This is a genomic window from Bradyrhizobium centrosematis (assembly GCF_045571495.1).
GTDB lineage: Bacteria > Pseudomonadota > Alphaproteobacteria > Rhizobiales > Xanthobacteraceae > Bradyrhizobium > Bradyrhizobium centrosematis.
In genome coordinates this window covers 790,281-847,951 of the sequence record NZ_CP120703.1, presented here as the reverse complement: position 1 = coordinate 847,951, position 57,671 = coordinate 790,281, and the positions used below count along the sequence as shown (strand labels likewise).

At 58.9% G+C, this 57,671-nt stretch carries 50 protein-coding genes and 3 pseudogenes (2 of these 53 cut by a window edge); 20 read left to right on the top strand and 33 right to left on the bottom strand.

The window, feature by feature from the left end:
- The 4 genes from P6U31_RS04000 to P6U31_RS03985 all read left to right on the top strand — a co-directional run.
- Window positions 1-303, top strand: the 3' portion of a protein-coding gene (locus P6U31_RS04000; RefSeq protein ID WP_407186968.1) for a RadC family protein. It extends 300 nt beyond the left edge of the window; only the last 303 of its 603 coding nucleotides appear in the window; its start codon lies beyond the left edge, outside the window; its stop codon occupies window positions 301-303.
- A gap of 164 nt (window positions 304-467) precedes the next feature.
- Complete coding sequence (locus P6U31_RS03995) at window positions 468-1,709, top strand: tyrosine-type recombinase/integrase (protein WP_407186967.1); 1,242 nt, start codon at window positions 468-470, stop codon at window positions 1,707-1,709.
- Window positions 1,652-3,070 carry a PDDEXK nuclease domain-containing protein gene (locus P6U31_RS03990; RefSeq protein ID WP_407186966.1) on the top strand — a complete coding sequence of 473 codons (1,419 nt, stop codon included), beginning with the start codon at window positions 1,652-1,654 and terminating at the stop codon, window positions 3,068-3,070. The genes P6U31_RS03995 and P6U31_RS03990 overlap by 58 nt, the downstream gene beginning before the upstream one ends.
- Window positions 3,067-3,969 (top strand): hypothetical protein, encoded by a 903-nt coding sequence (locus P6U31_RS03985; RefSeq protein ID WP_407186965.1) that lies wholly within the window; start codon window positions 3,067-3,069, stop codon window positions 3,967-3,969. The genes P6U31_RS03990 and P6U31_RS03985 overlap by 4 nt, the downstream gene beginning before the upstream one ends.
- 228 nt (window positions 3,970-4,197) lie before the next feature.
- On the opposite strand, the gene P6U31_RS03980 is transcribed toward P6U31_RS03985, so the two are convergent.
- Window positions 4,198-4,659 carry a hypothetical protein gene (locus P6U31_RS03980; protein WP_407186964.1) on the bottom strand — a complete coding sequence of 154 codons (462 nt, stop codon included), beginning with the start codon at window positions 4,657-4,659 and terminating at the stop codon, window positions 4,198-4,200.
- Window positions 4,660-5,314: 655 nt separating this feature from the next.
- Between P6U31_RS03980 and P6U31_RS03975 the strand changes: the two genes are divergently transcribed.
- From P6U31_RS03975 to P6U31_RS03965, 3 genes are read left to right on the top strand one after another with little or no spacing between them, the layout of a single operon-like run.
- Window positions 5,315-5,455 carry a hypothetical protein gene (locus P6U31_RS03975; RefSeq protein ID WP_407186963.1) on the top strand — a complete coding sequence of 47 codons (141 nt, stop codon included), beginning with the start codon at window positions 5,315-5,317 and terminating at the stop codon, window positions 5,453-5,455.
- Between the two features lie 55 nt (window positions 5,456-5,510).
- Window positions 5,511-6,017: a DUF6650 family protein gene (locus P6U31_RS03970; protein ID WP_407186962.1), complete on the top strand. Its 507-nt coding sequence runs from the start codon at window positions 5,511-5,513 to the stop codon at window positions 6,015-6,017.
- A gap of 46 nt (window positions 6,018-6,063) precedes the next feature.
- Window positions 6,064-6,558 (top strand): hypothetical protein, encoded by a 495-nt coding sequence (locus tag P6U31_RS03965; protein ID WP_407186961.1) that lies wholly within the window; start codon window positions 6,064-6,066, stop codon window positions 6,556-6,558.
- 202 nt (window positions 6,559-6,760) lie between these two features.
- On the opposite strand, the gene P6U31_RS03960 is transcribed toward P6U31_RS03965, so the two are convergent.
- From P6U31_RS03960 to P6U31_RS03935, 6 genes are all read right to left on the bottom strand, one after another.
- Entirely contained in the window at window positions 6,761-8,083 is a 1,323-nt protein-coding gene (locus P6U31_RS03960) for an amidohydrolase family protein (protein WP_407186960.1), read from the bottom strand.
- 169 nt (window positions 8,084-8,252) lie between these two features.
- On the bottom strand, window positions 8,253-9,146 hold the full coding sequence (locus P6U31_RS03955) for an amino acid ABC transporter substrate-binding protein (RefSeq protein WP_407186959.1): 894 nt from the start codon (window positions 9,144-9,146) through the stop codon (window positions 8,253-8,255).
- Window positions 9,147-9,205: 59 nt separating this feature from the next.
- A complete protein-coding gene (locus P6U31_RS03950; RefSeq protein ID WP_407186958.1) occupies window positions 9,206-9,973 on the bottom strand; it encodes an amino acid ABC transporter ATP-binding protein in 768 nt (255 codons plus the stop codon).
- A gap of 56 nt (window positions 9,974-10,029) precedes the next feature.
- Window positions 10,030-10,725 carry an amino acid ABC transporter permease gene (locus P6U31_RS03945; protein ID WP_407186957.1) on the bottom strand — a complete coding sequence of 232 codons (696 nt, stop codon included), beginning with the start codon at window positions 10,723-10,725 and terminating at the stop codon, window positions 10,030-10,032.
- Window positions 10,722-11,513, bottom strand: a complete 792-nt coding sequence (locus tag P6U31_RS03940) for an amino acid ABC transporter permease (protein WP_407186956.1) — start codon at window positions 11,511-11,513, stop codon at window positions 10,722-10,724. The genes P6U31_RS03945 and P6U31_RS03940 overlap by 4 nt, the downstream gene beginning before the upstream one ends.
- A gap of 36 nt (window positions 11,514-11,549) precedes the next feature.
- Window positions 11,550-12,710 (bottom strand): aminotransferase class V-fold PLP-dependent enzyme, encoded by a 1,161-nt coding sequence (locus P6U31_RS03935; RefSeq protein WP_407186955.1) that lies wholly within the window; start codon window positions 12,708-12,710, stop codon window positions 11,550-11,552.
- A gap of 183 nt (window positions 12,711-12,893) precedes the next feature.
- Between P6U31_RS03935 and P6U31_RS03930 the strand changes: the two genes are divergently transcribed.
- The 3 genes from P6U31_RS03930 (at window position 12,894) to P6U31_RS03920 (ending at window position 16,695) form a co-directional block, all read left to right on the top strand.
- The gene (locus P6U31_RS03930; protein WP_407186954.1) at window positions 12,894-13,691 is read left to right on the top strand and encodes an IclR family transcriptional regulator; all 798 of its coding nucleotides are present in this window, start codon (window positions 12,894-12,896) and stop codon (window positions 13,689-13,691) included.
- Window positions 13,692-14,064: 373 nt separating this feature from the next.
- Complete coding sequence (locus P6U31_RS03925) at window positions 14,065-15,393, top strand: hypothetical protein (protein WP_407186953.1); 1,329 nt, start codon at window positions 14,065-14,067, stop codon at window positions 15,391-15,393.
- A 75-nt stretch (window positions 15,394-15,468) separates the two neighbouring features.
- Window positions 15,469-16,695 (top strand): hypothetical protein, encoded by a 1,227-nt coding sequence (locus P6U31_RS03920; RefSeq protein ID WP_407186952.1) that lies wholly within the window; start codon window positions 15,469-15,471, stop codon window positions 16,693-16,695.
- Between the two features lie 38 nt (window positions 16,696-16,733).
- On the opposite strand, the gene P6U31_RS03915 is transcribed toward P6U31_RS03920, so the two are convergent.
- The 4 genes from P6U31_RS03915 to P6U31_RS03900 form a co-directional block, all read right to left on the bottom strand.
- A complete protein-coding gene (locus P6U31_RS03915; RefSeq protein WP_407186951.1) occupies window positions 16,734-17,342 on the bottom strand; it encodes a hypothetical protein in 609 nt (202 codons plus the stop codon).
- A gap of 31 nt (window positions 17,343-17,373) precedes the next feature.
- Entirely contained in the window at window positions 17,374-18,927 is a 1,554-nt protein-coding gene (locus tag P6U31_RS03910; RefSeq protein WP_407186950.1) for a hypothetical protein, read from the bottom strand.
- Window positions 18,928-18,951: 24 nt separating this feature from the next.
- On the bottom strand, window positions 18,952-22,971 hold the full coding sequence (locus tag P6U31_RS03905; protein ID WP_407186949.1) for a hypothetical protein: 4,020 nt from the start codon (window positions 22,969-22,971) through the stop codon (window positions 18,952-18,954).
- 127 nt (window positions 22,972-23,098) lie between these two features.
- Complete coding sequence (locus P6U31_RS03900; protein ID WP_407186948.1) at window positions 23,099-24,256, bottom strand: hypothetical protein; 1,158 nt, start codon at window positions 24,254-24,256, stop codon at window positions 23,099-23,101.
- Window positions 24,257-24,472: 216 nt separating this feature from the next.
- Here P6U31_RS03900 and P6U31_RS03895 point away from each other — a divergent pair, with 216 nt between their 5' ends.
- Window positions 24,473-24,649 carry a hypothetical protein gene (locus tag P6U31_RS03895; protein ID WP_407186947.1) on the top strand — a complete coding sequence of 59 codons (177 nt, stop codon included), beginning with the start codon at window positions 24,473-24,475 and terminating at the stop codon, window positions 24,647-24,649.
- Window positions 24,646-27,096: an AAA family ATPase gene (locus P6U31_RS03890; protein ID WP_407186946.1), complete on the top strand. Its 2,451-nt coding sequence runs from the start codon at window positions 24,646-24,648 to the stop codon at window positions 27,094-27,096. The genes P6U31_RS03895 and P6U31_RS03890 overlap by 4 nt, the downstream gene beginning before the upstream one ends.
- Window positions 27,097-27,612: 516 nt before the next feature.
- Here the strand turns inward: P6U31_RS03890 and P6U31_RS03885 are convergent.
- The 3 genes and pseudogenes from P6U31_RS03885 to P6U31_RS03875 all read right to left on the bottom strand — a co-directional run.
- Window positions 27,613-27,897: a hypothetical protein gene (locus P6U31_RS03885; protein WP_407186945.1), complete on the bottom strand. Its 285-nt coding sequence runs from the start codon at window positions 27,895-27,897 to the stop codon at window positions 27,613-27,615.
- A gap of 557 nt (window positions 27,898-28,454) precedes the next feature.
- Window positions 28,455-28,553, bottom strand: a pseudogene (locus P6U31_RS03880) (DUF2274 domain-containing protein); the annotation flags it as partial.
- A gap of 19 nt (window positions 28,554-28,572) precedes the next feature.
- Window positions 28,573-28,749 (bottom strand): annotated as a pseudogene (locus tag P6U31_RS03875) (TrbI/VirB10 family protein); the annotation flags it as partial.
- 564 nt (window positions 28,750-29,313) lie between these two features.
- Between P6U31_RS03875 and P6U31_RS03870 the strand changes: the two are divergent.
- Window positions 29,314-30,639, top strand: coding sequence for a DUF4365 domain-containing protein (locus P6U31_RS03870; RefSeq protein WP_407186944.1), 1,326 nt, complete (start codon window positions 29,314-29,316; stop codon window positions 30,637-30,639).
- Entirely contained in the window at window positions 30,636-32,090 is a 1,455-nt protein-coding gene (locus P6U31_RS03865; protein ID WP_407186943.1) for an argonaute/piwi family protein, read from the top strand. Before P6U31_RS03870 ends, P6U31_RS03865 begins: the two co-directional genes overlap by 4 nt.
- A gap of 29 nt (window positions 32,091-32,119) precedes the next feature.
- Here P6U31_RS03865 and P6U31_RS03860 read toward each other — a convergent pair whose 3' ends face one another.
- The 19 genes from P6U31_RS03860 to pxpA form a co-directional block, all read right to left on the bottom strand.
- Complete coding sequence (locus P6U31_RS03860; protein ID WP_407186942.1) at window positions 32,120-32,554, bottom strand: GIY-YIG nuclease family protein; 435 nt, start codon at window positions 32,552-32,554, stop codon at window positions 32,120-32,122.
- Window positions 32,541-33,326: a hypothetical protein gene (locus P6U31_RS03855; RefSeq protein WP_407186941.1), complete on the bottom strand. Its 786-nt coding sequence runs from the start codon at window positions 33,324-33,326 to the stop codon at window positions 32,541-32,543. The genes P6U31_RS03860 and P6U31_RS03855 overlap by 14 nt, the downstream gene beginning before the upstream one ends.
- A complete protein-coding gene (locus P6U31_RS03850; RefSeq protein WP_407186940.1) occupies window positions 33,319-35,409 on the bottom strand; it encodes a DEAD/DEAH box helicase in 2,091 nt (696 codons plus the stop codon). The genes P6U31_RS03855 and P6U31_RS03850 overlap by 8 nt, the downstream gene beginning before the upstream one ends.
- A 1-nt stretch (window position 35,410) precedes the next feature.
- Window positions 35,411-38,215 carry a class I SAM-dependent DNA methyltransferase gene (locus P6U31_RS03845; protein ID WP_407186939.1) on the bottom strand — a complete coding sequence of 935 codons (2,805 nt, stop codon included), beginning with the start codon at window positions 38,213-38,215 and terminating at the stop codon, window positions 35,411-35,413.
- A gap of 617 nt (window positions 38,216-38,832) precedes the next feature.
- The gene (locus P6U31_RS03840; RefSeq protein WP_407186938.1) at window positions 38,833-39,324 is read right to left on the bottom strand and encodes a GNAT family N-acetyltransferase; all 492 of its coding nucleotides are present in this window, start codon (window positions 39,322-39,324) and stop codon (window positions 38,833-38,835) included.
- Between the two features lie 45 nt (window positions 39,325-39,369).
- A complete protein-coding gene (locus P6U31_RS03835) occupies window positions 39,370-40,632 on the bottom strand; it encodes an adenosylmethionine--8-amino-7-oxononanoate transaminase (RefSeq protein ID WP_407186937.1) in 1,263 nt (420 codons plus the stop codon).
- Window positions 40,629-41,261, bottom strand: coding sequence for a dethiobiotin synthase (bioD, locus tag P6U31_RS03830; protein WP_407186936.1), 633 nt, complete (start codon window positions 41,259-41,261; stop codon window positions 40,629-40,631). The genes P6U31_RS03835 and bioD overlap by 4 nt, the downstream gene beginning before the upstream one ends.
- A complete protein-coding gene (locus P6U31_RS03825; RefSeq protein ID WP_407186935.1) occupies window positions 41,258-42,412 on the bottom strand; it encodes an 8-amino-7-oxononanoate synthase in 1,155 nt (384 codons plus the stop codon). Before P6U31_RS03825 ends, bioD begins: the two co-directional genes overlap by 4 nt.
- 65 nt (window positions 42,413-42,477) lie before the next feature.
- A complete protein-coding gene (bioB, locus tag P6U31_RS03820; protein WP_407186934.1) occupies window positions 42,478-43,515 on the bottom strand; it encodes a biotin synthase BioB in 1,038 nt (345 codons plus the stop codon).
- Between the two features lie 49 nt (window positions 43,516-43,564).
- On the bottom strand, window positions 43,565-45,022 hold the full coding sequence (locus P6U31_RS03815) for an NAD-dependent succinate-semialdehyde dehydrogenase (RefSeq protein WP_407186933.1): 1,458 nt from the start codon (window positions 45,020-45,022) through the stop codon (window positions 43,565-43,567).
- Between the two features lie 145 nt (window positions 45,023-45,167).
- Window positions 45,168-46,538: an acetyl-CoA carboxylase biotin carboxylase subunit gene (locus P6U31_RS03810; RefSeq protein WP_407186932.1), complete on the bottom strand. Its 1,371-nt coding sequence runs from the start codon at window positions 46,536-46,538 to the stop codon at window positions 45,168-45,170.
- A gap of 5 nt (window positions 46,539-46,543) precedes the next feature.
- Window positions 46,544-46,780: an acetyl-CoA carboxylase gene (locus P6U31_RS03805; protein ID WP_407186931.1), complete on the bottom strand. Its 237-nt coding sequence runs from the start codon at window positions 46,778-46,780 to the stop codon at window positions 46,544-46,546.
- Window positions 46,781-46,801: 21 nt separating this feature from the next.
- A complete protein-coding gene (locus P6U31_RS03800; protein ID WP_407186930.1) occupies window positions 46,802-47,776 on the bottom strand; it encodes a biotin-dependent carboxyltransferase family protein in 975 nt (324 codons plus the stop codon).
- Entirely contained in the window at window positions 47,773-48,654 is an 882-nt protein-coding gene (locus P6U31_RS03795; protein ID WP_407186929.1) for a 5-oxoprolinase subunit B family protein, read from the bottom strand. Before P6U31_RS03795 ends, P6U31_RS03800 begins: the two co-directional genes overlap by 4 nt.
- A 19-nt stretch (window positions 48,655-48,673) precedes the next feature.
- Window positions 48,674-50,062 carry an aspartate aminotransferase family protein gene (locus tag P6U31_RS03790; protein WP_407186928.1) on the bottom strand — a complete coding sequence of 463 codons (1,389 nt, stop codon included), beginning with the start codon at window positions 50,060-50,062 and terminating at the stop codon, window positions 48,674-48,676.
- Window positions 50,063-50,183: 121 nt separating this feature from the next.
- Window positions 50,184-51,203 (bottom strand): ABC transporter permease, encoded by a 1,020-nt coding sequence (locus P6U31_RS03785; protein ID WP_407186927.1) that lies wholly within the window; start codon window positions 51,201-51,203, stop codon window positions 50,184-50,186.
- On the bottom strand, window positions 51,200-52,735 hold the full coding sequence (locus P6U31_RS03780) for a sugar ABC transporter ATP-binding protein (RefSeq protein WP_407186926.1): 1,536 nt from the start codon (window positions 52,733-52,735) through the stop codon (window positions 51,200-51,202). The genes P6U31_RS03785 and P6U31_RS03780 overlap by 4 nt, the downstream gene beginning before the upstream one ends.
- On the bottom strand, window positions 52,732-53,712 hold the full coding sequence (torT, locus tag P6U31_RS03775; RefSeq protein WP_407186925.1) for a TMAO reductase system periplasmic protein TorT: 981 nt from the start codon (window positions 53,710-53,712) through the stop codon (window positions 52,732-52,734). Before torT ends, P6U31_RS03780 begins: the two co-directional genes overlap by 4 nt.
- A gap of 156 nt (window positions 53,713-53,868) precedes the next feature.
- Window positions 53,869-54,594 carry a 5-oxoprolinase subunit PxpA gene (pxpA, locus tag P6U31_RS03770; RefSeq protein WP_407186924.1) on the bottom strand — a complete coding sequence of 242 codons (726 nt, stop codon included), beginning with the start codon at window positions 54,592-54,594 and terminating at the stop codon, window positions 53,869-53,871.
- Window positions 54,595-54,699: 105 nt separating this feature from the next.
- On the opposite strand from pxpA, the gene P6U31_RS03765 reads away from it, so the two are divergent.
- The 6 genes and pseudogenes from P6U31_RS03765 to tnpC all read left to right on the top strand — a co-directional run.
- Window positions 54,700-55,377 (top strand): GntR family transcriptional regulator, encoded by a 678-nt coding sequence (locus tag P6U31_RS03765; protein ID WP_407186923.1) that lies wholly within the window; start codon window positions 54,700-54,702, stop codon window positions 55,375-55,377.
- Window positions 55,378-55,701: 324 nt separating this feature from the next.
- On the top strand, window positions 55,702-55,890 hold the full coding sequence (locus P6U31_RS03760; protein ID WP_407186922.1) for a hypothetical protein: 189 nt from the start codon (window positions 55,702-55,704) through the stop codon (window positions 55,888-55,890).
- 14 nt (window positions 55,891-55,904) lie between these two features.
- Window positions 55,905-56,113, top strand: a pseudogene (locus P6U31_RS03755) (IS5/IS1182 family transposase); the annotation flags it as partial.
- A gap of 226 nt (window positions 56,114-56,339) precedes the next feature.
- Window positions 56,340-56,759 (top strand): IS66-like element accessory protein TnpA, encoded by a 420-nt coding sequence (gene tnpA, locus P6U31_RS03750; RefSeq protein ID WP_407186921.1) that lies wholly within the window; start codon window positions 56,340-56,342, stop codon window positions 56,757-56,759.
- On the top strand, window positions 56,753-57,106 hold the full coding sequence (tnpB, locus tag P6U31_RS03745) for an IS66 family insertion sequence element accessory protein TnpB (protein ID WP_091898177.1): 354 nt from the start codon (window positions 56,753-56,755) through the stop codon (window positions 57,104-57,106). Before tnpA ends, tnpB begins: the two co-directional genes overlap by 7 nt.
- A gap of 51 nt (window positions 57,107-57,157) precedes the next feature.
- Window positions 57,158-57,671 carry the 5' portion of an IS66 family transposase gene (gene tnpC, locus P6U31_RS03740; protein WP_407186920.1) on the top strand. 1,052 nt of this gene lie beyond the right edge of the window, so 514 of the gene's 1,566 nt are visible here — the first part of the coding sequence; it begins with the start codon at window positions 57,158-57,160; the stop codon falls past the right edge of the window.

The following is a 57,671-nucleotide window of genomic DNA, read 5'->3' as shown; positions in this document are numbered from 1 at the left end:
GCCGCGAGCCGCGTGACCAAGGGCGAGGTCAACGGCCGCAACGCGCTGTCGTCCTGGAACGAGGTGATCGACTATTGCCGCTCCAGCATGGCGTTTGCCGACAAGGAGCAGTTCCGCCTGCTCTTCCTGGACAAGCGCAACCAGCTGATCGCCGACGAGGTGCAGCAGACCGGCACGGTCGACCACACCCCGGTCTATCCGCGCGAGGTGATCAAGCGCGCGTTGGAATTATCGGCGACCGCGCTGATCCTGGTGCACAACCACCCCACTACCCTCTATTCGATCACGCTGGATCACGCTTGATCCCTCTAAAACACCTATAAAAATAGTGCTTTTCTCACGTTGCGCACTGGGGGCGGCTATGGCAAATTGGGAGCGGTTAGAGGGATAGCGAACGGCCTTCCGCTCCCAGCAAACGATCCCCGTTTTTCCCCGACCGATCCCAGTTGCGGAACAGAAGAAATGCCATGCCAAGCCTGACTGATACCGCGATCCGACACGCGCTGAAGCGCGTCGAACTCAGCCGGAAACAAGAAAACCTCGCAGATGGTGAAGGCCGCGGCACCGGCCGACTTCTCCTCGTCCTCAAGCCGATGCCGAAGCGTGTGACCGCAGACTGGATGGCGCAGCAATGGCGCGACGGCAAACGCGCTAAAAAGAAGCTTGGCGCTTATCCGTCGACGTCCTTGGCTCAGGCGCGCGATATCTTCAAGCGCGACTACGCCGATGTGATCCAGAAAGGCCGCAGCATCAAGATCGCAACGGATACTCGTCCCGGCACCGTCGCTGATCTGTTTGAGGGCTATGTTGCGTCGCTCAAGGCCGCCGGCAAACCGTCCTGGAAGGAGACAGAGAAGGGCCTCAACAAGATCGCTGGAACGCTCGGGCGCAACCGACTGGCTCGTGAGATCGAGTCTGAAGAGATCGTCGAACTTATCCGGCCGATCTACGAGCGTGGCGCCCGCTCGATGGCCGATCACGTGCGATGTTACATCCACGCGGCCTATAGTTGGGGGATGAAATCCGACAACGATTATCGGAATACATCCCCGCGCCGCTTCCGTATCCCATTCAATCCGGCCTCGGAAATTCCGACCGAACCTAAGGTCCAGGGCACGCGCTGGCTCAATGAAGAAGAGTTCGTGCAACTCTATCGCTGGCTGGAATGCCCCGATACGCCGGTTCATCCCTCCTATCCTCGCGCCGTGCAGCTCATCATGCTGACTGGTCAACGCGTCGAGGAAATCGCGCGCCTGCATGTCGATCAATGGGATGCGCCGGAGAATATTATCGATTGGTCCAAGACCAAAAACCTTCAGCCGCACGCTGTTCCAGTGCCATCGATCGCCGCCGAATTGGTTGAGTCGATCAAGCCAAATAAGTACGGCTGGTTCTTTCCCTCAGCGAAGGACCCATCCAAGCCCGTGAGCCACGGTACGCTCTATAGCTTCGTTTGGCGTCAGCGGGACCGCGGCGTGATCCCCTACGCAACAAATCGGGACCTCCGGCGAACCTTCAAGACCCTGGCCGGCAAGGCCGGCGTGTCCAAAGAAATTCGAGATCGTCTGCAAAATCATGCGCTCCAGGACGTCAGCTCCAAGAACTATGATCGCTGGCATTACATGCCCGAGAAGCGCGCGGGAATGGCAAAGTGGGACAAATTCGTGCGCGCTATGCTGGCGAAGAAGCGCTTGAAGGTGGCCGCGTGAGCAAGCGACCTTCCAAATCCCTCTCGGCCCGAAAAGGGGCCAAGCCAACGACCGAAATTGACGCCCAAAGCTATTCGGCGTTCGTCAGCGACCTTAAACGGAAGATCGCGGAGGCGCGGCATCGTGCCGCTCTCTCGGTGAACCGTGAGCTGATCCAGCTTTATTGGAATATTGGACGCGATATCCTCGCGCGGCAGGACCGGGAGGGATGGGGCACCAAGGTCATCGATCGTCTAGCCGACGACCTTGACCGAGCCTTCCCTGAGATGACCGGGCTCTCGGCCCGAAACCTGAAGTATATGCGTGCCTTCGCGGAGGCGTGGCCGGATGGCGGATTTGTGCAACAGGTTGTTGCACTTTTGCCTTGGGGCCATAACGTCCGCCTGCTGGATGCAGTCAAGGCGCCCGAGGAGCGCGCTTGGTACGCCCGCCAAGCGATTGAACACGGATGGAGCCGCAACGTCCTCATCCATCAGATCGATAGCAACCTGTTCGCGCGCCAGGGCAGCGCGCTCACAAATTTCTCCCGGACCCTGCCAGCCGAGCAATCGGAGCTCGCCCAGCAGATCCTGAAAGACCCCTACACTTTCGACTTTCTGTCGCTCGGCCCCGAGATGCTCGAGCGCGATCTCGAACGTGGGCTGATCGAGCACCTCCGGTCGCTCATCCTCGAACTCGGTAAGGGCTTCGCCTTCGTCGGCAGCCAGTATCATCTCGAGGTCGCCGGCCAGGACTACTATCTTGACCTGCTCTTTTATCACCTTCGGTTGCGCTGTTTCGTGGTGATCGAACTGAAGATCGAAGACTTCAAGCCCGAATTCGCAGGGAAGATGAACTTTTACCTCTCGGCTGTCGACGACCAACTCCGGCACAAGGACGATCGGCCAACGATCGGCATCATCCTCTGTAAGGGCCGCAACAAGGTGATTGTCGAATATGCTCTACGCGACGCGATCAAACCGATAGGTGTAGCGCAATATCAGCTCTCCCCCACACTGCCGCCCCAGCTTCAGAAGGACCTGCCGACTGCCGAGGAGTTCGCTCGAGAATTTCCGCTCATGTCTGTGGTCAAGATGCGCATGGAGATCGAGAGGGCTCTGCGCGACCTCATGGCCAACCACGGCCTTGCTCCAACTCGACCGACCGGCCTCAGCAACATGCTGGGCGAACTGCATCGTCGCGGCCTCGCCCCCGCTGGTACCGCGCAGCTTCTGGACTCCCTGCGGGTCATGAACGAAGCCGCACATGGTATGGACGTCGACCCGGCGACCGCGCAGCGAGCCGTCGATGCCGGCACGGTTTTTCTGGCGGAACTTCGAAACATGGGTGGAAACGGCTCCCTTGACGGCGAATCATCATGATCCATGACCTGTTCCTTCGCCGTTACCCTCAGCAGATCTATTGGGGCGATCGGCCGACCGCTGAGATTCACCAACTCTTCGTTCAGGTTGCACACATCATCTTCGGCGACCTTGTTGAGCCTTTGCAGCTCAACGATGACTTCTTCAAACGCGCGCACGACGCGCTCGCACGCGAAACAGGACGCGGGCGTCTCTACGACGCGCCGTCCTGGGACGCCGCTTGCGGGGAATTCCTGACCGAGGTGTATGACCTATGGAAGGATCGTCATGGGACCGCAGACACCTTTCTAAAAATGCGTCTCAGCTTAGTCGAGCTGCTCTTCCGTTTGGCGGAGGAGCGCGCTCGCGAACTCAGCCGAGCTGCCCCAGATGCAATCTCTCAGGCCGCACGCGCCGTGGATGAGCTAAACAGTCGCTTCCGACAGGCCCGGATGGGGATGCACTATCACAACGGGATCCTGCAGTTTGCGCGAGACGAGCTGACTGAGACGCGCATCGCGGAGCCCTGCTGGGCGTTACTGCGGGACGCGAAATGGGCAAACGTCGATCGCGAGCTGAAGGAAGCGATCGAGCACGCTGATGGGCGGCGCCAGGATGCAGCCTTTTATGCGGCAAAGGCGCTCGAAAGCACTATCAAGATCATATCCGACGACAAGGGCTGGTCGACGGGCCGCGAGCGTGGCGCCGCCAACTACATCGACAATCTTGTCAGCCAGCAGAACGGACGGGTCATCGCCCCTTGGGAGGGGGATCTGTTGAAGGCCTACTTCATTCACGTTCGGAATCCGCATGGCCATGGCGCGGGGAGCCAACCACCTCCCGCCTTGACGCCCCACCAAACAGATTGGGCTATTGAGACGGCGATGGCATGGATCAAGAACCTGGTTCGCCGCACCTGATTAAATCGGCTTGCGTAGTTCACAGCTCGCCCCCACCCTCAAGCGCGCGTGGATGACTATGGCATCCATGCCGCGCAAGCCGAGCCGAGCCAACCCGACCGGGGAGCCAACCTGGAAGCGGCAAGAACGGCGGAGCTGGGGGCGTGGGCGGAGTTGGGGCCAATCTGACAAACCGTGACAAGCCGGTCGATGCTCCAGGCAAGCAAGTCTGACACCAATCGGGGCACGTCAAGCCGGACGTTTTGCCACGACGCTAGCTCGCGACTGAATCACGGATCGGTGCTTCCGCATAAAGCGCGCCAGCTGCGTATAGGTCGCGGAGCTTCGAATGGACTGGTCGATCTCACCGTGCCACTGGGGCGCGTTCTCCAACTCAACAACCGAATCGACAAGCTTGTCTTCGACGATTTCGCGGGCCACGCCAACCAGCAAGTGCATGTTTATCGCGGCGGAGTAGATTTCGAGAAAATTCATAAACTCGACCAAGGCGTGACGCTGCTTAGCCGGATCGCCCTGCGCACCGGCAAGCGCGGTCTCCCGCTCGTTCATCGCCTTCATGAACTCTTGCAGGTGCTGCAGCGTGGCGGTCTTGCGACTGCGGTAGGTTTGATGCGCATTAAGTAACAGACCCGCAGCGGCCAGGAACGTGCCGGCCGCTTGCGCGTAAGGAAGCAGGCTTGACCAGGACAATTAGGTCTTCGGAGTGGATGCAGGGGAGGGTGCCGGCTGTGGGCTCTGCGCCGGAGCAGCCGGGCGACCGGCCAAAGCGGTGGCCAGATTAGAAGACGAGGCCCCGCGCTGCTCCAGCGATCCTCGGAGATTTGACGAGCTGACGCCGTTCAGGCTAGGGCTCGATTGCTTGGTGCCGGCGCCGCCGGGGCGGACGGACGTTCCGTATTCCTTGGTCATGCTTGCCTCTTATCGCCACTTTGCCGGGCTTCGGCGTGACGAACAACGAATCATCTGCAACGAGATCCATGATACCGGCTGGCAGCATCGCCTTGCTGCTTGAATTCGAGTTTTCATCGCTTTGCACCGCAGATCTCTGGGTGCCTGCGGGCCAGCATGAGAAATTAACCATTCAATTGAGACCTCCCGCAAGCGATACAGGTACGGGAGAACGCGTGAGACGATGCGTCACGCTCATTTAATACGGGTTCAGGGCTGATAATTTGGCCAGATGTGAGTCACCCTGCTCCGGGACTGTGAGAGAATTGCTGAGAACAACGGTTGACGCACCCGCAGCGCACTTAACCTGGTCGCCGACAATTTAATATGCCGGTTCATCGCGACAACCATCTGTGGCGACAATGAAGCATCTAGAGGAGCTTCTTAGAGACCCACCATGCCAACCAAGCGAAACCGCCTAGCGGTAAGGATATTTCGGCTCGTCGAAGGGGAGGCCGAAGGTTACTTTGCCATTTCGGTCTTCCTGATCATCGCCTTGGCCACGCTCGGTCTGGCGGCGTGGCGGCTTCACCAGTGATTATCGACATCTTTTCGGGAGTTGGGGTATTCTATCTCGGATCGGAGACGGGAGCATGAGAGCAAAACGCGCCAAGGTCCAGTCGCAGTCCCTGGCAAGCCGCATCGCCGGTATTTCCGCGCTCGGCTTCGGCGTGAGCTGGAAGGCGCCCGAACCGGAGCGCGTAGTCGTACGGGACGTAATCACGACCTTGGAAGACAAGCGAGCACTGTACTCCCAGGCTGTTTGGGAAGAACCCAGCCACGTCGTCCAATCCCTCCTTAAGATCCGAGATGAACTAACGAGCGGTCTCAAGCGTGTCGGTGACAATTCCCCGGCCAAGGATGCCTTTCGCATCATGCGGGCGTCCTGCCGGGATTTCCTAACGCTCACCAGCGCTAAGGTTTACGAAAACGACAAAGGAATGATGCGCGGCGACCACATGTGGGAGCAGGAGCAGTTCTTTATTGAGTTAGGGAAACTCCGCGCGGTCTTTGGTCAGCAGCTTGCCCTGCTCGGATACCTGTACGGCGTGGATATTGAAGAGAGCCTTGCAGCTATCCTTCCGCCGGAGGCTTCCTAGCGCTCGCTGTGAAAATTCGTGCCAGGGCATCGCGGGCGAAGATCCTATGACGATTGGGATGGTGATCGGGCTGATCTTGCTCCCCTTTGCTTGGGCGCTTCTGGCTGCTGCCAACAAAGCGCATCGCGCAGAAACAGGGGTGGACGCTCCCACTCGCACTGCTATGCGGAACATTCGCCGTAACGCGCGGCGGAAGGGGATCAGCGAAGAGCAGGTCTATGGGCAATGGCTGCAACGCCAGCAACGCCGGCCCTCCTCATCGGCGCCTCCGTCACTGCCTGGCGAATTCTCCTATTTCGCAGCGCCACCTCGATTGAAGACCGCACCAACAGCAGAAGAGCTGGCGCAAGATGAAGCCGACGCACCGCTGATGGCGCACGCCAAGGCGCGCAATCTACATCTCTATCGTCAATTCAGCGGCACCTATTATTTCGTCAATCTTGGAAGCGGCGGCACGTTGGTTCGCAATCCAGCCGATTCGTTGACCTACGACTTCTCCCGCGAAGAGGTCATTCGCTATCTCGGGCAGATGCCTGAGTAACCACCGCTTGCTTAGACAAGAGCTGACCCGCCTGCCGCTCCCGACATCTCGCAGTCGCTCCTCCTTGATGAAACACACTTAGGCAGGCTTTACGACAAGCTCGCCGGCGCCGGACTATTCTACGGGATGGTGTCGCGCCAGATCTTCTTGTCGTAGATCTTGTTGGCTGGACCGGCGCACGCGCAGGCAGCCCGATCCGCGTTCACGGATGCGTCGCATCCTCTCGATGCCCTTTCCTAAAGAACTGAAGTGCGTTGCCGCGCATGATCCGATCAATCAAGTCACGGGTGTCCTCAAGCGCAATCCAGCCTTCGGCGACCAATTGCGAGAGTGCCTGTGCGATTCCACGGCGCGCTACGAACGCATGGCCATAAATTGGCTCGACAGCGACATAGTCGCCGCCGAAGGTGAAGAGCTTGTTGGACGGAACCGCCATCAAAAACTCCTTCAGAAAGCGAACGCCCGCCACCGGATTGATAATCCATGCCCAACACATGTCGATCGCGGCGTTAGGGTAATGTTTGGCCAGCGCGATAAACTCGTGCTCGTATGGATAGCCGATATGCATTAAGACAAATCGGGTTTCCGGGAAATCCTGCAATAGACGGCAGACATCTGCGGCATTGCTGCGGGTACGATCGAGTTGCATCACGCCGTAGCCAGCCAAAACGCCGGTGTGCAGTTTGACTGGCAGGCCATACTCGCCAGCCTTGCCGATGCAATAGCGGAACAGATAATCTTGCAGCGCCTTGAGGTCGTCGGGACCGAGGGCATGTAATGCGCTAACCCTGTCGGCATGATGGGGAAATAGCCTTGACGCAAGCGCTTTGGTGACCGGTTCAAAATTGAGAGCGCGAGAATAGGCAATTTGCGATTTTACAGCCACCGCTTTGGCGCCGTATGTTGCAAAATAGAAGTCGATGATGTCGAGCCACTCATCGAGCGTCGCCGGGCGTCTACCGGTCTCAGCCTCCACCCACGCAAAATCAGCGGCGCTGCACCGGCACAATTGAAGGATGCTTATGTCGTGATCGAGTAACCCCGGCTGTTCGGTCTCCATAAAGATTCGCTGTAGCGAATTGACATGGCAGCCCTTGATGTTCGCCAGGTCGAAAATGCGCGCATAAAAGCCGGGCTGAACAGTTTCACGGTATTTCTCGGCGATGCGGGGCAGGCTCTCGGCGGTCAGATCGTCTTCACCGTAAACGCCCTGGAACGTATGGCGCAACGCCTGGGCGTAGCCGGTATGGCGGATGCGATCCCAAAAGGGGGCGATCAGCCGATATTTCTCCTGGCTCGTGAGATTCGGCCCGAGAAACTTTCGCAAGTCGGCTGCGGGCAGACCAGCGACCACAAGATCCTCAGCAGCATACGACCTGAAGAGATATGCCCAGTCGTTGCATGGCAACGTTCGTGGATGTATTGCTCCGGCAAGGCGCTGACTTTCCTCAATCAAGTGCCCATGGGTATCCACAAACGGCGTCTCTTCGACCCATTGTGCGATCTGCCGATCGGCGTCCGTCATCGCCTCCCAGCGAACGGCAACTTGACCTCTCATCTTGTAGACTCCCTTTGGTAAAGAAGGCAGTAGTGCGACTGCATGTGGCAATCGCAGTTAACGTTGGATCATACAGATGTGCGCCAACGTTTGCGGATCTCCTTGCGGGGGCGCCCTCACGGCACCGCTGCCAAGATCAGTGGTCGACGACATCACTAGGATGAGCCACACGCTCTTTCAGAGCGTCGGTCATTGGGAAGTCGAGGTTGATGTTCTTCGGCGGGATCGCCGCCATGAACCATTTGTCGTAGATCCTGGTGAACTCACCGGAAGCCATGAGCTTAGAGAGAACGTCGTCAACCATCTTTTTGAAGTCGGGATCATCCTTTGAGAACATCAGACCGTAATAGTAAATCGTGCCGTAGTTCGCCTTTAGGAAAGAGAGGTCAGCAGGCTTCGAATAGTCCGCCCTCATACCGGCCAGGAGAATATCGGCTTCCACCCACGCCGCCGCACGGCCGGTGGTCAGTAGCAGCAAGGATTCCGCGTGGTCTTTGGCTTGCGCGATCGTAAGGTTGAGACCGTCCTTCTGCGAAATGCCCTTGGCAATATCGAGAGCGTCGGAGCCTTGCGTGACGACAACGGTCTTTCCCTTCAAATCGCTCGGTGCATTGAGTCCGCTCGACGTCTTTGCGAGCCAGGCGGTTTGACTGGCGAAGGTTGAAACGCTGAATGAAACCTGTTGCAGACGCTGCTTGTTGCTAGCAGTGCCGCCGCATTCGATATCGATCGTGCCGTTCTGGATGAGCGGGATACGGTTCGACGAGTTGACCGGCGTGAGCTTTACCTGAAGGTCCGGAGTGCCGAGATCAGCTTTCAGACGATCGACGACATGCGCACACAGGTCCAGGGAAAAACCCACGGGCTGTTGGCCTGCACCGAGATAGGAAAACGGGATCGAAGCTTCGCGATAGCCAATGGTGATTGTCTTTTTCGATTTGATGTTGTCGAGCGTTGGGCCGGCCTGGGCCGTGGAGACCAGGAACACGGTAGCTACTGTCGCGGTAAGCAGTGCGAGCATTCTAGGCATAGAAATCCCTCTGGTTCAGGTGAGACGCGCTTTAGGGGAAGGCCGGGCAGACCGCGACCTCAGTGAATGATCTGATTGAGGAAGGCCTTCGCCCGTTCCGTGGTCGGCGCGCGAAAGAAGGTGATCGGATCACCTTCTTCCACGATTGAGCCGCGATCCATAAAGACCACACGATCCGCGACTTCGCGCGCGAAGCCCATTTCGTGCGTGACGCAAACCATCGTCATTCCGTCCTGCGCGAGCTCGACCATGGTGTCGAGGACTTCCTTGACCGTTTCCGGGTCGAGGGCGGAAGTGGGTTCGTCGAACAGCATGATCTTGGGTTGCATACACAAGGCGCGCGCTATAGCGACACGCTGCTGCTGTCCGCCCGACAGTTGCGCGGGATATTTCTCGGCCTGATCGTTGATCCGGACTTTCCTCAGCAGCATCATCGCCCGGTCATGCGCTTCAGACTGAGAAAGACCTCTGACCTTCATGGGCGCCAGCATGCAATTTTCGACCACCGAGAGATGCGGAAACAGGTTGAAGCTCTGAAAGACCATTCCCACTTCGCAGCGGACGCTGTTGATATCGCGAACCCGATCTGTCAGTTCGATTCCATCGACGACTATCCGGCCGGAATCGTGCTTTTCGATATGATTGATGCAGCGGATCAGCGTCGATTTCCCTGAACCTGACGGCCCACAGAGCACAATCTTTTCTCCTTTTGCGACGTTGAGGTTGACGTCGCTCAGGGCACTGAAGCTGCCGAACCGCTTGACGAGGTGCTCTACGATAACCATCGGAAGCAGGTCGGCTGAGCAAACTGCGCGTTCTTGCTGCATGCTGGTCTCCAAGTTGTAGAGCCCAAGGAACGATGGGCTATCAGATAACCGATTGACTATCGGTTTGCCCCTGCGATCGCGTACCTCTTGCGGAGCGACGCGACGAACTGGGACGCAGCGGAACTTATGATGAGATAAACGACGGCCACGGCGAGGTACATCTCGACCAGGCGACCGTTGAGCTGCGCGAGTTTCGAAGCCGCGCCAAGGAGATCGGTGAGCGATAGAACGTAGACGAGGGACGTATCCTGAAACAGAATAATGGTCTGGCTCAGTATGATTGGGCTGGCGACCCGGAACACCTGTGGCAGGACGACGTGGCGATACGCATCGAAGGACGACAGGGCGAGCGCCTGACAAGCCTCGAATTGTCCTTTGTTCACGGCACGCAACCCGACCCGGATGATTTCCGAATAGTAGGCCGCCTCGAACAGACCGAAGGTGATGAACGCTGTATAGGTGGCACCGACCGGAATTGGACGACCATTGCCTGACAGGTGCCCCAGAACGATGGGCACCAGGAAGAAGAACCAGAACAAGACGAGGATGAGCGGAATCGATCGCATTAGAGCAACGTAGCCACGGACGATCTGGCTCAGAATACGGACCTCGAAGTGCTGTACGAGGGCGAAGAGCGTTCCCAGAATCATTCCGATCAGGAAGGCCGCAGCCGTCAAGGAAAGCGAGAACAGCAATCCTGACCATAGATAAGGCCATGCCTGCCCGATAATCGAGAAATCGAGGCTGTTCATTTCGCGACCTCCATGCTGCCAGGCAGGGATCGTTCCAGCTTCACGTCGTCGATATCCGACCCCACGGCCTCCTTAGCCGGAGCGGTCCCGGGAATGCGCACCGCTTTGTCGATGAGCATCATCGTCTGGTAGGCGATCAGAGCCAAAGCGAGATAGATGAGCGTGGCGGCGCCGAATGCCGTGAAGGTTTGGAACGTAGCATCGCTGATTTGGCGGGCTTGAGCGGTCAGTTCCATCAAGCCTATGGTCAGAGCAACGGATGTATTCTTGTAGATGCCCATCACCTCGCTTGTCAGGCTTGGCACGATAATGCGCAGCCCTTGCGGGAGGATGATATGACGATAGGTCAGGTATCCGCTCAAGCCGAGTGCGGCAGCTGCTTCGACTTGTCCCTTGGGTAACGCTTCGATGCCGGCGCGAACCTGTTCTGCGATGCGCGCGGCGGTGTACAGGCTCAGGCACCACAAGGCCGGAAAGAAAGATCCCCAAGGCGGAGGTATCTGCTTTATCCAGTCACCCATGGTGCCAGGAAGGAGCTCGGGAAGGACGAAGTACCAAAGAAACATCTGCACGAGGACGGGAATATTCCGGAAGATCTCGACATAGATTCGAGCTAAGGCCCTGAAGACGGGGTTCTGCACGGTTCGACCTATGCCGACGACGATACCGACCGCAAAGGCAAGCCACCAACCAAAGAAAGCAAGCGCCAAGGTCCAACCAAGGCCCGAGAAAAGCCAATCGATGTAGCGCTGGCCATCCGTGGTCTGTTCAAAAAGAACTCCGAACATCGCGAGCCTCACGATTGCGGGTCAAGGATGAGGTGTCTAAGCGGCCCTGAATGATTTCTTTGACAGGCGACGGCGGATGAGCTGGATCAGGCGATCCACATCCGCGAGGGTGTTGAACATGCCGAACGACACACGGATGCCGTCGCGCTCGGGGGAAACACGCACGCCATTCTCTTCGAAGTAGCTGAGCCACTCTGCCGCAGGCAGATCAACGACATAGATGTGGGGCGAACGATGTTGCCGCTGACGCGGCCCCACGAGAGTGACGTTGAGCTCGTCCAGTTGGGCGATGAGATTATCGCCCAGATCGAAGCAATGATTCTGAATGTTCTTCACGCCGATCTGCTCAATCATATCGAGCGAGGCTCCGAGCGCGTGAATTGCGGGGAGATTGAAGTTACCTAGCTCAAAACGTCGTGCGGTGGGAGACGGCGCCAAGCGGTCGGCACGAGCGATGAGATCGTCGGGAATCTCCGCCAAACTGGCAGCGGCAAGGTAGGCCGGTTCCAGTTCCTTTCGTGTCTTGGCCCAATAGAGCAATCCGAGCCCCTGAGGGACGAGCAATCCCTTGTGACTCCCGGAGCCAACGAAGGTTGCCTGGATCGCTTTCGCGTCGATCGGAACGACACCGATTGCCTGCATGACGTCGACGACGAAGTAGAGCTTCTTCTCCGCGCAAAGAGCGCCGATGCTCTCAATGTCGAAGCGATGCCCGGCGTGAAACGTGACGTGCGACAGCGAGATCGCACGGGTTGTCTCGTCGACGTGGGGGCGGAATGTGTCGGCGTTGACGACGTCCGTCATCGGAAGGAAGTCGATTTGGACGCCCTTCTTCTTCAAATTGAGGAAGGCGTAAGCATTGTTGGGATGATCCCCGTGGATCATCAAAACCTTGTCGCCGGCTCGCAGAGGCAACGCGTTCGCCGCGATGTTCATGCTCTCCGATGTGTTCTTGGTGAACGCAATTTCGTCGGCCGACACCCCAAGGAAACGGGCAACCTTGGCTCGCGTTTGCTCGACCCGATCAAGCCACACGCTTTTGGGTCCGGCCGTCTGCAACCCCTCACGAAGGAAAGTTTCGATCGCCGCCATGACGGGACGCGCGAGAGGCGCCTGAAAGCCGGAGTCGAGATAGACCATCCTTTCGGCTGCCGGGAACTCTTTGCGCACAGCATCCACGTCGTAGTGACGAGACATTCCCATCTCCTTCTCAGGCAGTCGGCCGCGCCAGCCACCTAACCCCGCGTGCAATGCACAAAATTCGTTCAGAGCGCGATGACGCCAACGATATGAGCAAATGCCACGCGCCTTCTAGGTATTTTTCGTATTTCAGTAGTAATTGCTCCGAAAATTGATAATTTATTTCGAAGGGAGATTCATATGGCGAAGACGGAAAAGACGGCTGGACCTCTCGACCGGGCATTCGCGATCATTGGCTACGTCGCCAATCAAACGAAGGCCGCCTCCGTGGCGGAAATTGCTAACGCGCTTTCGTTGCCGATTCCGACGGCCCATCGGCTTGTCGGAAACTTGGAAGAACGCGGTCTCCTACAGAAGGCGCTTGGATCGAAGCGCTACGTGGTGGGCAATCAGTTGGTCATGCTGTCCGCCAAAGTAATCGGCGCTGCCTTTCGCACGGCGCGGCGGCATGCATTGCTCCGCGCGGTTGCCGGCGAGATCGGCGAACAGTGCGAGATCGGGGTCGTGCGCGACAACGTCGTCGCTTACGTCGACAGTGTACGCGTGTCCCAGCCACAAGCGCTTCAATTCAATCCTGGCGAGGCTGCTCCACTCCACTGCACCTCGACTGGGAAGATTTACATGAGCCGGCTGCCCGAGAGAGCCCGTGAGAGGTTATGCCGCTCCCTTGCTCTGACGCCGTACACTGATAACACCATCGTGGACTGCGACACCCTCCTAAGACTACTCGAAGAGACACGCCGTCAAGGTTGGGCCAAGACCAATGAGGAATATGTGAAGGGCGTTGTCGGCTGCGCAGTTCCGATCGTTTCCCCGGACCGACAGCTGATAGCCTGCCTTGGCGTATCGGTGCCCGCGGCACGAGTCAGCTTTGTAGAGCTTGATCGCTTCATTCCTCCACTTCAAAGAGCCGCCGTCCTGCTGTCGCAAACTATTCTTCAGACGGACAGCGAGGACGAAACACTCGAAGAGAGTTGAGGATTAATATCCTCGCTACCATGCACGGTTTTTCAGATCGCGCTCTCGTAGTCTATTGGCCGGTTGATCGACTCAGACGCGTCTCCGGCAAGAATCCTGATATGTAGTGTACTGTCGTGTCGGTCGATCATTGGCGGCACGCGACATCAAATCCGCCCTTTTGGCGATCGAGCTGGACAATTCTGAAGTTCATGATACGTTCTATTTGGCTTCGGCAGTGTCAGTGACGTCTTTGGCAATCGGCTTCGGTAAAGAAACGGACGCTCCTTCGGCCGGCAGTTCTCCCCGCCGACTGGAATTGTTTAGCCGCGGTTGGATGTCCATATTTCTGTGATCGTGTCGAAGCCTGAGCGCCGAATATTCTTTGGTTTCAATGCCCGACAGCCTCCACAGCCTGATCGTCGCCGTCTTGCATCCGATGAGCCATTCGGCCCTGAGCATGGAGCCACTGCGGATAGCGGGGCTGGTCGTGCCGGGTGGCGACGGCCTTTCCAAGCGGCAACGTATCGATCTGGCGCTGGAAGGTTTGACCGAAAGGCAATTGGCAACTCTGGCGTTGAAATTTGCCATGGAGCGCAACGACCCAGCCCTCGACGAGGCGGCTCGTAAGGTGTTGGAGGCCGGTGACCCACCTTTGACTCACATCACGCGTCGAGACGTCGCGCGGGTTTACGGAGACGATTTCGCCGGCGAACTCGACACGGCGTCTTTGGTCGGAAAATACTTCGCTCTATCTTCGCCGTTCGAAATGTTCGAGCCGCGCGGCCGCACCCTCCGGGATCAAATCGAGAGACACATGGACCGCAATCCCGGCGATTGGTCGGTCGAGCATTTGTTCGGAGAAATCGGAGCGTTCGACTGCTCGCGGGCGCGTTTCGCTGCGATGATCGAGGAGACGGTTCATCCACTGTCGCGATCGGGGGACGAGCAACTACGGATAGTGGATGCGCTCAACAAAGTCCTCACGCGAGACGGCTATCATCTCGTCCCCGATGGGGAGGTATCCGGTCATCCGATTTTCGCGTTTCGGCCCGTAGTCCGGGGCGTGGCCGGGCGGCCCAAGAACTTGATTTTCGCTTCACGGGGTCCGAAGAAACCCGAGATCGGCTTCGTCGACGCCATCAACAACGACATCGTCGTACTGTCCGGTGAAGAAAGCTGCCTGATCTATGATCGTCCGATCGGATCGAACGGGTTGCTTTGGTCAGACCTTGTAGCATGGTGGGAAGAAGTCACCCCCGGCGGAAACGCCGCCGGTTTAGGAGCGCGCCTTCGACAATCGTTGTCGTCTGACGGTGAAAACAACGTATTCGCGACCTATTTCAAGAAGTACAGGCCCAGCCTCGGAGATCATCTGCCGGCGCTGCTGCCTCAGGTCTATCTTCACTACGACCCCGCCATCGTCAAATTGCAACGCCACCGCCTACCTCTACCACGACAACGCATGGACTTTCTGTTGCTGCTCCCGGACCGGCAGCGGATCGTCATCGAGGTCGACGGTAAGCATCATTTCTCAGAAGACGGGAAACCCTCGTTGAAGGTCTACGCCGACACGGTGTCGGCCGACCGGGAACTGCGGCTCGCCGGATATGAGGTGTACCGCTTCGGCGCGAACGAGGTTGTCGGCGACGGCTCCGAGACGAGAATTGCGGATTTCTTCGATAAGCTCTTCCGACTCCATCGAGTCGGCAGCGAGAACTGATGGTCCGAGGTTGAATTGAAGCGCCACACGTGCTCGCACGGGCGGTTCGTTTGGAACTCTGCGGGATCTACGATCATGAGCGACAGGCGGGAATTTCAGGAGATCGCTCATTGCGGTGGGCAGGTCATCTTTACCGTCGACAGAGGCGATGACGGTCGGAGGCGATATCGTGTCGCTTGGCAAAGCAGTCGGCCCGTCCCGGCGGCTGTATACTCGATCTACGCCTTGAGAGAGGGCATTCCGATCGCCGATCTACCTATGGGAGGAATAGGTGCGCCTTGGCCCGCTCCACCCGTGCCCGGCTGTGTTCCGGTATTCGTAGCCTCAGACAGCGAGGGAAAATTCGGCTTTGAGTGCCCGAGATGCAACCAGTATTGGCGGACGCGTGGCGGCGTATCGCTCTGTCCCTACTGCGGCGCCCATGCCGAGCGTCACGAATTTCTGTCCGCGGCGCAACGGGTCTACGTCCGGCTTTATTGCGAGAAGCTCGACGAGGCGCTTTCCGCGGTTGAAGACGGAATTCACGTCATCGATATGGATGCCGTCGCGGACGCGGCGGGAAAGGACGTCGCGAAGCCACCGTTCTATTACGCCGAGAAGAGCCAACAGAAGCAGTTCGACTGCACCGCGTGTGGCGAGTTTAACGATGTCCTGGGGCGGTTCGCTTATTGCTCGGTGTGTGGCACGCGCAACGATCTCAGCGAACTCGAAGGAAGCATCATCCCGGCGATCCGCGACGATTTGAATCGGGGCGCCGTTCCGTCAGGCTGTCTGAAAAACATCGGCTCGGCGTTCGACACCTTGGTCGGGCAATACACGGGGCAGCTACTCCAGAACAGGCCGATGCGTTCCGCGCGTCGCGAGCGCATCGGAAAGATGCGCTTCCACGATCTCGTCGCGACCAGACGAGAGCTGTTGGGCGGGTCCGACATCGACATCTGCGAAGGGCTGACAGAGGCGGAGATTGCGACCGCGACGCGCTCGTTTCAGCGCCGTCACGTCTACGAACACAACGGCGGCGAGGTCGACGAAAAGTATCTGCGCGACAGCGGCGATACGTCGGTCCGACTGAAACAGAGCATCCGGGAGACGCAGGTCGGCGTCCACGAATTCGCAAATCTCGTGCTGCGAATGGCTCGAAATCTCCACCGTGGCTTCCACGACATCTACGAACCTGCGAAGGGAGCCATAGACCGATACGAAGCGGAGAAGAAGCGCCTGGCCGCTCTTCAGCGGCAGACCGGGGGACGATCCCCCGTACCGCCGGTCAACACCGCCAAACCTCGGCTGAGAGGTGAGTAGGCGTCGCTGACGAATGCTTGCGGCTTGACGAACGCGCTTCAACCAATCTTGTAGCCAAACGCAGCCACTAACCAGGAAAAGACGTGGAATGGCGTGAAGAATTGAATCCCGGCGAGAAGCAACACGACAACGAACATATACACCACCGAAGCGCGCAAGACGCGTTGCCCGAGCGGTAGATATGGTGGCTTATTGTGTGGAGGCCAAGCGAATTGCTCTTCCCAAGCCTGCTGAGAAATGTGCTCGGGCCTGATTCTCTCGAGGGGTAACCAAGCGCGGTAGGCTGCAATCCCTCGTAACCTGGCTATCGGATTTCTCGACCACAGAAGGTTCCTTCGACCCGCAAAATCGATCAGAGATCGCAGAACCAGGCCGCAAATCGAGAGCATCAACCAAAATGCAAGATACACATACGCGATCATGAAGCCGAACGTCAGCCAAGACTTCGTAAATGATTTGACGGTGAAAACTGCCGAAATCGAACGCACTGTTTCGTCCACCAGCTTGTCCAGCCCCTCGAAGGTTCGACCGAAGAATGAGTTGTCATCGGCGGCCTGGAGCACAAAGATCACGAAAATAACCGCGGCAAGTTGAACGAGCGGAAACCTCATGACCGCTCGAAAAGGAGCGAAAATTGTCTTGATCATCTCGTGGTCCCTCTGAACGCTTGGCGGACGTTCAACTGGTCTGCGCTTGCCGATCGAACTTCAAACTCCTCGGGGCGAGCAGCCAGGTTATTCCCCGAGCTTCGCCCTGATCGAAACCGTATTCCTCAAGATCTTCGACCATCGGGCGGACGTCGAGTGGATCGAAATGCATTGACCGGTATCCCCAGACGGGATCATCCGTTCGCTCAAAGGTTATTTTCGCGCTGTAGGTCAAGCTCGTGCCGCCTAAGGAGCATGTGCGAAAAAGGAGGCCTTCGAGCGAGCGTGCTCCTTCATCTCCATCAAAACGTTGGAATTCCAGGCGCATTACGGGCTCTGGATTGAGAAGGATTTCGACAGCAGCCTGGGCTTCGTCCGCGGTCCAGATTTCGTCAAAATTGAAACCGTCCCCAGAACTGACGCCGGCTTTCGCCAAGAGCATTTGCCAGCCGTCTAGGAATTTGGAAATCGCGGGCAGTTGGTCGACGTATGGGCCGCTAAGCAGATCGCCGAGCGGCAGCGAAATGGACGGTATTCGCAAGTTTCCCGATATCGTGAGCTCGGCCTGGCCGCTTGCCAATAGTGAAAGCGCTTGCACCAGCTCCGCGTGTTGTTCGAGCGTGCGATGAATGTCCTCTAAGCCGCGCTCAGTTTCGAATTTCGCTCCGCTGCGCGTCATCCGAATGAGAAAATCATGATGCCGGATCAGGAGTTCTGGCCCGTCAGCGGCTTCTAGAGGCGGTCCGACGAACATCATGGCATCGAAACGCGCGGCTCGCCCGAATCCCGCTCCTCTAATCGATACGACGCAGGCTCCGAGACTTGGAGGGGTGAAAACCAGTTCGTCCAGATCATCGAACAGCGTTCCTCGGTATGGCAATCGGATGCCAAATCGCGTATCGAACACTCGAAATTTCTTAGGCTTCAGAGGAGTTAGTCCGAGCAGCACATTGTTTAGGTGCTGCGGTCCGTCGATGAACGCGATCGCCTCGGCTTCAAATCTTCCCCTTTCATAGCCAAGCTCGGCGAGCTGCTTTTGCTTTTCGATTGTATAGGCGGCCGAATCCACACGACAAACAGAGGTAAGGGCTTCTAGTAATCCTTCAGCGGTAGGCTCGAAGCGCGTTCCAAGCTTCTCGTAATCGTAGCTGACGTCTGCCTTGTTGATGTCGTATGCTTCGTTGGCCTCAGCCAATCGGAGTCTCTTCAACACCTTGGCAAGCTCACCACCGATAAGATGGACCAGATAGCCAGATTGGAGCTTTCCTTCCTGGCTTAACCGGAAGACGACGATGACGGAGGGGTGCGGATCCTTCGCGAGTCTATCTACAGAAGATAAGCTTAATCGAACTCGACTGCTCTTTCGTCCAACCGTCGATTTCAATTGCACGCGGACCGCTCTAGCCTGACGTTGATCGAGCGTAACGCCATCACCGGCACGCTCTGCCGGGAATTCGACAACGAAATCCCAGCCCATAACGTCGACCGTGCTCTTGTTGCAGATCAAACCGGACTGCGCACAAAGGAGCTGGAACTGGCTCTCTCCGATAAGGCCAATGCGCTCCGACTCGAGTTCGCGCTCCATAAAAAACTCCAAATTGTGCCAGCACTACAGCGAGAGCAAGAATTCACGAAAGCTACCGTCGAGCCGGTGGTGCACTGCCGACAACGCTGCTACCACCAAACGCCCCATGAAATTCAACCCCGTGTCGGCGGCATCCAGAACCTCGCGGATGGGCGGGACCGAGCTTGCAGGGTTGCGTAGATTGAACCGCTGCTCTTCGATCGCGTGGTCCCAGGCCGAGCGTATCCAAAGCTCGAGCGGTGAGATCAGAACGTCCTTGAAATGGGACCTGTGGGCCCATTGGACGAAACGTAGACTGGTGACGAACAGCTCGTCCGGGATGAGCACAGGCTGTGACGCGAGACGGCAAATCTCTCCGGCCACATAGTGTGCGAGGTTGTCCTCTTCGCTTCGGCCATTAACCAGGACCTGCAATATTCGCTTTCCTGGATAGCCGTCTTGTATATGCGCTGCAGCAACGCATAAGGCTGACAGCGCATCTGGCTCTTTGCGCAAGGCCGCGAGTATGCCAAAGCTGAGCAGCGCATCTTCCGCTGAAAAAATGGCCCGATCGGTCGAGAGCTGCTCCGGCTTTGCTCGGGGTACTTCACCGTAGGCAGGGTTCTCCGGACCGCTTCGCAGCATCGCCTCGCCGTTGACTTCAACGTAGATCTGACAGTCCACCAAGGCTGGAAGCGCGGCGACATACCTCTCGGCGTCGAGACGACGGGCCAAAAACTGCATGCGGGTCCTAACGAGGAGACACTCCATGTCGGGAATCGTCCCGCACTTGAGCCGTCCGCGCAGCCCCTGCTCCAACCCGGCGTCGAGGCCGCTTGCAATTTCCGCCTGCACCAGCAAGTAGCGGGCATAGTCGGCTGCTCCGAGCGGCATGTCGCTGAGATCGGCGGGCTCGGGGTTGCTGCACATGCCAGGCACCAAATGGAGCGGGTCTCCCGCAGCATCGACCTTCGTTGCGCTCAGTTGACTAAAAAGCCAAAGGATCGAGTGGCGTATGACGCGGTGACGATAGCCCGCTGCGACCGAACTTGTCGGATCGACCGCTTCGATTTCGTCCAACGCCGAATTAAGGTCTTGCAGCGCTGCGCCCACATCCCCGGCCTTATACGCAGCAAGTGCTTCGTCCGCATGCAGGCCGACGGCCATCAGCTTGCTATCTGTGAACGGTGAATGCGCCGCGACCCGGCGCGCGGCCGCAAACCACTCTCGCGCTTCGGTCCATTCTCCAATTTCCGCGGCACTGATAGCCGCTTCGCGCAGCATGTAGGTCCGAGCGGTTGGCTGTTCCACTTCCATCTGATCGGCGCTTTCGCGAAAAAGCCGAAGGGCCGCGACGTGATCTTTCCGACGATAGAAGATTTTTGCCCGCGCCCGATCGAGCGCAGCATCGGATTGGAGGATTGCCTCGGCATCATCGAGCGCTTGCAGACCAGCGTCGGCATCGTCCAGGTATTCGTCTAGGATGATGCTACGTGCGACGTGGCAACAGATCGAAAGTTCGCGATAACCCCACGCCTGCGCCTGACCAGCCATCCGGCCGTAAGCGGCCAAATGCGCCCGCCAGTTCGTAGCATCACGCTTGCTTTCTTCAAGCCAGCCGTGGTTCACGACGTGCCCGGCTTCTCCAAACCCGTCAGACGCATATTCCAACAACGCGGCACGATGCTCCGGCGTCGCAGCCGCCAATGAAGTGAACGCCTGTTCGAGGTCGTCAACACCGGAGACATGCAGCGCCCAATTCATGAACAGCGTACCCAGCAGGCCTCGCCGACGACCATCGGGCGCCGGGATGCGATCTTCGAGCATCGGACGCCATGCTGAATTGCGTTCGCAGAGCGTTGCAAAACGCAGCATCAGCCGAACAGGGTCCGGCAGCAAGGCAACAGCCTCGTCGAGGAAGAGTGCCTTGAAGAGGATCAAGCCTTCGAAATGCTCGCGTGCCTCGACATCGTCTAACTCGGCCAGCTCTGTTTGAAGCCTGCGCCAACAATTGCGGATTGCATCTCCTCTTCCGCTTGCTGCGATCAACACGAATTGAGCGAGCCTTAGCAGGATCGTGACACCCGGAGGATCCGCCGGGAAGATGGGTTGGTCCAGACGATACTCCCGCAACACATCCATCCAAGCCGAGATCTGGCGACGCACCTTCGCCGACGCTGCGATGATGTTGTAAGCGAGCCGTGTGAGCAGCCAGCCCTGCTCAGCCGCAAGCGCGTGCAAAAAGCCAAAATCTGCCTTATCGATGCCGAGGCTGCGACTTCCCAGCAGATGTAGCGCGGCAGTTTCATGCACGCGTCCGGCTTCTTCGGGCGCCAAGATCTCAGCGCCGGCCTTCTCCAGCAGGGGCGAAACTCGCATATCGCGCAACGCCGTGAGCTCCACCCAAGGTCCGATAAGTTGATCGAGCTGCAGGCCGGGTTCACTTATGACTGGATCGATTGTCCCGAGCTTTAGAGCAAGCGGCCGATCAAATCGGCCAAATAAAAGGCTTATCCTATACAGGAAACGGGCCGCTTCTGCGGAGAGGACCGCAACGATGCGGCTTCGCGCGGCACGCCTTTCGGCCTCAAGGTCCGCTGCCGGCTCGAAGGTCAAAAGAGTGGCCAGTTCCTCGGCTGGCCACCGCCGTCTGCGCAAACCCGAGATGATGGCCTGGACGCATTGCGGGTGCCCGCCGGCACTGGCGCGTTGTATCGCCTCTGGCCATTTTCCGTCAGCGTCGCCAACCTCTGACACCATTGCTGCGATTTCGGCAAGCGACATATCGGGAACGGATAGCTGTGCATCCTGATCCAGCCCAAGGTCAGAGAAGGCTCGGCTCGAAGGCGGCCGGTAAGCCGTAATGAGGCACAGCATGTCGTGTCGACGCAGTGCCGCAAGAAAACGCACTAAGCTCCGCCGAACGGCCGGGTCTTCGATCTCGTTGAGATCATCGAGGATGATGCCGCGCCAATCGGACCGCACGAGTTCGCTCAGCGCCGCATTCAATCGACCGGTGATTTGCTCAGCCGTACTCTCGCGAAGGTCGAGAATGCACCAAGGCGTCTCCTCGAGGCGGGCCATGAGACGGGCGACCGTTGTTTTGCCGGTGCCGGTCGCACCGGTGACGAAGGTCACGCCATGTCGCAGGACGCGCTGCCGCAGATCGGTTGTGACTTCGACACGTGCGGCCAGGACCGGCGGGAATGGCAACTCCGACTCCCGCTCGAGAAGGCTTGGGGGCGCGGTCGGCTCCCCCATGCTCTCCTCTGGCGTAAGGCGGTTCATCATCGCCTCGAAGCCGGTTCGCGGGACCAGCACACTCGCTGTATCTGTTACGAGGGTCAGGAGTTCGCGGCCGTCCAGGCGCCGCCGTCCCCCTTCGGCAATCGTCAACAGTATCCGCTGTACGACGGCATCGGCGAGCTGCTCACGTTGGGCGAGCGCATGAAAATGCTCAACGTGATAATGAAGCAATCCCTCTTCGAGCTCGCGCTTCACTCCTTCGAGGGGCTGTCTGCCACAGCTCCATTGGATGCGGCGCAGGAACTCATCGCGCAACGTCGCATCATCTCGGGTCGCGATGAAATTTCGCGCTCGGTCAGATAGCGCTATGTTGTTCAGTATCTCGCGGAGGGGTGACACATCGGCTCCTGCCGCAGCCCGCCGCCAATAATTGAGCGTTGCCTCGCCGCCAGCTCGATGTTCAAGCTTCTGTTCTCGGCCAATGGCACAGGTGGACAGAAACTGGAGGTAGACCTGCCTATCCGGGTTGCGCTCGACCAGATCGACGAACCCGTCCAGCGCGTCGCGCACCGTCTCCGAATTGATCGTGATGCTGGCCGATGTGTCCTTGACTTGCACGGCACGAAGCGCCTCCTCGGCCGCGACCGCGTAGTCCTGCGCTACCTCGAGCCAGAGCTCTTGGTTTGGACCGACATCCAGCCATGCGAGGCCACTCGCATAGAGCTGATAAGCATAGCCGCGCAGGGACGCGACGGCCTGTGCGCAAGGATCGCCACTCGGCTCAGAAAGGCGCGGACCCTGACTATACGGCTGCGACATGGCTCCAAAAGCGGATTGGAAATGTCGAATTGGCCGCCTCAGCGGCGATTCGAGGCTTTGATAAAGTCCGCCTGATGCGGGTCCGAGCGCAAGTGGCAATCGGACTTTTACGATAGCATATCATGGTCTACCTTGGGGTGCGGCCCTCGAGCCGCCGGCGTGCCTCCACCAACGCCCCCTCATCCAGTCGGAGCGAGCAGATCAGGCTCTTCTCATCGGTTATCCTGTAGACCGTGATCCGTGAAAAATGCTGCGCTTTCAGATTAAGAGCGGCCGCGCGGCGCCGGCTACTCTCGGCCTGTTCGTCCAGGACGCGGAGCATCGCATCGGGCAAAACGAAGAATAGTTGGCAGGGCTCGATGCTGCCGTCTGCGCTCGAAACGGTGAGGCGCCAATTGGATGCGCCGTTCTCGTCGAGCTGATAGTGGATGTTGGTCCACGGATCGGCCGGCGCCTGCATATGGCGAATCATTTGTTCACGACGATCGGCCTTGAGGAGAATGACAAAGCCGGTTGCCGATACACCGACGAAGAGTTCGCCGATATTCCAGGTGGCTTCGAGCAGTGGCTGGAGTATCGGCAACAGGCCGCCCTCAGCGTCCGCCTGCGACAGGCCCCATAGCTCACGTCGCAGCGTGGCGCGAATCCGTCTGACAAGCCGGCCTCGCGGCGCCGCCGACCCGCTGCCGGTGCGTTCTGTGCTTTCAATATAATCGTGCAGATCATCACCCACCGTGTCGATCGCCGATCGCAACTCGTCGTATTCCTGATGAGACAGATCGAGCAGCGCCACCTGGTGGGCCAGGGCATAGGCTTGCGCCCCAGGCGAAAAGCCCGATGTTGAACACAGCGCATACCGATAGCTGTAACAGAATCCTCGCCCGCTATTGGTGACGTCCTCGTTCGTTATGCCTGGGGCGGCTCCGGCAGACCGCGCCTGCACCGTCACCAGAACCTGGTTGACATCCTGAAGGATACCAACGGCGTGCCGCGCCTCGGGGATACCCACCCTCGCCCGTCCCTGCCCTCTCCATTTCGCCTCGATGAAGAGACGAATGGGATTTCCGAACGCCGGCGCCCATGTCAACTCGCCGAGGACGTCCGCCTGATGGAACCCGCCGCGTCCGCGCACCTGGAGCCCATTGCTCATGAGAGAGAGGTCGTGCGGGTCATCCTCCGGCCGCGTGAGAAGGCGATAGCCTGCGTTCCTGATGAGCGAGGCGACGACCTCCTCGAGAAGATACCCTTTCAGGACACCGGACGAGATCACCGCTCTTCTTGCCATGTCAGTCTTGCTCTCTCCGGAATCGCAGATCTGACCCGGTGGCCTACACCAGCCGGACATCGCTCACAACGCGCGGGCGGCGGTTATGCAACCCTCAAATCGCTCCAGCGGGTGCCCGCCCGCTTCCGTTGCCGCGCAGCGATTCTGCTGGAAGTTCAGCGAACGTCCCGCTAAAAGGGCCGACCGCCATCACCGAGCTTGCAGGGGAACTTCCACGTGCCGACGCTGCAGGCGATCATCGCATCCAAATATTTCGAGAAGCTGCGTCAATCGGACGACATGGATGCCGGAAAAATCGCGCAGCTCGAAGAGCTGTTCGCCTCAGGCAAGAAGATCAAAGTCGATGAGCTCGTGAAGGTCTTTGCCGCGCCGGCCGGGAGCGACATCACGTGATACGCCTTGAGCACGCGCATATCGAGGAGATGCGCGGCATCCGCAACCTCGACATCGATTTCGATCAGAAGACGTTCTCCATCTCCGGCCCGAACGGGTCCGGCAAAAGCGGCGTCATCGACGCCATCGAATTCGGCCTGACCGGCCGCATCAGCCGCCTGACCGGCACCGGCACTAAGTCGCTGTCGATCGCCGAGCATGGCCCGCATGTCGATCGCGTCCGCTTTCCTGACGCAGCATTCGTCACGCTCAAGGTCTATTTCCCGGCTCTCAAGAAATCGGCGACGATCACCCGCAAGGTCTCGGCACCAAAAAAGCCCAAGATCGAACCGGCCGCCCCTGACATCAAGGCCGCCTTCGAGCAGCTCGCCGATCATCCCGAAATCGCACTGTCCCGGCGTGAGATCCTGCGTTTCATTCTTGTCGAGCCGTCGCGGCGCGCCGATGAGGTGCAAGCCATCCTCAAGCTCGAGGAAATCGGCGAGAGGCGGACCGTGCTCAATAGCGCACAGAACCGTGTCAACGCGCTAAAGCGGACGGCTGAGGCCCAGTTTTTGGCAGCACGCAGCAGTCTGCTGACCCATATGCAGATCCCGAGCGTCAAGATCGAAGATCTGCTCGCGGTCGCCAACACGCGGCGCAAGCTTCTCGGTTTGACCTTGCTCGATCAGTTGACGCCGGACACGAGGCTCGACGCCGGGCTCACCTCGAGCGCGTCTGCGCCAGCGTTCAACAAGCAATCGGCCTTGCGCGACCTCGCTGCGATGACCGTCGCCCGCAACCAGCTTCCCAAGCTCGCCAAGGACGAGGTCGCCGCCCTGCTCGCGATCATGACTACCCTGGCGGACGATCCGGCGCTGCTTGCCTCGCTCCGCCGACGGACACTGGTTGAGCAAGGCATCGATTTGGTCGACGGTCCGCACTGTCCACTCTGCGATAGCCCGTGGGAGAGCGAACGACATCTGCGCGACCACCTCGCGATCAAGCTCGATAAATCCAACGAAGCGCAACGGCTGCAGAAGGATCTTTTCACCAACGCCAATGTGGTCGAGCAGGCCCTTTCGGACTGGCTTTCGCAGCTCGCGACCATCCGCAGGCTCGCCATGGCGCTTGGGGATGGGGGGTTCGTCGCGGCGATCGATCAATGGGCCACGGAACTTGGCAAGCTGCAAGGCAACTTCCGCTCACTCGATGGGCTCCGCAGCATCAGCGAACGCCTGGCAAGCGGATGGCATGCGGTGCCGGAGGGATTCGATGCGGCAGCGGCAGCCTTCGCAAACATGGTCGGCGATCTGCCCGACCAGACGGCCACTGTCGACGCTCAGACCTTTCTCGCGACCGCGCAAATCCGGCTCGCCGATTTCCGTGAAAACATGCGCGCCGACAAGGCCGCCGACCTCGCGGTCGCGGCCGCGACCTGCGCTTACACGACCTATTGCGAGGTCATGGATGCCGAGCTGGAAGCCTTGTACGACGACGTGCAGCAGGATTTCAGCACGTTCTATCGGCTCATCAACGAAGATGACGAGGGTGAGTTTACCGCCAAGCTCTCGCCCAGCGCCGGCAAGCTCGATTTCGATGTGAATTTCTACGAGCGCGGCCTTTATCCGCCGGGCGCCTTCCACAGCGAGGGCCATCAGGACAGCATGGGCGTGTGCCTTTATCTCGCCCTGATGAAGCGGCTGTTCGGCAGTCAATTCACCTTCGCCCTGCTGGACGACGTCGTGATGTCCGTCGATACTGGCCATCGCTATCAGTTCTGCAAGCTGCTGAAGACGCATTTCAAGGACACGCAGTTCATCATCACCACCCACGACCGCACCTGGGCGGAGCAGATGAAGTCCGCCGGTCTCGTCACCGGCAAGACCTCACTCCGCTTTCATAGCTGGACCATCGACACAGGTCCGCTCGTGGAATCGAACGTCGAGGTCTGGGACGAGATCAAGACGGCGCTCGATAAGAACAAGGTCGGCGTGGCCGCCGCGGCCCTGCGGCGCCACCTCGAATATGTCTCCAGGCACATGGCCGACCAGCTTGGCGCCGCCGTGGTGTTTCGCGGCGATGGCGGTTATGAACTGAACGACCTCCTCCCGCCGGTGCTTGCGCGGTTCAAGACGATCTGCGGAAAGGCCGCCGACGCCGCGCAGTCCTGGGGAAATGACAAAGGCAAGGCCGAAGCGACCGCACTCAAGATCAAGCTCTCCGCGTCGAACGCGGCATCCTCGGTGGAGCAATGGGCCATCAACAAGGCCGTGCACTACAACGAATGGGAGAATTTCGGTAAGCGCGACTTCGCGCCTGTCGCTAACGCTTTTCGAGAGCTGCTCGAATGCTTCAGATGTGAGCGCTGCGAAAGCTGGCTGTTTGTGACGCCCCGCCACAAGCCGATATCGCTGCGCTGCGCCTGCGATGCAGTCAGCCTCAATCTGGAGTCCAAACTGAGATAATCCGGGCGACTATCGCGCCCTTTGCGGCCGCTCGTTGAGCTCCCGAGAACCTCGTCAAGTTTCGCCACAGAACGTTTCGATTCGGGGATATCAAGCGCTCTCACTCTCATCTAGGAGCAGGGCTGTTCCAGACGCAGATCGATCAGGTAACGTTCGTGCCCAACGAGGCTATTGTGCTGCGCGGCGATCTAAATTAGCTGCGTTCTTACGGTTCGCCGCGAACAAGAAAACCCCGACGTCCTTTCGGAAGCCGGGGTCTTGGGTGCCTTGCTTTCGCAAGAATCGTTGGTTGCGGGGACACGCAACACCCGATTGTTGCGATTGGTAGAACAGCAAATTCCCAGGCTCGCTGCATAGTTGATCAGAACTGGCGAGTCTGCGTCCTAAAATCTTCTAAGTTGTTGATTAAACTGTAATCCATCGCTGGTCCGTTGCTCGACCTGCTTCGTCGCGAGGCGACTGAGAAAAAAGGAAGGCTCCAAACTGCGGGTACGGACTGACCGGATAGCTCTCGGCTCAAGCAATGGTTTCCACGATTTCATAACGCCGAATCAGCGGTGCAATCCCCTCGTTGAGCAGGGTCAGGACGTTCTGCGCTGTCGGAGCGAGGAGTTCAATCCGCTCGATGCGAACCGGACTCCATGAAGGCTCCTTGTCCTCATCCGAGGCGACTTCCTCGCGGAGCTCGAGAACGACCTGTCGCACCTCCTCCAGTTCTGCAAAAAAGGAGCTCGGGATTCCTGTGTCTTTCCAGCGGTCTTCGTTCGGTTCAGCTTCACGTGAGTAGGTATATAAGATCATGGTTCCGGCCTGCGTCCCTGCGATATCCCCGCCGGTCGCTATACTTGCCTATTCTGCCATCGAAGATCAAATCCCCTGTCGACGACGATGTGGTTGTCACTCTACGCGGCTCGCGCGTGTCCGATGAAGTGCGTGCGATCCAGCCGGCAAACGGGCAGTGGCGCAACACTTCCAGGCCTTCAGCCATCTCGTGAAGGACTGGACCACAAGATCCTACAGGTTCAGTCGGAACTGCCGCCATCGGAGTCACAGCGAACCGTGGCGGTGGGCGGAAGGGACGCGCGACCCTGACAGGTTCCACCGGCCTTGGCCTTCCTGCTGCGCCAACCGCGATCCGCGCGGATGAAAGCCTCCAGCATGTGCAGGATCAGCGCCGCACTGGCGACGAGCTCGTAAAGCCGGCTGTGCTCGGCCGCATACTGCGAGTTCTTCTTCGAGCGGTTCCAGCAAAAGGACCGCCATGCCCACGACGCCGACTTTCAGCAGCCGGCCGAGCCTCAGTTCGGGCTCGGTTCGGCTCCCGTCCATGAGACACGGAGATGTCGACCGTTCAGATAAGCGTAGCTTTTGAGAACCCTGAAGACCGCCGCCGGCAGCTCGACGGTGAGCTTGACCGGCTTGTCGTCTTCGAGCGGTCCAAGCTTGAATATCGTCACGATGTTCCTCCCTTCTTGTAGGGGCCAGCACCAAGTCGAGCGTTACGATGACACGGACCGGGAAACCTAGCCGGATGGTCAGCGTCGGCTGGATATTGAGCTGCCGCTGCACGAACTGCTGGCCCGTCTGACTGGTGCTGTTGGACGCATCGCTGCGGATCGCTTGAGCAAGGTCGTTCTCGTTCTGGCTCGCGCCCTCCGAAGGCGAAGGCCACGTTCGAATCGTGTTGGGTGCGCCATTGCACCGCCATCTGTGCGAACGCCCCCGCTCGCGATTTTCATCGCGAGTGCTCGCCATCAGAACTTGCCACAGCATCGGGCGGCGTAGGGCAAAGAACAAGATATCAAGTAGATGCATGCATTTGCCGACCGCCACGTCGCCACGGCGCGTGCTGTCCTCCATGAGAAAGCGGCAGCCTATTAGGCAGGTGCGGGCCTCGGTTGATGGATGACCGAACATCGAAATTGACCCAGGACGTTGCGCCTACCCGGTCGAGAGGTTTCGTTCTGGCTGAAAGCTGTCAGTGTGGTTTTCGGGCAGAACTCAGCGGGAGCTGCCACGGAACGAGCTATCTTGCTGTTGGCTCCGCAATGCGACGCTGTTCGCCAGCCTAGTCCCCTCATTCCCAACTGACGCCGCAACCGGCGCCCGGGACTAAATCATTCAGCGCAATCGCGCCGGCCGCTGGTCCTGTGCAAGGCGGGTACACAGGATGAGAATTCCGTGGGGCTCGTTCGCATATTGTTCTATGATGCGCACATGGCAAAAACCATAACTCCGAATCAACTGCTGGGGCAGATTGGCGAGACCGCCGTTCAATTGCGTTTCCTCACCATGGGCTTTCAGTTCGACGTGCGCTCGCGCCTCGAAACAGGAATCGATGGGATCGCCGAGGTAATGATTGAAGGCCAGCCAACCGCGCGAATGATCGCGGTGCAGGTGAAAGCGACCGCCGCGGGTATTTACGCGGGTGAAGATGCCAGCGGCTTTACCTACCTGCTGCGTAGTGAAGACCTCGCTTACTGGCGCGGATCGAATCTTCCCATCATCATTGTCCTCTTTCGTCAGCGCGACGAGACCTATTTCTGGAAAGAAATTTCGAGCGGTTCGGGGCCAGGCGAAAGGCGGCTGAGCTTCCACAAGAAGCAGGACGTGCTAGACGCGAGGGCGGTCGATCAGCTAGCCGCTCTTACTATTCCGAAGACAGGCTTCGGCTACTACGTCCCGCCACTGGGCGGCGGCGAAGAAGCGCTGGTGAACATCCTTCCCGTCAGCCTGCCCCATGAAGTATTCGTAACTACAACGCCGTATACGGCTAAGCAGGCGACCGCGATGCTCCTCGACGCCGATGAGCCTGCGCGCTTTGATTGGGTGATCAAAGGCAGCTCGTTCTGGTCCTTCCACGATCCACGCACTTCGTCGTGCAATCAGATCGTCGATCTGGATCAGGTCGAAGCGATCGAGGTCGGACACTTGGCGTTCCACGAAGACCTCGATGAGCGGAACAACTTTGCCTTCCTTCTCAATCAGACGCTCCGTCATCAGGTGCGAAGCGATCTGGAATGGGACAAGGAAGGACGGCTTTTCTATTTCAGGGCACGATCCGAAAACGAGTCCCGCGCATTTCACTATCAATCAGCGAAGAAGAAGGTTGAAGCCGACGTCGTCAACGTCGTCCGCAACAAGACAGACCAGACCCGCGTCGAGTTTGTGCGGCACCACGCCTTCGTGCCTAGGTTCGAACTCCTGTACGATCAGTGGTTCTTGACGATCAATCCGACTTACTACTTCACCACCAATGGGTTCATTACGCATTCCTATCCGAGTGCGCTGCTGGCCGGAAAGAAGCGGTTGGACAAAAGTGCATCGCTTCGCGGTCAGGTAATCATGTGGCATCGCTTCCTCACAGAGGAAGAGCGCAAGGCAGACGATTTGTTCGCTGTTGCCACCGCTGATCCGCGCCTCACATTCGGCGAGCCCCCAAGTGTTGAACTCCCCAAAAAGGTGCCCGAGGACGTGTGGGGGACGCCGAAGAAGTCGGGTGAGGACGCCGATCCTAACCAAGAGCAACTGAGGTTCGCATGAAGTTCGAGACCAAGATCTTCGATGAGCCACTTCTCGAGTTTGGAGACCAACATTACCATCCCGACCCACGTCTTGGGCTGTTCGAGGCTGGGCCGCTACAGACGCCGCTTGGTGATGCCATCAAGATCGCCGTCGTGGGGAGTGCGAAGACCGTCGAGGACACTCGCGACTTCCTTCAAGCTGCTGCTTCCGGATTCGCGGGAAAATCGGAAAAGCATCCAAACCTGCATCCGCCGTTTCCTGGCCTCGGGAATCAGAACCCTTTCCGAACTCGGTTCGAAATTCCGGATGGCGCGGTTACCGCGATCCCGCAGGCGCGCATTGAACGCATCAGGAAAGAACCCCATCACGGCAAAGCGGTCGAGATGGCGGTCGATGAGATCATTGAGCAGCTACAGGCGATCGATGAGGGCAGTTCACGGCCGGATGTCGCCATCATTGCGCTGCCGGTTGAGCTGATCGAGCGCGTCTGGAACGCCAAGGTCGATTCTGATGCGACAGTGGAGAAGGAAGATAGCGCGGGCTCAGATGCTCCCAATTTTCGCGGCATGCTCAAAGCCAAGGCGATGCACTTTCGCTTTCCCATCCAGATCGTCTGGGAAGACGTGCTCGACGAGCGAGTCGCCATCCCTCTGAAGATCAAGGAGAGCAGCGACCGACAAATTCAGGATCAAGCCGGCCGTACGTGGAATCTCCTAACCACCCTTTACTACAAAGGGTCTGGGCGCGTGCCGTGGCGACGGGCGCCTCAACAGGGAGAGTTTTCTGCTTGCTACATCGGGGTGAGCTTTTATCGCGAGGCCGGGGGACAACAACTTTTCACAAGTGCAGCTCAGATGTTCGATGAGCGAGGACGAGGGTTCATCCTGAAGGGCAAAGGCGCGCAGACGGAAAGTCGTGGCAGGCATCCCTATCTGACGCAGGATGATGCGAATACTCTGATTGCCGATGCTCTCGCCGCCTACAAGAAGCATCACATGAACTATCCGGCGCGCGTCATAGTGCTTAAAACATCGCGCTTCCGCGACGAAGAAGCCGATGGGATTTTTGAAGCGCTTGACGAGGTTGGCACCGAACTGCGCGATCTCGTGTGGGTGCAGGAGTCGTCGTTCGTGAAGGTGTTTAGGGACGGCAACTATCCCGTCATGCGCGGCACGTTCGTCGAACTTGATGGGAAAGGCTTGCTCTACACCAACGGCAGCATTCCCTATTATGGGACATACCCCGGCATGTATGATCCGAAGCCGCTGTTGATCTGCCCCTACAAAACCAGCGATAGTACGGTCGCGCGGATCGCGAACGAGATATTCGGTCTCACGAAAATCAACTGGAACTCCACACAGATGAACCAGAAGTTGCCGATCCCCATTCGTGCAGCCCGAAAAGTTGGGGAGGTCCTTAAGTATATCACTGATGAGAAGGTGAGTTCCGACTACCGCAAATACATTTGATCGCATCCTGCGGCTTCTGTAAGACTGATCTACAGCCTCGATAGCGCCGCCTTCTCCGGGCTGTAAACGTAGAGCGTAATCGACTGATCTTTGATGCGAGCAACAACTTCGTCGATAACATGGAGCGGCACAAGAAACCACTCGCGTGGCTTCACCGTCCGGCCAAAGCGATCGGGTATTTCGACGTCGAGTCGAGCCGCTGCGAAGAACCGGTGTAGAAGCGCTTCCAACTTGGCGCGATTGATGTTGATGAGCTTATAGGTGGCGACGATATCCACATCGGCGAACAGAAATGTCGGGTCCGCCTTAGCGTTAGAGACGCGAAGAGAAACCTCTCCACCAGTCACGCCGATCTTGTGAATGAGGTCGCGATGTTGAGCGAAATAGGGATGATTGGATTGGCTTCTGAGCACATAGATTGTGCCGGTCTCAACGCCATGAACTGGCGCCTCATTCGTCATCATCGGCCTCGGCAAACAGCGGTCCAGCGATGGGATCGGTAATCCTTCGTCCCGCCTCGTCGCGGTGCAATGCGCGCTGCAACGAGCGCAATAGAATATCGCTCTCGGTGCCGTTGTCGTAGATCACTCGCAGCCGGCTATCGCGGCGTTCATACTCCGTCTCAAACTCCTTGCCCACGTCGGCGATATAGGCCATCTGTCCGTTGATTATGAAGAACTCGCCTTGCTTGATTCCGGCCATCCTCGCGTAACGGCGAGTCTTACGCAGGCCGCTTTTTAGGTCCTCGCGGATGGCGTTGAACAGGGGCTCGAACACCTCGAAATCATCGCATTTCGTGCGCTCGGCGATCTCCTCGGCTGCACGCACCTCAGCGCGGGGCTTGACGTGTTTGAGCTGGGTTACGTCATTGGCGCGGACATCGTCACTGTCCATCTCCAGCTCTTCGAGCAGGGCTTCGTCGTCGAGCTGTTCCTCGCTCACTGCAGCTTGCTCCGTCATCGGGCCGAGAAGCCCATGTTTATCGAGCGGCTCCAGCAAGGGACGAAACCGCGCCAACACCCTTAACCGGTCCAACCGTACGGCATAAAGCCGTTCGAAGATATCGCGGCCTTGCCCATGCTCCGGAGCGCGCCCGTGTTTGTCGACGAACTTCACGATCTCTTCAAATCCGGCAATGACGCGCGCCTCCTCATGCGTGTGACCGCCACGCGCCGCCTTCTCGTCATCAAGCTCCAGCTCGCGGGCGAGTTCGTCGAGATCATTCTCGTCACTCATCATAAGCCCCTGCCGCCTTGTGCTTACCGAAGGCCAAGCGGCCCTCCGCAAGGCGCTTCTCCCATGCGTCGGTAGATGTAATGTCAGGCAGTCTTCCACGCTCTTTCTTGAACTTCACTGCGCGCACCGCCAAGTCGCGCGCCTCGTCTGGCGGAATCGTCGTTCGCTTGGCGGCGATTGCCTCCTGCACCTGCTTCAATATTTTGGGGTCCAGCGTCTTTGAGAGAATGGCGAAGGCGGGACCGAAAGGGTTGATGCGGTCGATCATATCGATGTCGAGGTCGCGGACGTTCACGAAACGTCGAACGCCGTCGACGAAGGCCGTGTTTGCGACGGGATCGCCGCCGCCACCAAAATCTCCGGGACCGATTGTCGCCGCCCCGCCTTCAGCGGCCTTGCGGGCTTGCTGCACGAGCGTGAGCGCGGCCACAGCGCGCTGCCGGATCGCTTCACGATCAGTCTCGGTCAAATCCGGATATTTGTCCTGGACGATGTCCCCCATCTTGAGCTGGGTGAGTTCTTCGGGAACTGTATCTTCGTCAAACAGACCGCGCTCCAAAGTCCGGGGGTCCTGCACAAACGCTGTAATGACCTCGTTGATATCCTCTTGGCAGATGCGCGCCGCTTCCGCGCTCTCTGGCTGGACCAGCCCCTTGATCTCGATGTGGAACTGTCCCGTCGCTTCGTCGAAGCCGACGTTGCTGCCTCCTGGCTTATAGCCGCCTTCACCGTAGTTATATCCGTCTAGGCGACCATCGTCCGTATTGCGTGGCGTGAAGTTGAAGCGTGGTGCCAGAACTTGCTCCATGAGCAAGCTGGCGGCGATAGCCTTCAATGTGTCGTTCACGGCGTCGACGACAGTATCCTCTGCCGCATCCGGTTCAGCGATGAGGTTTGTAAAACGCGCCTTCGGCTTGCCGGGCGCATCGCGCGTGGCGCGGCCAATGATTTGGATGATCTCGGTGAGACTGTTGCGATAGCCAATGGTCAGCGCGTGCTCACACCAAATCCAATCGAATCCCTCCTTGGCCATGCCAAGCGCAATGATGATGTCGACATGGTCGCGATTATTCTTCTGCGCAGGGTCCTTCAGCGCCGCGATGGTCTTGGCCTGCCGGACAGGGTCAACGAGGTCCGCAATACGCAGGATGCGCCCATCAGGACGTTCGACGAGATGAAAACCCGTCACGGTGTCTTCGCCCTTCCAGGCGCCGAGCGCGTGCATGATCTCCTCTGTCTCACGGAGCTTGTCGCCCAGGCTCTCGCGCGAGTTCACATTCGGTATATGCACGATGGTCTTCTTGTCGGGATCGAGCACCTTGTCGACGGCATCGGTGTATCGCCCCGAGTAAAAGAAATAACCCAAGTCGAGCTGCTTCAGATGCTCGTAACCATTGAGCTGTTCATAGTAAGTATAGGTGACGGTCTGAAACTTGATCTCGTCTTCGGCGGCGAGCACCGGCACCGCGTCGCCCCGAAAATAAGAGCCAGTCATCGCGATGATGTTGACTTTGTCGCGCGCCATGAATGCGCCGAGCTGGGTGCCAAGCACATTGTCACCGCTGGCCGATACGTGATGGAATTCGTCGATCGCGATCAGCCGATCATCAAATGCTTCAATACCGAGTTCCTCGACGGCGAAGCGGAACGTCGCGTGCGTGCAGACAAGCGCCTTGTCATTCGATGCCAGGAATTGTCCGACAGCCGCAACCTTGGACCGCGCCACGCGGACATCGTCAGCACCAGGAGCGTTGCACAAGTTCCACTGCGGCTCGACCTTCCAATCATAGGGAAAGCCAGATCTACTCAGTGGCTCGTCTGCGAAACTGCCACCGATGGAACGCTCAGGCACGACGACGATGGCCTGCCTAACGTTCTGATTGTTGAGTTTGTCCAGCGCGATGAACATCAGAGCACGGGATTTGCCCGAGGCTGGCGGCGACTTGATCAGCAGATATTGCTCGCCGCGTTTGGCGTATGCGCGTTCCTGCATGGTGCGCATACCAAGCTCGTTCGCCTTTGTGGAGGCGCCGGTTTGTCCATACGTAACCGAGAGGGATGGAGGCGTAATCTTCGCGGTCATCTCAGGCAGCCCCTCTTTTCGCCCGTTTTGGTTTCGCTTCGCCGTTACCCGCCGTCGTCATTTTCGTGTACATCTCGAACAGCTTCTCAAGCCGTTCGGTATCGTTTTTGAAGCGGCGACCGATGTAGATGCGCTCCAGCGTCTCGTCATTCTTATCGTGGGCCGCGCGCAGATTGTCGGGCATCTTCTCAGGATCGTACAAGGCGGCGATGGTGGCGGGAAAGTGCGCCTCGCGCGCGAGCAGGATGTCCTCTGCGCACCGCGTCAGCTCCGCCTTCTGGTTCGTGGTGAGCTGCGGCATTGGAAAGGTATTCCAGCCGAGATTGCTTGCGTAGCGATACCGGGTCTCTAACTTTCCGCAGACAGTTGCGACCCAAGCGAGATGCAGCTTCGAACTCAACACCGAAAAATCCGCCACATCCGGGTCATACAAGACGTGAGCCAGATGGGTGATCACCGCATCGCTCTTCAGTAAGCCGACAGGCAAAAACTCTCTTCGTTCTGACGACACCTGCGGGACCAAAATCTGATACTTCTTGGCTTCATGGCGATAACGGAATTGATGTGGGCGACCAACCAAGGTTCGCGCAACTTCACCTCCATCTTTGCGATATTTCAGAACCGACTGAACACGCGGTCCGCTGAACGGATGCGTCGTCGCAAAAGCGAGTTCATCATCTGCAAACCAAAGGCAGTAACGGCTTACGCCATCGACAAGTTCTGTGGTGCCAAGAACTCGTCTAACCTTGCTGGATAGATCGGGATGATTGGCACGTACAGACTGAGCCTCGTCTTGCGTCAGAAATAGGTGCCCCTCGTCATAGGCAGCGTTCCCGGTAATCATGCGAGAGAGAGAGTTTAAGTTCTGACTGCTCGGCTCAACAATGACATTCGCGCCGTCAAGGAGATAGAAGTTGATGTTGGACACGAGGCGGCGAATGCCTTCCGAAAGAATGACCTTGGGAGCGGCCGTGCATTTTCGAAGTCCGATGATCGTGCACGACACGCCCGCATTATTTTGCGCGTTGTTCGCCCATTTGAACGGCTCATAACAAAACGCAATCTCGCAATTGGCTTTTTGTATGAGCGGCCAGAACGTCGGCACATGCGTGCCCTGGCAGATGGAATTCGTTGTAACAAGTGCCGATTTGGTCGCAATGGACAGGAAGTCGGCAGACTTCAAAAAGAACGCGCACACATAGTCGAGATTCTTGTATTGATCCGATCTGCCACGAAAAACGGTTGCAACATCTGCTTTTTGATTTCGGTCTTGCTTTTTCCCGCCGAGATAAGGGGGGTTGCCGCAAATATAGGTTTCACCCTCTGGCTCCGGCGGCGCATCCAACGCAAGGCGACCGGTTGGTCCCCCAAGGTCTTCTTCAATTGGACTCGCGGCCTTCTGAGGCGGGCAGACCTCCGACCAGTTTTCTCGTAGCGCGTTGCCGGTCTTGATACGGCCCGTGTCATGCAACGGCAGCACCATGTCTCGGGCTTCCTTCTGCCCGATGTAGTTCACGTCGCTTTGAAATTCAGCAATGAGAAGCGCCAACCGCGCAATCTCGGCGGCGAAGCTCTTGATTTCGATGCCATAGAAGTTCGTGAGCGGAATAGCGCTACGCTCTCCATGGTAGCTTACGAGATTCAACAACTCTTCATCAGAGCCTGCGCCACCCTGCAAGCGAATGATGATCCGCCGCTCGATCTCGCGCATCTGTCGGTACGCAATGACGAGGAAGTTTCCAGAACCGCAGGCCGGATCGAACACACGGATGCGCGTCATTCTCTTCCGGAGATTCTGAAGCTTTCGTCTGTTGTCACCCGCTTCTTTCAGTTTCTCGCGCAGGTCATCGAGGAACAATGGGTTAAGCACTTTGAGGATGTTCGGAACGCTCGTGTAATGCATGCCCAACTCGCCGCGCTCATCCTCGTCGGCGACAGCCTGGATCATCGAGCCAAAAATATCCGGATTGATTTCCCTCCACGTCAGCGAACCGGCGTTCACGAGATAGGAGCGCGCGATACGCGAGAACTTCGGCACTTCGTTGCGCTTCGTGAAAAGACCGCCGTTAACGTAGGGAAAGTCGTCGGCGAAGGGGCGGATTTTGGCCTTGCCGCGGTCCTCAATCTTGGTGTCCATCGCCCGAAATAATTCGGCGATGACTTCATGGGTGTTGCTGGAATCGCTCACCGTGAATTGTTCGATAGCTTTCGTAAAAAGGTGATCGCCCTTGAAGATGCCGGTGCTCTCGGCAAAGAAGCAGAAGATGAGGCGCGCCATGAATTGGTTGAGATCAGCCCGCCGGGCTTCGCCATCCCAATCCGGATTCTCCTTCAACAGCTCGACATAGAGCTTGTTGAGTTTGTTGGTTGCCCGAATATCAATCGGGTTGTCTTTGATCTGCCGAACCGCCGAAATGCCGGCGAGGGGCAACATCAAGCCAAACGCTTTTGGTAGATCGGCAAGCTTGCAGATTTTGGCTTCGCCAGTCGCCAGCTCTTCGACCTCAAGCATGTCGCCATCGGTGGCGAGCACGAACTTGGCCTTGGCCTTGAGCGTTGCAGGGCTTGATCTCAGCGTTTTCAGGGTCTCGCCGACAGCCCCCGCCCCGCACACCGCGATATGAATATTGCTCCGCTGGAGAAGGCCGCCCTCGACATCAGAGGCGTTCGAGCTGCCAGATCGCAGCCGCTTGAGCGTCGTCTCCTTGTTGCCGAAAGCTGCGAGCAGCTGGAACGGGAACTCGGCCGCGTCGAAAGGCTCCCCCGCCAGCTGGGAGATGGCCTCCTCGATGTCGGTAGCCTTCATCTGACGCGAGCTTCCCGTGTCGGCTGCGAACACGGAGCGCATCGGACGAGAGCGCTGTTCCAAAGCGGCGCAGGCACTCGTTAATTCGGATCGCGGGAGCCTCCGGAGCGCAGCACCGCTGCCTATCCAATGACCTTCGCTACAACGCCTGGCCGCAGATGGGAAGCGATCTTCGGTTCCCGCGGCCTCTTTTCACCGATATCCTCGCCAATGTTTGCCCGCGGCAGCCGCACGCCGCCTCAATTGATCAGGCTCTAAATGTCGACGTGTCGACACCGCCCTTGCGCAGCCAACGGCCCAGCGTTCGGAATCCGGTTTGGGACACGCCATCCGCAGCAGACGACGAGCGCTCAAGGAGGACAATCACGATGCGCCCTCAAGAAAATTATATCGTTCTTTCAATAACATAGACGTTCGCACTTCTATCCAGTACGGCGCGCCATCATTCTCAATGGCAGTCAGGTAACAAGTACAGGCCTCGCGCAGTGGCGGATGCGCCCCGCCAATTGCGTCCAGTTCCCCACCCTTATAGGTCCTCGTGATGCCCACGATGATGATGCGCCACCGTGGGCTGCACTCCATCGGGAGGGCGCAGTCGCGCGACGGCCAATACCTCTTCAAGGAGCTTTGCTACCTTCGAGGTCGAGCTCCATCTTTACGATTTCGAGCTGTACGGGGCTGTTGCCTCTTGTAAACACGCCTTGCCCCACGGCGCGGAAGCCATACTTCTCGTAGAATTTCACCGCCGTAAGAGTGGCTTCGAGATAGGCCTTCGGAGCCCCGGATGCTGCGATCCGGTTTAGGGCCGTTTGCAAGAGTTGCTTTCCGACACCACGAAAAGATCCGTCTTCAGCGACAAAAAGTTTGGTGACCTCAAAGCCATCGATTTCCACGAAGCCGACGATGCGATCGCCCTCAGCGACCCAAATCGATTCCTTTCGAATGGCATCGAGGTAGATGCTTGGATCCCGCCCATCGAGCCACAACGCAAGCTGCGCCGCCGAATATTCCCGGCGACACAGAGTTTCCACAGAACTCCGGTGCACCCGAAATATAAAATCGACGTCCGATTCGGTTGCGGGCCTGATCCGCATAGCTGGTACGGTCATGTCGTCCTCCTGCAGTCTGGTTGATCAACGCAAGCGAAGCGCATATCAGGCCAGCGCATCGGCAGCTTCGCGGATCCCGGCATAGATTTCATTGAGGACAGCCTCCGTCACGCAGTAAGGCGGCATCACATAGATCGTGTTGCCGAGCGGCCGCAGCAGCAGATTGCGGCGCTCGAAGAAGGCCTGGAGCTTTGGGCCGATGCCGGCGAGATAGCCCGCGTCGTTTGCTTTCAGATCAAGTGCGGTGATGGTTCCGGTGCGGCGGACGTGTTCAAAACGTGCATCAGCATGGAATGGTACGATCAGGCGCTCCTGCATCGCGGCGACCGAGGCGACGCGCTCGCCCGCGCCGTGCTGCCAGAGCTCGAGGTTCGCCCGTGCGGCGGCGCAGGCAACCGGGTTTGCCGTGTAGGAACTGGAATGGAAGAAGGTGCGCGAACGGTCGCTGGAATAATGCGCGTCGTAGATGTCGGCGCGGCAAAGCGTCACCGCGAGCGGCAGCGCGCCGCCGGTGAGGCCTTTTGAATAGCAGGCGATATCCGGGGTGACGTCGGCCTGCTCGCACGCGAACAAGGTGCCGGTGCGGCCCCAGCCGGTCATGACCTCGTCGGCAATGAACAGAACATTTGAGGCCTCGCAAATCCGCTTCATTTCCTTCAGCACCCAAGCCGGATACATCAGCATCCCGCCCGCGCCGAGGATCAGTGGCTCGACGATGAACGCTGCTGCGGTCTGCCGCCTGCACGCGGCTTCGAGCGCGTCGAGCGTCGTCTGCTCATGGCCGGGCGCCGGAAACGGGATCGACGCGACGTCGAACAGCAGCGGCTCGTAGGCCTTGTTGAAGACGCCGCGCGCGCCGACCGACATCGTCCCCACCGTGTCGCCATGGTAGGAGTGCTGCATGACAATGATCCGGGTGCGCGGCACGCCGATATTATGCCAGTAGCCGAGCGCCATCTTCAGCGCCACTTCGACGCTGGTGGAGCCGGAGTCGGAGAAGAACACGTAGTCGAGGCCGGAGGGCGCGAGCTTCAGGAACTGCGCGGCGACCTGTTCGGCCGGGTCGTGGGTATGGCCGGCGAAGATGATCTGGTTGAGTTGTTCCGCCTGGCTCTGAATCGCTCGTACGATATGCGGATGGCAGTGGCCATGGGTCACGACCCACCAGGATGCGATCGCATCGATGATGCGGCGCCCATCCGCGGTGTAAAGATGGGCTCCCTCCCCGCGGACGATCCTGGTCATCTCGCCGTGCAGTGCGTGCTGGGTGAACGGGTGCCAGATCGGCGACTTCCGAGCGGATGTCATGGATTGAGATCTTCGCGCCGGAACGAATCCCTAAACGCCGCCTGCAGCGTGTCTGCCGCGAGGGAAGTAAGCCAGGGCAACCGGCCCAGCCGGCGCACTTGCCCGAAGCCGCAGATTGCGCGCTCGCTCTCGGGATTGCTCTCGCCAATGAAAGCGATCCCGAGAATCTCGATTCCTCGCCTGCGCAGCGCCTCGACCGACAGCAGCGAGTGATTGATGGTGCCAAGAGCGGTGCGGGCGCAGAGCACGACCGGAAGATGCCAGCGCGCGAAGATGTCGATATAGAGCGTGTTGTCGTTGAGCGGCACCATCAGCCCGCCGGCGCCCTCGATCACCAGCGGCCGGTGCCCGGTATCGGGCATGCCAAGCGCGGCAGGATCGATGCGCACGCCGTCGAGCGCGGCGGACTGATGCGGCGAAGCCGGCGTGCGAAGCCGGTAACGCTCCGGCACGATGCGATCGGCGGGGAGCCCGCCAAGCCGCGCCACCAGTTGCGCATCGGTTTCCTCCTCGGGGCCGGCCTGAACCGGCTTCCAGTAGCTCGCGCCGAGAAGGCCGGCGAGCCCCGCGGAGAACACCGTCTTCCCGATCCCGGTATCGGTGCCGGTGACCACGATGCGGCTCGTCATCGCGACCAGCCTTTCGTTTCCTCGACTAGCGCATCGAGCAGCGTGCGAACGTCGTCTTCGTCGACATTGAGGGTGAGCGCGATGCGCAACCGCGCAGTGCCCGCCGGCACGGTCGGCGGCCTGATGCCTCTGACGTCGAAGCCGCGCGCCTGCAGCGCCGACGCCAGTTGCATGGCACGCGCATTGTCGCCGACAATATAGGGCACGATTTGCGAGCGCGACGGGCTGCGCCAACCGCGCAGGCCGAGTTCGCGATGCGTGAACGCTACCAGTTTTGCCAAGCGCTGCTGATGCTCGGGTTCCTGCTGAAGGATCAGCAGCGCCTCACGCACGGCAACGGCCATAAGCGGCGACGGCGCGGTGGCGAAGATGAACGGGCGACAGCGATTGACCATGAAATCGCGCAGCAAGGTCGAGACGGTGACCAGCGCGCCGGCGGCGCCCAGCGCCTTGCCGCAGGTATGAACGATCACGAGGTTTTCGCGGCCCTCATAGGGTGCCGTCAGCCCGCGTCCCTGCTCGCCATAGACGCCGGTGCCGTGCGCCTCGTCCACCATCAGGAACGCGTCGTGCCGGTCGGCGATGGCGACGAGCTCGTCGAGCGGCGCGATATCGCCGTCCATGCTGTAGACGCTTTCGACCACGATCCAGACCCGGCCTTTGCCGCCCTCGGCGCGCCAGCCGCGAATAGTGTCTTCGACCGCCCCGGGATCATTGTGGGCGCTGAACCGGAATTCGGCCCGGCCGGCCCGCGCGCCTTCATGGATGCTGGCGTGCACCAGCGCATCGAGCACCAGCAGGTCGCCGCGCTGCGGCAGCGTGATCAGCACCGCGAAGTTGGCGACATAGCCGCCGCCGAACATCAGCGCGGTCTCGGCGCGGAAGAACGCGGCGGCCTCGGCCTCCAGCCGTTCATGCTCCGCGCAATTGCCGCGCAGCAGCCGCGATCCGCCGGCGCCGATCGGCGTGCCGGCCGCGAGCGCGGCCGCAACCGCCTGCTTGATGCGCGGCGAGCTGGCGAGCGCCAGATAATCGTTCGAGACGAAATCGATGCCCGCGCGCGGCCTGAGGCCGCGCAGCCGATCGTCCTTGCTCAGGGCGTGCAAGGCCGCGGCGTAATCAGCGACCTTTGCCGCATGAATTGCGCTCATGCTTCTCTCTCAGATTTGTAGTTGGTCGCGCGGCGAGTCCTGCCGCGCGCATGCCGGAGTTGGACTCAGGCGAGGGCGGAGTTGATGCCGAGCCGGTCCAGCAGATTGGCGTCGCGATCGCGCTGCGGGTTCTTGGTGGTGAGCAGCACATCGCCGATAAAGATCGAATTCGCACCGGCGAGGAAGCACATCGCCTGCAGTTCGTCGGTCATGTACTGCCGCCCGGCCGACAGCCGCACCACGCTCTGCGGCAGCATGATCCGCGCGGTGGCAACCAGACGCACGAGCGCGATCGGATCGGGCCGTTCGGCGGTATCGTTGACCGGCACGCCCTTGACCTCGTTCCAGAGGTTGATTGGCACGCTCTCCGGATGGCTGGGGAGATTGGCAAGCAGCATCAGCATACCGAGCCGGTCATCGACCAGTTCACCCATGCCGATGATGCCGCCGCAGCAAACCTTGATGCCGGCGTCGCGCACATGCGCAAGCGTATCGATGCGATCCTGCAGAGTGCGGGTGGTAATGATCTTGTCGTAGTACTCGGGCGAGGTGTCGACGTTGTGGTTGTAGAAGTCGAGCCCGGCGTCGGAGAGACGCTCAGCCTGCGTTGGCGTCAGCATGCCGAGCGTTACGCAGGTCTCCATGCCGAGACCTTTCACGGCACTGACCATGTCGCAGACCTGATCGAGATCGCGATCCTTGGGACTGCGCCAGGCCGCGGCCATGCAGAAGCGAGTGGCGCCGGCGTCCTTGGCGCGCTGCGCGACCGCGACCACTTCGTCCCGCGGCATCAGGCGGGTAGCCTTCAGGCCGGTGTCGTAATGCGCGCTCTGGGAGCAGTAGCCGCAATCTTCCGGACAGCCGCCCGTCTTGATGCTGAGCAGGCTCGCGGTTTCGACGTAGTTCGGATTGAAGTTGGCGCGGTGAACGCCTTGCGCCTGGAACATCAGGTCCGCCAACGGCAGGTTGTAGAGCGCTTCGACCTCGACGCCCTCCCAGTCACTACGGACCGGCACGCTGTTGCGGTTGTCGTTTCGTTCGATTCCCACGACACTTGCCTTCCCGGTTTTCAACGAAGCCCATCGTGCTTCTAACGCAGCCATTGCGCACCTCCCTGCACCCCGTGTTTTGGTAAGAATCGAGGGCGTAGCTTCAGTTCAGCCCCCCGATATGGAAGCTCTTCATCTCGAGATATTCCTCAATTCCGACCTGGCCGCCCTCTCGACCAAGCCCGGATTGCTTTACGCCGCCGAAGGGTGCGACCTCCGTCGAGATGAGCCCCGTGTTCAGGCCGACCATGCCGAATTCGAGCGCCTCGCCGACACGCCAAGCGCGCTTAAGGCTCTCAGTGTAAAAATAGGCGGCCAATCCGAAAGGCGTTCCATTGGCAATCGCGATCGCTTCCTCTTCCGTTCCGAAACGAAAGAGCGGAGCCACGGGACCGAAAGTTTCCTCAGTTGCAAGCTGCATCTGCACCGTTGCGTCGGTCAAGACGACAGGCGCAACATATTGTGAGCCCGGCGGCAGCACGTACCTCTTAGTGGTAACCTTCGCGCCCTTCGCGAGCGCATCCTCTAGATGCCGTCTGATTTTGACCACCGCTGCTTCGTTGATCATCGGGCCGACCGAGACGCCAGGCTGTGTGCCGTCACCCACTGTCATCATATTTACGCGGGCACTCAGCTTTTCCGCGAACGCATCATAGATGCCGGCCTGCACCAGAATGCGGTTCGCGCACACGCAGGTCTGACCGCCATTGCGAAATTTAGACACGATGGCCCCCTCAACCGCTGCGTCGAGATCGGCGTCATCGAATACGATGAAAGGCGCGTTGCCGCCGAGCTCGAGTGAAAGCCGCTTCACACTGTCGGCTGCACCGCGCATCAGTAGGGATCCGACGCGGGTCGATCCGGTGAACGAGATCTTTCGAACCGTTTCGTTCTGCATCAACTCGCTGCCAATTTCGGTCGGCATACCTGTGACAATGTTGATGACGCCTGCGGGAATTCCGGCCCGCTCTGCCAATACACCAAGCGCGATGGCGGAGTAGGGCGTGAATTCCGACGGCTTGATCACGACCGTACAGCCTGCCGCCAGCGCCGGGGCGACTTTTCTCGTGATCATGGCGTTTGGAAAGTTCCACGGCGTAATAATGCCGCAAACCCCGACCGGCTCCTTGAGCACCACAATGCGGCGATCAGCTGTCGGAGACGGAATCGTATGACCTCCAACACGCCGCGCCTCTTCCGCGAACCATTTCACGAAGGACGCGCCGTAGCGGATTTCGCCCCGTGCTTCATCCAGCGGCTTGCCTTGCTCCAACGTGAGAAGTTGTGCGAGATCCTCCAGATGTTCGATCATGAGCCTGTGCCAGGATTCCAGCAGGGCCGCGCGCTCGGCATGTGTTTTCCTCTTCCACGGTCCGAAGGCTCTTTCGGCAGCCTCGATCGCAGAGCGCGTTTCGGCGCGCGCCATATCTGGGACAAAACCAATGACCTCGCGAGTGGCCGGATTGAAGACCTCAATCGTTTTTCCCGTGACTGCGCTGATCCACTTCCCTTCAATCAGACCAGCCTGAACTAACAGATTGCCATAGGTATCATGCTTCATGTCGATAACTCCGATCGCTTAATTGGCGGGCCGCATGTACCGCGGCGGTGATGAATACGTCGCCCGGAACGGCGCCGATGCTCTGAGCTGTCGCTTTTTCCAGTTGGACGCGTGATACAAACCGCAAAAGCGTACGTCGAACGGTTTACGCGCGACTAGCCTCCCCAGCTCGAGCTGCCATCCAACTCTCCAACCAGGCGGTGTGGAAAAGCCCCTTCCCCACTTCAACATCCGTGGCGAGCGCCTGATGCAACGGCACCGTCGTGTGGATCCCGTCTACCTTCAGACTATTCAGCGCATTCTGCAGGACAGCGATTGCTGCGGGACGATCCGGTGCCCAAACGATGAGCTTACCTATAAGAGAGTCATAATAGGGTGCTACCCGATAGCCTTCGAACAGTAATGTATCGAAGCGGATGTTTTCGCCTTCGGGCGGACGATATGCCGCCACCAAGCCAGGCGAGGGCATGAACATCTTAGCCGGGTTTTCGGCGTTGATACGCACCTCGATCGCGTGCCCGGTTTGGGTGATGTCACCTTGTGTGAACCACAATAACTCGCCTCCGGCGATTCTGAGCTGGGCCTGCACAAGATCAATTCCCGTAATTGCCTCCGTCACGGGATGTTCCACCTGGATCCGGGTGTTCATTTCGATAAAGAAGAATTCCTCGGTCTTGCTGTCATAGAGGTATTCGAGCGTACCGGCATTGCGGTAGTTCACTCGCCTTGCCAGCGCAACAGCTGACGCACAAAGCGCATCGCGGACCGCCTTCGACAGCATCGCCGCAGGTGACTCCTCCCACACCTTCTGGCGCTTGCGCTGAAGGGAGCATTCCCGCTCGAACAGATGCACGACATCCGTGCCGTCCCCCAGCACCTGCACCTCGATATGGCGCGCGTTTTGGATGTACCGCTCCATGTACAAACCGTCATCGCCGAAGGAAGCGCGAGCCTCCGCCATGGCCTGCGGTACCAGCGTTTCCAGCCTTGCCTCGTTCTCGACGATACGGATGCCGCGACCGCCTCCGCCGGCGCTGGCTTTGATCATAACGGGATAGCCTATGCGCGCGGCCTGCCGCCGCGCATCGTCGAGGTCAGCGATGCGGCCTTCGCTACCTGGGACAACAGGCACGCCCGCTGCCACTGCCTCGGAGCGCGCCATTGCCTTATCGCCCATCTTCGCAATCGTACCCGCGTCCGGACCAACAAAGGTGATCCCAGCGGCCTCTACGGCGGAGACGAACCGCGGGTTCTCGGAGAGGAAGCCATAGCCCGGATGGACGGCGTCGGCGCCGCTTGCCTTGATAGCCTGAACGATCGCCTCCACGTTTAGATAAGACTTCGCGGCCTGCGGTGGCCCGATCACGACCATCTCATCAGCAAGCCGGCAGGCAAGCGAGTCCGTGTCGGCCTCGCTGGCGGCCTGAATTGTCCGAATCCCCAAGGCCCTTGCCGCCTTGTTGATTCGCACGGCGATCTCGCCGCGATTGGCGATGAACAGCGACCTGATAGCCATTCCGTTTATTCCATCTCTGCAATCGCTTGATCGGCGTCGACAGTCTCGCCGTCCTGCACAAGAAACCGCGCAAGCTTGCCGGCGTTTTCCGCCTCGACCGGGAAGAAGGATTTCATCGCTTCGATCAGTGCAATCGTTTCGCCAGCCGCGACGGGATCGCCTTCCTGTTTGAACGGAGCCTCTTCCGGCGATGGTCTGCGATAGAAAAGACCCGGCAGGGGCGCCAAAAGTTGTTTTGCCATGTCGACGTTCCCTCTCTTTTATCAGGCGTTCACGAGATTTTCGCGGACGCAACGTTCTGCGATTTCCTTCGCAATGTGTTGAGCTTCTGGAATGCTGACGAGCCGGAAATGCAGGTGCTCCCCAGGCTTAGCCTGACCCAGTTTCCAGAATGCTGCGGACGGAACCGTATAGGGGTTGATAAACCCACCCATGGACGGACCGTCATTCACCAGAATGATCGGGGTCTGCCCTGCGAGATTGATCGCGCCCATGGGATAGCCCTGATCGATGATGTTCGACGGCAGAGAGCCATGTTCTTTCGGCTTGTTGTAAGCCTTCTCCGTGAACGTCCATTCGGGCCCTTGCAGCCGGAAGCCGGTGCGATCCGACTTAGCGGAAAGTGTCCAGGCCGAGTTCAGAAAACGGTTCTTACCAGCCTCGTCGATCCAGTCATCATTTGGACCCGCGCAGACCTCGATCGTCCACGTACGGTCTGTGCGGATGTCGGGCCTATGCTTATTGGGCACCAGGAGCCCGGGGGTTGCTCTGCCTTCCGCAACTGGCAATTCCTGTCCAGCCCTGATGGAATGGCCATCTATGCCACCGACCCCCGCTCTGTTGAAAGTGGAGCGGGAACCAAGCCTCTCCTCGTTCGCGAACGCGCCAGCGACCGCAATGTAGGCACGACTACCGACACGAGCTGCTCCTAGGGCTAATGTCTGACCTGCTCTTACGGCGACCGACTGCCACATGGGGAATGGCTCCCCATCGAGCACTGGGCGCATGTCTGCACCAGTAACGGCGACCACCGTGTCAGCATCGAACGAAAGCGTAGGCCCCAGGAACTGGCATTCGAGGCCCGCAGCTCCGGGCTGATTACCTACGAGCACGTTCGCCAAGCGGAAAGACCAGCTATCCATGGGACCAGAGGGCGGAAAGCCCTGATTCCAGTATCCGATGCGCCCTGGATAGTCTTGGATCGATGTTTCAAGTCCGGCTTTCAATACCTTGATCATGTCGGTACACGCGCTCTGTTGGCCCCGATCACTTTGGAGACCCAGTTGTTGTAGTTACGGACCGCGAACTTCTGGTATTCCACGATCGTGTAGTCGTAGCGTTCCTCCTTCACCGCTACCTCAGCGTCGTCATATTCCTCGCGCGTGACCGGAACGAACCTGATGCGATCTCCTGGACGAAAGAGACACAGACTTCCCTCGAAAGCCGGGCGTTTGCCAGTTGGATCCCAGATTGGCACCGGCGTGCGCGCAAAGATTTGGTAGCCGCCGGGCGTGGCGACAGGATAGATAGAGTTTGCGGCGCCGCCCAACCCAACTGCCCCCTCCGGCGTGTCCGTCCGTGGAGGGTTGTATTTGGGCGCGGTCAGACGCGCCCGCGGATCGAGCGCCATCAAGAAGGGCAGCCCCGGCCAGAAGCCCAGTGACGCAACCCAATACTCCGAGGACGAGTGAAGCCGAACGAGATGGTTGACATCCTCAAGGCCATTTTGCTGCACAAGCAGCTCGGGATCTGGCACCTTCCTGGCGATCTTCGCGCAGTAGTCTTCGACACAAGCCTTCGTCCACGGATCGAGATAAAGCGTCGGCAGATAGAACAGCCGGCTTTCCAGTTCGATATCCTCCGATGGGCCCAGAGAGCCCAAAAGCCGAGAGAACTCGCGCACTACATCATCATAATCGATCAGCGTAGGTTCGTAGTGAACGAGCAGCGAAGCGAAGCAAGGCGCCGTCTCGATGACGCCCTTCACGTTTGCCTCCGCAGCCGCTGATGCCAGGCCCTGCGCCGTGAAGTTTAGATCGAGATTCATCTCGTTCCCAAACTCGATCAGTAGATAACGGTCGCCAGCAGGCAGGAATTTTGGCTGTTCGTAGATCACCTAACCCTCCTTGCTGAGGTCAATTGAGGTTCTCGGCGGATCGCCACTGGGCCGTATCATCGAGCGCATCGCTGAGACGCGCGACCAACTCGTGTACCTGATCCTCATTGATGATGAGCGGAGGGCAGAGCGCAATTGTGTCACCTATCGCGCGCACGATGAGACCGTGTCTTTGGGCAGCGGCGAAAGCCGCTGCTCCAACCTTGCCAGCGGCGGCAAACGGACGGCGTGTTTGCTTTTCCGAGACAAGCTCAATCCCGGCAATGAGTCCCGCTCCTCGCACCTCGCCGACAAGCGGATGAGCGGCCAGCTCACCGAGGCGGGCCTGGAGGATCCGCCCCATACGAGCGGCGTTTCCAACCAGATCGCGCTCCTCGATAATTGTAAGATTTTCGAGAGCTACCGCCGTCGCGACAGGGTGACCCGAGGCTGTAAATCCGTGACCAAAGGTGCCAATCTTCGCCGTGTTGTCCGCGATGGCGTTGTAAATCGTCTCAGAGAAGACAACCGCCGCAAGCGGCATGTAAGATGAAGTCAGTTGTTTCGACACGATTATGATATCGGGCGTAAAATCGTAGAGTTCGCAGCCAAACGCCGCACCCAGCCGTCCGAAGCCACAAATCACCTCGTCGGCAACCAGAAGGATGTCATACTTGCGGCACAGCGCCTCAATGCCCTTCCAGTATCCTGCGGGAGGCGGCATCACACCGCCGGCAGCCATCAGCGGCTCACCAATGAAAGCCGCAACCGTTTCTGGTCCTTCCTGCAGGATCGCCGCTTCCGCCTCCGCGACGAGGCGCGCGGCAAAATCAGTTTCGGTCTCGTCGGGTTGAGCGAAACGATAATAATGCGGACAGGTGAGGTGACGGACGGGAATGACCGGCAGATCAAAATCGGTATGGTTATTGGGCAGACCAGTCAAACTGCCCGAAGCAATTGTAACGCCGTGATAGGCCCGGTTGCGCGCCAGGAACTTCTTCTTTTGAGGGCGCCCCAATGCATTGTTCATGTACCACACCATTTTGATCATGGTGTCGTTTGCCTCCGAGCCCGAGCTCGTGAAGAAGACGCGGCTCAGGGGAGCCGGCGCCATTCCGACAAGTTTTTCAGCCAGTCGGATTGAAGGCTCGTGCGCCTTGTGGCTGAACGTGTGATAGTATGGAAGCTTGGCCATCTGCGCGCTCGCAGCTTCCACAAGCCGGCGTTCATCGAAGCCGACGGCCACGGACCACAGCCCTGCAAGACCCTCGATATATTCCTTGCCGGCGTCGTCGTAGACGTAGATTCCCTTACCGCGATCGATAATGACCGGTCCTTGCCGTTCATGGGCGCGTGCATCCGTATATGGATGCAATGTTGCTGAGATATCGGCATGAGCGAGCGAATTCGAAAGCTGTTTGTGCATCATGTAGTCCTTACCTGGGCATCCCGAGATCGCGCATGACCTCAATATGAAACGCTGCGATCAGCGCTTTCGTTGGAAGCGGAAGCGGCGCATCAAAACAGGCCGCCGCTCCCGGGGCACTTCGTCAGCGTCTCGTTGCGTCGGCGAGCCGATAACGATCCAGCACGACCGCTCCAACGAGCACGATCCCCAGCACGATCATCTGATAGTTCGATCCTATCCGTAGAAGGTCCATGCCGTTGGCCAGCACAGTTATGAAGACCACGCCCATGAACACTCCGGTCGGCGACCCCTCACCGCCGCGAAGGGAGCAGCCGCCGATGACAGCTGCCGCGATGGAGTTGAGTGGAAACTCGCCGCCAAGCAATGGCTCACCCGATGACACGCGTGCGGTCAAAAGCCAGCCTGCGAAGGCGGTGATCGTCGCACACAGCATGTAGCAGGCGATAAGATAGCGGTTGATTTGCACGCCGGCCACCATAGCAGAGCGGATGTTTGAGCCGATGGCATAGATGTAGCGGCCGAAACGCATCTGTCGGACGAGCAGAAAGACGGCGAGCAGAGCTGGCAGTGCGAAGAAGAAAGAGACAGGCAAGCCGAGGAAGAACCCGGATCCGATGCCATAAACGAAGTCACGCGGCAGGCCGCTGACCTGCAGGCCCTGGGAGATAACGAGCGTCACGCCACGGAAGATCGAGGCTGTCGCGAGTGTCACAATGAAGGCGTTCACCTTCAACACCGCGACGCCCAGCCCGTTGACCAAACCGCAGACGAGACCTACGGCTATGGTCGCGAGGAAACCTGCGCCAATCGCAAGACCGGGCACCTCCGGAAAGGCAAGCGAAACGGCAACCATGACCTGCGCCGATATGATGGATGTCAGCGCAACCACTGAACCCACTGACAGATCGAAACCGCCAGCCAGCAGAACGAGCATCTGTCCGAATGCAATCAGCATCAGGAATACGCCTTGTTGCAAGATGTTGAGCATATTGGCCGAGCTGAGGAAGCGCGGATTTCCGAGCTGGAACACCACGATACAGATAGCCAAGACGATGGGCAGCGCACCGAACCTCAAGAGTGTCGATACGGCAGTCACGCCTGCTGAAGGTTTAATACCAGCCTGGGAACGAATCAGAGTCATTGAAGATCCTTTTGCGGCGTCTCGCCGAAGGCGTATGCGATGACGCTTTCCTCGCTGATTTCGTCTCCCTCCAAGCTCGCCGTGCACGAACCCTCATGCATGACGTGGATACGATGGGAGAGATGAACCAGTTCCTGAAGATCGGAAGTGATGAGAAGTATTGCAGCGCCTTCGGCACACAGCCGTTTGAGTTGATGGTAGAAGTCAAGGCGGGCGCCGACATCGATGCCAGCCGTCGGTTCATCGAAAATGTAGAGGTTCCGTTTGCGGCTCAGCGCTCGGCCAAGCACCACCTTTTGCTGGTTTCCGCCTGACAGCTCCTGAACTGCTTTATTGGGCTCAGCGGGCTGAACTTTCAGCCTTGCGAGCAGACTTTTCACGAGCGTCGCGAGGACGCCCGTTCGCACAAAGCCAGCGTACGCGGACCCAGCCTGCCCCAGCACCTCAATAGCCATGTTTTCGGCGATCGGACGGTTCAGCGCGAGGGCCTCGCCTCGCCGGTCCTGCGGCAGGTAAACCAACCCACGCTTGAGCATAGCAGGCGGCGAATGGGTCTTGATGCTCTCACCGGCGAGTACAACTTCCCCAGCGTCTATCGCCTGCAGTCCGAAGATCGCGCGGGCGACCTCTGCCTTGCCGCAACCAACCAGTCCACCAAGGCCTACAATCTCCCCGGCCTTGACCTCAAATGAGACGTTCTTGATCTTGTGCCCGGAGCAAAGCCCTTTAACCTCCAAGACCGCGTGGCCTGGAGTATGTGGGATCTCGGGATAGAAGTTCGCTATCTCGCGGCCGACCATCTCAGCAATCATCTGCTCGTTCGTCACGTCTGCGAGCCGATGGAAACTGACAAAACGCCCGTCTCGCAGGATTGTCACGACGTCCCCAAGGCGGCGGATCTCCTCCATACGATGGCTGATGTAGAGGATGGCCCAGCCCTCTCTCTTCAACACCTCCACTGTGGAGAACAGATGCTCCGATTCGTCGTGGCTGAGGGTTGCGGTAGGTTCGTCCAAAATCAAAGCACCTGGCTTTCCGCCGAGTGCGCGTACGATTTCAAGGAGCTGCTGTTCAGCGCGCGTCAGGGTGTCGACGCGAGCGTCCGGGTCGATAGCAACGCCGAGCTTTTCCATCGACTTCACCATCCCGGCGCGCATTGCCGACTTGTCGAGAAACCCGCCTCGCGTTTTTTCTCGGCCAAGAGCATAATTCTCTACCGCCGTCATTGACGGTGCCAGGCCAAAGTCCTGCAAGACAGCGTTCACTCCACTCTCACGCGCCTCCAACGGAGTAAGATCCGGGCAAGCGCGGCCACACAGAATGCGCGCGCCTTCATTCGGCCTGTTTGCTCCAATGAGCAGCGAGACGAGCGTTGACTTGCCCGCCCCGTTCTCCCCCAGGAGCATATGAACCTCGCCGCGTCGGAGCGTAATGCTCACGTCCTTCAATGCGGCGAAGCTTCCATAGAATTTGGATACGCCGGAGAGCGAGGCAAAAGCCTCGCTCTCCTGACACTGGCTAGCGATGGTCATTTCTTCGTCGCTTCGACCGAAAACTCGACCTTGTATCCCGCTGGTGCGAACATGTCGGTCTTGCTAACCGACTTGATGGTTTCCGCCGTCACCATCTGGGGCTTCGGCCCAGCGCGCTTGGCCTGCAGCTTCTGGCCCTGCAACAGGCGAAGAACCATGTCGACAGCAAGTCGCCCCTGCAGAACAGTAAAGTCCGTTGGCGACGCCTTCGCAGCTCCAGCGGCGATATCATCATAGACGGGCGGGATAATATCGAACGCGGCGACGCTGACTTTCCCTCCTAAATTAGCGTTACGGACTGCAACCGCTGCCGCCTGAGCGGCGATGTCTACGCCGACCAGCCAATTGAGCTTGTCGTAGGTCTGTAGCGCGTTGTTGATCATGTCGAGCTGGACATTCAAGCCGGTATCACCGCGCCGCGTCACCGCAATCTCGACCTTTGAATCTTTGATAGCGTCGTTGAAGCCGCGCACCGCATCGTCGGACCAGCCCGCTCCCTGCGGGCCCGGAAAGAAGCCTACGATCGTGGGTTTTCCGCCAGACTGCTCGACGATGTATTTCCCGGTCTGGTAGGCTAGGTCGTCGAAGCTGACGAGGGCGTGACCGGAAACGCTCGGCTCTTTGACACCATTGACGAAATCGATGACCGGAATGCCGGCATCCGTTGCCTTCTTGACCAGAGGGCCAACACCGTCAGCGCTGATCGCGCCGAGAATGATGCCGTCGAATTTCTGCGCGATGCAGTTATCCATCTGGCTGAGCTGTGTCGAAAGGTTGGTATACCCTCCGGCCTCGTAAAGCGTCATTGCTGTCCCGGTCCGATGAATCTCGGCGGCAACCCCATAGTTCGCGGCAACCCAATAGCTATCCTTGAGGTGTGGGAACAGCACACAGATGTTCCAGGGCTTTGTCACTTCCTGGGCGCTGAGGAGCTTCCAGTGGGCGTCGGTCTTCTTATCTCCGTCCACGAGCTGCACGGGGAAGCTCGTAACCGGCTGCTGGCTTTGCGCGCTTCCTACACAAGCACAGCTGGTCATAGCCGCAAGCACGCTCGTCCTTATCAACCCTCTCATAATCCATTTTCTCCTGAAAGAGTGCGTTCTGTTGTTGTTCGGGTCTTGCGCCCGATTGCTTTACCGCTGAGCGGTATCGAGCACGTGGCGCATGGCCGCCGCGACGTCCCGCGCATTGGGCGGGTCCGAGTGAATGCAAACGGTCTGGAATGAAACAGCGAGGAGAGTGCCGTCGACTGCCTCGACCTTGCCCTCGCGTACCGCTCGCTCGAGACGAGCGGCCGCCTTTTCGATATCGACCGCCGACTGGGTCCGCGGAATGATCAGTTCGCCGGCCGGACCGTAGGAAAGATCAGCGAAGAACTCCGCTACGAATTGGGCCCCGACGGCCTTGGCCGCTCTCTCGTGAAAAGTGCCCGCCATTCCGAAGAGGGGAAGATCGAAGGTCTTCGCGGCCTCCGCCATCGCGGTGGCAAGCGCCATGTCGCGCGCGGCCATGCCGTAGATGATGCCGTGTGGTTTCACATGATTCAGGTTTTTCCCGACTGCGTGGGCAACACCAGCTAGAGCACCAATCTGATAGATGAATGCCGCGCGCAGTTCTTCGGAAGACAAGCGCAGTTCACGCCGACCAAAGCCTTCACGATCTGGCAGTGAGGGATGGGCCCCAATCCTTTTGCCCTCGCGAGCAGCGAGCTCGACCGTCCGCGTCATGGTCATGGGATCGCCGGCGTGAAACCCGCACGCGATATTGGCGCAATCGATGAAGGGCATGATCCCCGCATCGTCGCCAAAACGCCAATGGCCGTAGCTTTCCCCCATATCGCAATTCAGCGTGACGCTCATCCCATCAATCCGTCTAGTGTTATAACAGTATTCTGCCCTCCCAGAATTTTCCTGTCAACTGTCTTGTTCAGTGTTATAACAAAAAAAGCCAGCCGGAGTTTTACAGTGAACCCAGAAAACGACCTCCATCCCGGAGTTTTACAAGAACCCATCCTCACACCGGTCTCTCGGGACATGCTTCACGAGCAGATCTACGACCGTCTGAAGCGAAGTCTGATGATGGGCCGGTTCACGCCTGGACAGAAACTGCCGCTGAGAACCCTCGCCAAGAGTTTGGGCACAAGCCTCATGCCTGTCCGGGACGCGCTTCAGCGCCTCGAAAGTACCGGCTGCGTCGTTTCAACAGCCAATCGGACAATGGCAGTCCCTCAATTCAGCCCTAAGCAGCTCCAGGACATCTGCACGCTGCGTATCGTGCTGGAGACGACCACCGTCGAACGTGCTGCGATGCTGCGAACGGACGACGAACTGACATCACTCGCCGTATTCGTGAGGGATATCGACCGTTCGGCAGAAACAAACAGCATCGATCTCTTCCTGGAGGCAAACTACCACTTTCATATGCTGATTGCCGATATGAGCCGGCTCTCGTTTGTCCGCACTCTTCTTGAACCGCTTTGGATGCACATTGGTCCCTCGATCAGGCAGTCCGTCCCAAACGAAGCGCTATTCCAAAGCGCCGCCCGACGGCACAAGGAAGTTTATGACGCGATTGTCGCGCACGATCCAAAGAGCGCTGCCATCGCCATTCAAAGAGACATTCTAGATGGCTACAACTTCTGAGTCCGTAGCCCCCATGGTCGGCGGCTTGAAATTTGAAAGTGATCGATGAGTCTTTTTTGCCAACGTGTTAGGCATGAGGGGCAATGAGCCGGCGAAGCAGTTCGTCGATGCGACGAGCTAGACGGCTGTAGATGACAAGCTGATGATGCCGGTCAGTAGGCGCGTGATTCCATTGCGCACAGCAGATACGAATCGTCGTCCCTTAGGAGCGACTAAGTGACTGATGGGGAATTTGTGGTCTGGCAGACTGGCTTTTTTTGCGATTGCAGGGTTTTGTGCTTCGGGGATCGGAACCTTGCGATTTCATTTTCAGGATTCCGTGGAATGCCCAGTCATGATTACGTCGCATCGGAGGGGGCGATGCGGCCGAAGAAGCAGAAGGCGACGGGATCGGGCGATCTGTTCCGGCTCAGGCTGGACCAGATCATCAACATGAAGTACGAGCTGGTTGAGCTCGCCGGCAAGGTCGAGTGGGACTGGATCGACGGGAAGCGCGGCGTCTTGGGGGCATAAGCGTGAGCCTGCGCCGCCGCTCCGCCATCGAACCCATCATCGGACACCTGAAGACCGATGGTCACCTCGGCCGCTGCTATCTCAAAGGCCGCGCCGGCGATGCGGCAACGTCATCCTCTCGGCCGTTGACTACAACTTCAGCCGCATCCTCGCCTGGCTGAGAGCTTTTTGGTGCCTGATCCTGACCACCTCATGGCAGCCACGAGCGACCGCTCACCGCTGAAATCGGGTTCCTAGCATGGCGTAATCGCGGCTGACGTCTTCTTGAGAACACGAGGATCGGTACGATCGGCGTCAGCAAATCGAAAAGGAGCCGCGCTATGAAGCAGTACGTTGGTCTGGACATCTCTATGGAAGAAACGTAAGCGTAGCGCCGCGGCCCTTTAGATTGTCTGTGCGCGATCTTGGGAGCACCGTTAGAAGAGTCATCTTCTGCAAAGGTGCTCACAATGGACGACCATTCGGACGACATAAGACGACCATTGACACAGCGTATCGAAGTGTACGCCGGCGCAGGCCGTAAGCAGTGGCCGGATGATTTGAAGGCCCAGATTGTCGCGGAAAGCCTTGAGCCAGGCGCGGTTGTAACAGATATCGCACGCCGGCATGGCTGCCGGCCACAGCAGGTGCATGACTGGCGGCGCCGGGCGCGTTTAGGTCAACTGGTGCTGCCAGCTGCGGGTGCACTGTCGTTCGTGCCGTTGGTGTCGGAATCGTCGCCATCGGCGGCTGCCGCGCCCTCCGGATCGCCGGAAGCTGCCGCTGTTACGGTTGAGTTCCTGGGGGCCCGGGTTGAGGTGCGCGGAACGCCTGGACTTGCCGTGCTGAGTGATGTGTTTGTTGCGTTGCGCCGGACACGTTCATGCTGACGGCTCCCGCTGGCCTCATGATTTACGTTGCGACCCGACCTGTAGACTTCAGGAAGGGCGCGGATGGCCTGGCGCTGTTGGCGAAGGAGACGCTGGGCCACGATCCGATGAAGGGCGTGGCGGTGGTCTTCCGTGCGAAGCGCGCTGATCGGGTGAAGATCGTTGTCTGGGATGGCAGTGGCCTTGTGCTGTATTGGAAGCGGCTTGAGGGCAGCGCCTTCAAGTGGCCGCCGGTCGTTGACGGCGTCATGCGAATGAACGCCGCGCAGTTGTCGGCGCTTCTGGCCGGCATGGATTGGACACGCATGCATGCGCCTCGAATCCCGCAGCCGAAAGCGCTTGCGTAGGAGATAAAATCTTCGGTGTATCGAGGCGCGAAGCATGGCAGACTCGGGCCAATGAGTGATTTGCCTGATCAGCTGCCGAGCGACCCAGCCGAGTTGCGTGCCTTTGCCGCGGCTCTGCTGGAGCGCTGCGCCAGACTCGAGCGGTTGCTCAAGCTTGCAAAAGATGCGCAGTTCGGTCGATCGTCGGAAAAGCTTGACGCTGATCAGCTCCAGCTTGTTCTGGAGGATATCGATCAGGCTGTCGCGGCTCTCGAAGCAGCCGAGGACCGCGCCAATCCCAAAACACGCGAGAAGAGAGCTGCCGAGCGCAGGGCCAATCGTGGCAAGCTGCCGGAGCATTTGCCACGCATCGTCGAAACGTTGATGCCGACTGCAACCTGCTGCCCGTCCTGCAAAGGCGGTCTCGTTGAGATTGGCCGCGATGAGAGCCAGAGGCTGGACGTCGTACCGGCGCAGTATCGCGTCATCGTCACCCGCCGGCCCAAACTGGCCTGCCGCGCCTGCCAGGGCGTCGTTCTCCAGCACGCTGCTCCCGAGCGACTGATCAGGGGTGGATTGCCGACCG

Coding starts and splice junctions, on each gene's coding strand:
- P6U31_RS03995 (WP_407186967.1), top strand. CDS start 468: ATGCCAAGCCTGACTGATACCGCGATCCGACACGCGCTGAAGCGCGTC.
- P6U31_RS03985 (WP_407186965.1), top strand. CDS start 3,067: ATGATCCATGACCTGTTCCTTCGCCGTTACCCTCAGCAGATCTATTGG.
- P6U31_RS03975 (WP_407186963.1), top strand. CDS start 5,315: ATGCCAACCAAGCGAAACCGCCTAGCGGTAAGGATATTTCGGCTCGTC.
- P6U31_RS03970 (WP_407186962.1), top strand. CDS start 5,511: ATGAGAGCAAAACGCGCCAAGGTCCAGTCGCAGTCCCTGGCAAGCCGC.
- P6U31_RS03965 (WP_407186961.1), top strand. CDS start 6,064: ATGACGATTGGGATGGTGATCGGGCTGATCTTGCTCCCCTTTGCTTGG.
- P6U31_RS03960 (WP_407186960.1), bottom strand. CDS start 8,083: ATGACGGACGCCGATCGGCAGATCGCACAATGGGTCGAAGAGACGCCG.
- P6U31_RS03955 (WP_407186959.1), bottom strand. CDS start 9,146: ATGCCTAGAATGCTCGCACTGCTTACCGCGACAGTAGCTACCGTGTTC.
- P6U31_RS03950 (WP_407186958.1), bottom strand. CDS start 9,973: ATGCAGCAAGAACGCGCAGTTTGCTCAGCCGACCTGCTTCCGATGGTT.
- P6U31_RS03945 (WP_407186957.1), bottom strand. CDS start 10,725: ATGAACAGCCTCGATTTCTCGATTATCGGGCAGGCATGGCCTTATCTA.
- P6U31_RS03940 (WP_407186956.1), bottom strand. CDS start 11,513: ATGTTCGGAGTTCTTTTTGAACAGACCACGGATGGCCAGCGCTACATC.
- P6U31_RS03935 (WP_407186955.1), bottom strand. CDS start 12,710: ATGTCTCGTCACTACGACGTGGATGCTGTGCGCAAAGAGTTCCCGGCA.
- P6U31_RS03930 (WP_407186954.1), top strand. CDS start 12,894: ATGGCGAAGACGGAAAAGACGGCTGGACCTCTCGACCGGGCATTCGCG.
- P6U31_RS03925 (WP_407186953.1), top strand. CDS start 14,065: ATGCCCGACAGCCTCCACAGCCTGATCGTCGCCGTCTTGCATCCGATG.
- P6U31_RS03920 (WP_407186952.1), top strand. CDS start 15,469: ATGAGCGACAGGCGGGAATTTCAGGAGATCGCTCATTGCGGTGGGCAG.
- P6U31_RS03915 (WP_407186951.1), bottom strand. CDS start 17,342: ATGATCAAGACAATTTTCGCTCCTTTTCGAGCGGTCATGAGGTTTCCG.
- P6U31_RS03910 (WP_407186950.1), bottom strand. CDS start 18,927: ATGGAGCGCGAACTCGAGTCGGAGCGCATTGGCCTTATCGGAGAGAGC.
- P6U31_RS03905 (WP_407186949.1), bottom strand. CDS start 22,971: ATGTCGCAGCCGTATAGTCAGGGTCCGCGCCTTTCTGAGCCGAGTGGC.
- P6U31_RS03900 (WP_407186948.1), bottom strand. CDS start 24,256: ATGGCAAGAAGAGCGGTGATCTCGTCCGGTGTCCTGAAAGGGTATCTT.
- P6U31_RS03885 (WP_407186945.1), bottom strand. CDS start 27,897: ATGATCTTATATACCTACTCACGTGAAGCTGAACCGAACGAAGACCGC.
- P6U31_RS03870 (WP_407186944.1), top strand. CDS start 29,314: ATGGCAAAAACCATAACTCCGAATCAACTGCTGGGGCAGATTGGCGAG.
- P6U31_RS03865 (WP_407186943.1), top strand. CDS start 30,636: ATGAAGTTCGAGACCAAGATCTTCGATGAGCCACTTCTCGAGTTTGGA.
- P6U31_RS03860 (WP_407186942.1), bottom strand. CDS start 32,554: ATGATGACGAATGAGGCGCCAGTTCATGGCGTTGAGACCGGCACAATC.
- P6U31_RS03855 (WP_407186941.1), bottom strand. CDS start 33,326: ATGAGTGACGAGAATGATCTCGACGAACTCGCCCGCGAGCTGGAGCTT.
- P6U31_RS03850 (WP_407186940.1), bottom strand. CDS start 35,409: ATGACCGCGAAGATTACGCCTCCATCCCTCTCGGTTACGTATGGACAA.
- P6U31_RS03845 (WP_407186939.1), bottom strand. CDS start 38,215: ATGAAGGCTACCGACATCGAGGAGGCCATCTCCCAGCTGGCGGGGGAG.
- P6U31_RS03840 (WP_407186938.1), bottom strand. CDS start 39,324: ATGACCGTACCAGCTATGCGGATCAGGCCCGCAACCGAATCGGACGTC.
- P6U31_RS03835 (WP_407186937.1), bottom strand. CDS start 40,632: ATGACATCCGCTCGGAAGTCGCCGATCTGGCACCCGTTCACCCAGCAC.
- bioD (WP_407186936.1), bottom strand. CDS start 41,261: ATGACGAGCCGCATCGTGGTCACCGGCACCGATACCGGGATCGGGAAG.
- P6U31_RS03825 (WP_407186935.1), bottom strand. CDS start 42,412: ATGAGCGCAATTCATGCGGCAAAGGTCGCTGATTACGCCGCGGCCTTG.
- bioB (WP_407186934.1), bottom strand. CDS start 43,515: ATGGCTGCGTTAGAAGCACGATGGGCTTCGTTGAAAACCGGGAAGGCA.
- P6U31_RS03815 (WP_407186933.1), bottom strand. CDS start 45,022: ATGAAGCATGATACCTATGGCAATCTGTTAGTTCAGGCTGGTCTGATT.
- P6U31_RS03810 (WP_407186932.1), bottom strand. CDS start 46,538: ATGGCTATCAGGTCGCTGTTCATCGCCAATCGCGGCGAGATCGCCGTG.
- P6U31_RS03805 (WP_407186931.1), bottom strand. CDS start 46,780: ATGGCAAAACAACTTTTGGCGCCCCTGCCGGGTCTTTTCTATCGCAGA.
- P6U31_RS03800 (WP_407186930.1), bottom strand. CDS start 47,776: ATGATCAAGGTATTGAAAGCCGGACTTGAAACATCGATCCAAGACTAT.
- P6U31_RS03790 (WP_407186928.1), bottom strand. CDS start 50,062: ATGATGCACAAACAGCTTTCGAATTCGCTCGCTCATGCCGATATCTCA.
- P6U31_RS03785 (WP_407186927.1), bottom strand. CDS start 51,203: ATGACTCTGATTCGTTCCCAGGCTGGTATTAAACCTTCAGCAGGCGTG.
- P6U31_RS03780 (WP_407186926.1), bottom strand. CDS start 52,735: ATGACCATCGCTAGCCAGTGTCAGGAGAGCGAGGCTTTTGCCTCGCTC.
- pxpA (WP_407186924.1), bottom strand. CDS start 54,594: ATGAGCGTCACGCTGAATTGCGATATGGGGGAAAGCTACGGCCATTGG.
- P6U31_RS03760 (WP_407186922.1), top strand. CDS start 55,702: ATGCCCAGTCATGATTACGTCGCATCGGAGGGGGCGATGCGGCCGAAG.
- tnpA (WP_407186921.1), top strand. CDS start 56,340: ATGGACGACCATTCGGACGACATAAGACGACCATTGACACAGCGTATC.
- tnpB (WP_091898177.1), top strand. CDS start 56,753: ATGCTGACGGCTCCCGCTGGCCTCATGATTTACGTTGCGACCCGACCT.